Genomic DNA, 57671 nt, shown 5'->3' on the forward strand with positions numbered 1-57671 from the left:
ACCGCTTTATTTAAGTTTGGCTTTTGCGTTTACATTAGCAAGTTGTGGCCCTCAAAAAATGGTTTCAACTCCGGTTGAAAATATTGATAATTTACCTTTAAAAACAACTCCTGTTGCTGAAAATGACTTAAAAAGATGGAGTCATCTTGATTTAGTTAAAGACACGCTTCCTGGAATGAGTGTTGATAAAGCTTACACTGAATTATTAAAAGGCAAAAAAGGACAAAAAGTTATCGTTGGAATCGTAGATTCGGGTGTAGATATCAACCACGAAGATTTAAAAGCGGTAATTTGGACCAATCCAAAAGAAATTGCTGGAAACGGAATTGACGATGACAAAAACGGTTACATTGATGATATGCACGGATGGAATTTCTTAGGAAATGCTGTTCACGAACAATTAGAAATGACACGTATCGTTAAAAAAGGTCCTGGAACTCCAGATTATGATAAAGCGAAAGCTAAATTAGAAGAAGAATTAAAAGGGTTAACCCCTCAAAAACAGCAATTAGATTTTATTGTAAATGCTGAAAAACAACTAGCTACTTACTTCAAGAAAAGTAATTTTACGTTAGAAGAGGTTAAAGCAATTCCAGCAACTGAAACATCTTTGGCTCAAGCTAAAGCAATGTTTACACAAATTTTATCTTCAACTCCAAAAGCAGAATTTGACGCTCAGATTGAAGAGTTTAAAGACTACGTTTATGGTCAAATGAACTATAATTTAAATGTAGAATATGATGGTCGTTCAATTGTTGGTGATAATCCAAACGATATAAAAGACACTAAATACGGAAACAATAACGTAGTGGGTCCAGAGCCAAAAGAAGCAAAACACGGAACACACGTTGCTGGAATTGTAGCTCAAGTTAGAGGCAACAATAAAGGTGGTGATGGTGTTACAAATAACGCTCAAATTATGGCAGTTAGAGCTGTTCCAAATGGTGATGAATATGATAAAGATATCGCTTTAGGAATTCGTTATGCAGTAGATAATGGTGCAAAAGTAATCAACGGATCTTTTGGAAAATATTTTTCTCAAAACAAAGAATGGGTTATCGATGCTATCAAATACGCGGAATCTAAAGATGTTTTAGTGGTTATTGCTGCTGGTAACGAATCGTATGATTTAGATGTTACAAACAAATATCCAAACGATACTTACGATGGAAGCCCAGAATATGCTAAAAATGTATTGATTATTGGTGCACTTTCTCCAGCTTACGGAAGTAAAATGGTGGCTAGTTTTTCAAACTATGGAAAAAACAACGTAGATATTTTTGCTCCTGGAGATAAAATTTATGCTACTACTCCATTAAATACTTACGAATATTTACAAGGAACTTCAATGGCGTCTCCAAACGTGGCTGGTGTGGCAACATTAATTCGTTCTTACTATCCAAACTTAACTGCGGTTCAAGTAAAACAAATTATCATGGAAAGTGGAACACCTTTAAAAAATCAAGTGATAATTGGAGAAGACAAACACAAAGCTAATTTTGCTGACGCTTCAAAATCAGGTAGAATTGTAAACGCTTACAACGCTTTACTTTTGGCTGAAAAAATGTCAAAAAAATAAAAATTTCACTATTTAAGTAAAACCAAAACCTACAGGTTGTCAAATTCTTGTAGGTTTTTCTTTTAAAAATTGATTATGAAAAAATTACTTCTTTTACTTACTTCTTGTATTGGTTTCGCACAAAACAATCCAAATCCAGGGTATTGGCAACAACATGTTGACTATAAAATGGAGGTGAATATGGATGTGAAAAAATTCCAATACAAAGGAAAACAGGAAATTGTGTACACAAATAATTCACCTGACACCTTACACAAAGTTTTCTATCATTTATACAACAACGCCTTTCAACCTGGAAGCGAAATGGATGCGCGACTTCAATCGATTTCCGATCCGGATAAGCGAATGGTAAAAACATTCAAAAAAGAAGGAAAAGATGTAAAAGAAAGTAAAATTAGCACCCTAAAGCCAAATGAAATTGGATATTTAAACATCGCTAATTTCAAACAAGATGGCTTAACTGCGGCTACAAAAGTAGTAGGAACTATTTTAGAAGTAACACTAGCAAAACCTATTTTACCAAAACAAAAAACTACGCTTTCCTTAGATTTTGATGGACAAGTGCCATTACAAATTCGTCGCTCTGGAAGATTGTCTGAAGAAGGCGTTGCTTTATCGATGACACAATGGTATCCAAAATTATGCGAATATGATTTCGAAGGATGGCACGCTAACCCTTACATTGCTAGAGAATTTCACGGTGTTTGGGGTAATTTTGATGTGAAAATCACGATTGATAAAAACTACACCATTGGTGGAACAGGATATTTACAAAACAAAAACGAAATCGGTCACGGTTATCAAGATGCAGGTGTAAATGTGGTTTATCCAAAGAAAACTAAAAACTTAACTTGGCATTTTTACGCGCCAAATGTGCATGATTTTGCTTGGGGAGCAGACAATGAGTTTATTCATGACATGATTTTAGGTCCAAATAATGTGGAATTACATTTCTTGTACAAAAACAAGAAAGACATTATTGAAAACTGGAAAAAATTACAACCTAAAACAGCAGAATTATTAGCGTTTTTCAATGAAAACGTTGGCCCTTATCCATACAAGCAATACTCTGTAATTCAAGGTGGCGATGGTGGAATGGAATATGGAATGTGTACTTTAATAACAGGAAATAGAGCTTTTGGAAGTTTAGTAGGTGTAACCGCTCACGAAATGGCACATTCTTGGTTTCAATTTGTTTTAGCAACTAATGAATCCAAACATTGCTGGATGGATGAAGGATTTACATCATACATTTCTAACTTAGCGATGAACAAAATTTTGCCTCCTAAAAAACCTGAAGTTCCACATGAAGATGCATACAACAATTACATTTATTTAGCAAAATCAGGCAAAGAGCAACCACTTTCTACTCATGCTGACCGTTATGACATCAACATGGCATACGGAATTTCAGCTTATAGCAAAGGAGAAGTGTTTTTGGCGCAATTGGGTTATGTCATAGGTCAAGAAAACCTCAACAAAACCATCAAACGTTACTACAACGAATATAAATTCACGCACCCAACTCCAAACGACATCAAACGCGTGGCTGAAAAAGTTTCAGGTGCTAATTTAGATTGGTATTTAAACGAGTGGGCACAAACTACAAATACGATTGATTACAGCATCAAAGAAGTTTCCGATGCCAATGCAGCCAATACAAAAGTGGTTTTTGAAAGAAAAGGAAGAATGCCAATGCCTTTAGATGTGATGGTAGAATATACCGATGGAACCAAAGAATTTTTCTACATTCCAAATACCTTAATGCGTTGGGAAAAACCAAATCCATATGCAGGAATTAAAGGAAATGTGTTAAAAGGATGGGATTGGGCATATCCAACTTTTACTTTTGAAATTGCAAAACCAAAAGATAAAATTAAATCTATCACTATAGATCCTGAAAACTTAATGGCAGATGTAAACAAACAAGACAATGTTTTTGTAAAAAAATAGAAATTATAAGCCGGCTTTTGATAGTCGGCTTTTTTTATACCTTTGCTTCATGAAATTCACTTATCCCAAACACGAAAAATTAAAAAGCAAAACTACGATTGACCTTTTATTCTCAGAAGGAAAATCAGTTTCGAAATATCCGTTGCGTTTGGTTTATGTTGAAAACACAGAACCTAATGCGGAACTGATTAAAATGGGAGTTTCTGTTTCTAAAAAATACTTCAAAAAAGCAGTAGATCGCAATTATTTCAAACGAGTATTGCGTGAAACCTATCGTTTAAACAAGCATCTTTTGATTGATCATTTAGAAAAGCCACATGCTTTTATGTTTTTTTATCAGAGCAAAGAGCGAATTTCTTATCAAGAAATTGAAGAGAAAACCATCCAACTTTTTCAAAAATTCAACGAAAGGCAGAAGTAAATTGCACTTTTGGTTTAATTTTTGCTCAAGATTCTTTACTTTCGTAAACTGGTATAATTCAAGACTTCAACATGAAAAAATATTTCAAAGGAAAAATAATCATTCCTGTTCTGGCAGCGGGTTTTTTATTTGTGGGCGTTAGTTTCAAGAACGACTTTTTTGAAATTGCCAAACAAATTGAAATCTTCACCGGACTTTTTAAAACCGTTAACCAAAATTACGTGGATGAAACCAATCCAGGCGAAATGATGGATAACGCCATTAAAAACATGTTGAAAGAATTAGATCCGTACACGGTTTTCTTTAACGAACAAGATGTTTTAAAATTCAAAATCAACAATACGGGCGAATATACTGGCATTGGCGCTATGGTGCAACGCAAAGAAGGAAAAGTGTTTTTAAAGGAAATTTACAAAGGATTTCCAGCCGATAAAGCAGGTTTAAAAGCTGGTGATGAAGTAATTCAAATTGGTGACATAAATTTAAAAGAATACAAAGAAGACGCATCACAATTGTTTCGTGGTGCAAAAAACACAAAGGTTGAAATTCAATATATTCGTCAAGGAAAAACGCAAAATGCAACGATTATTTTAGACGATGTTGAAATAAAAGCCGTTCCGTTTTTCTCGCTTTTAAAAGACAATACGGGTTATATCGTTTTAACGAAATTTACTGAAAAAGCGAGCTTTGAAACCAAAGCAGCATTGTTAGAACTTAAAAAACAAGGCGCTACCAAAATCATTTTAGATTTAAGAGGAAATCCAGGTGGTTTATTACACGAAGCGGTAAACATTTGCAATCTTTTTGTCCCGAAAAACGAATTGATTGTAACCACAAAATCGAAAAATCCAAAACACAATTTAGAATATCGCACGAAAAACGAACCTATCGATTTAGAAATACCGATTGCGGTTATTGTGGATGGAAAAAGTGCTTCAGCTTCTGAAATTGTTGCAGGTGCGATTCAAGATTTGGATAGAGGAGTGATTTTAGGAACCAGAAGTTTTGGAAAAGGATTGGTACAACGTCCGTTAGATTTGTCTTACGGAACGCAAGTAAAAGTTACGATTTCAAGATATTACACCCCTTCGGGAAGATGTATTCAAGCTTTGGATTATTCGAAAAAAGACGCAAACGGAAAAGCTGTCAAAAAATCTCAAGACGAATTCAATGCTTTTAAAACCAAAGCAGGAAGAACCGTTTATGATGGTGGCGGTGTTTTACCAGACATCGAAATCGAAGAAACTAAATCAGCAACAATAACGGAGGCTGTTGTTAAATCGGATGGTATTTTCAACTTTGCAACACAATGGTATTTTAAAAACCCAACTGTTTCAGGAATTCCAACGATAACCGACACAGATTATGCTACTTTTAAAGCTTTTTTAAAGCAAGAGAAAATCACTTTAGACACCGAAACCAACAAAGCGCTTAAAAACGTGCTTGAAACGGCTAAAAAAGAAAAAATGGACACTCAAATTGCTGCAGAATACAAACAATTGGAGTTGGCCATAGAACGAAATCAAGAATTAGAATTGGACAAGAATAAAAATCAAATCAAAAAACTAATCCAAGAAGAATTAATAACACGTTACCAATACCGCGAAGGATTGTATCAATTTTATACCAAAGAAAATTTAGAAATTGAAAAAGCCATTGCTTTATTAAACAATCAAAACCAATACAAATCGATATTAAAAAAATAAGATGACACGTTTATTTTCCCTACTTTTTTTGCTTTTTTCATTAGTAACCTTTGCTCAAGAAGACGAGGAAGTACACTCAATATTCTTTGAATTTGACAAATACAACTTAAAAGAAGAGCAAGCGAATGCCGTGGTAGCTTTCGTAAGCAAAATTGACACTTCTCGTATCGAATCCGTTCAAATTTTTGGCTATTGCGATGATCGTGGAAAAGATGCTTACAATTATACTTTGTCTACCAACCGAGCAAATACAGTAAAAAACAAGTTGATTGAAAGAGGCATTAAAAGTAAAATTATCATTACGCTTGAAGGAAAAGGTAGAATTATGCTTGATGAAGATATGCAAACCAATGTTCCAGAAGCGCGTTCCAAAAACCGAAGAGTAGACGTGGTTGTCAATTTTAAACCAATCGTAATTGAAGATTTCAAAATTCCTGGTGTTTATAGTACGATTAAAAAAGATAGAATTATAGGTGATAGAATTTATTTAGACCACGTTTTATTTGAAAGAGGCAGTAGCCAATTAACCTACAAAGCCAAGAAAGAATTAGACCGAATTGCCTTAGAATTACACAAATACAAAAACATTCATTTCGAAATTCAAGGGCATGTTTGTTGCACGCCAACGTTCCAAAAAGAAGCTATTGATCGTGACACCAAAAAACGTGAGTTATCTACCAATCGTGCCAAAAGAGTATATAATTACTTTTTAATGAAACGCATCAGTAAAACCCGTATGTCATATAAAGGATATGGCAATACGCAATCCTTAAAAAAAGGTAGTACTTTAGACCGAAGAGTAGAGCTTTTGATTACTAAAAATGATGTTCCTGTAGAGCAACCGAAGAAGTAGTTATTTTTTCATCTGAATATGCGGAATATCGTCTTCTAAGTACATTTCGCTCGTTTGAATAAATCCGTGCGATTCGTAGAATTTTTTCAGATATTCTTGAGCAGAAATGGTAATCGCTGTTTCGTTGAAATTTTCTTTTATCGCTTCAATAGAAACACGCATTAAATCGTGTCCGAATTTCTTATCGCGGTATTTTGGGCTTACCACAACTCTTCCTATCGAAGTTTCCTCAAAATAATATCCTTTGTTGAACAAACGGGAATATGCAGCCAAATCTCCGTTATAATACCCTAAAACGTGAAGTGCTTTCTCGTCTTTTCCATCAACATCTTGATAAACGCAATTTTGCTCCACTACAAACACTTCTGAGCGAAGTTGAAGCAAACAATATAGTTCAGCTGTAGAAAGTTCGTTAAATCGCTTTATTTTGAATGTTATCATTGGGTAACAAGGAAAAAGAAAAAGGGTAAAAGGTCATGATATTGGTTTTAACCCAACACCCTTAACCTTGTACCCTTCGTCTAGAATTATTTTAAAAACTTAACTGATTGAATAATCGCTTCCAATTCAAAAACCAGATCACGTTTCGATTTTGACGGATTATAAGTGAATCCTTCCAAAATTAAATAGCGATTGTTTTTTTGATCTTTAATAGCATAATTAACAAAAGGTCCCGCCATGAAATCGTTTTTCAACTCCCAAGTTCCTTTGGTTAAATAGGTTTTTTTACCTGCAACTGTAACGTCAAACAAATAAGGAGCATAAGCTGCTTCCGTAATCATCCAAGTATTGGGTAATGTACCGTGAATATTTGCTTGTCCAATTTCATCTCGCATTACAGTAATATTGGCAATGATATTGTTATCTTTTTCTACTTTTTCAATTGGAACTTGATAAATTAAAATACTGTTATAACCTGATTTAAATTCTTTTCGTAACCAAATAAAATTGTCTTTGACCATATCGTATTTATAACCAAAACCAATTTGCAAGCTAACACCAAACATTTTCTGAACTTGAGCATCTGAAACCAATGATTTTTTCATTCGAATTTGATTCTCAGTAACCTCAGCAGCTTTAATAGTTTTAATAATTTCGGCTGATTTTTCTTCTAGAACATTTAATACATCTTCCGTATCTGTACCAGAAATAAAGAAAATATTTTGTGGTTTTGCGAATTTATTGGTGTTCGAAGAAAATCCGGCTTCTTTCCCTTTTTTTACAACAATAATATTGCGGCTCTTACGAACGAATCCTTCAAAAACTTTTGTTGGATATTGATTTAAAGTAAACAACGGCTCTTCTTGCGGTAAACCATCTACTGGAGCAGCAAATTTTTTACGAATACTATCTCCAATTTCTCCATTCCACAAATTGTCATCAATGATAATCGAAACATTATTGATTTTTCCATTGGACTCAGAAAGTATGGCTTGGGTTTCTTCTTTAGAAGTTTCTTTACAAGACAAAAACGATAGGGCAACAAACGTTAGAACAGCTAATTTTTTCATGGTGTAGATTACATTTTATCCGTTAATTTTTAATTTCATTCCAGGTTGTATATTATCACCGCTAATATCGTTCCATTTTTTAATATCATCAATGGAAACGCCTGGAAACTGTTTTGAAATCGAGAATAACGAATCACCGCTTTTAACCGTATAAGTTCCGTCGTTATTGGACTTAGACTCGGTTTTAGCAATTATTTTTTTGTCGGAATAAATTTTTAATTTTTTTCCTGCCTGAATATTATTTCCTTTTATATTGTTCCATTTTTTAAGTTCGGAAATAGAAACATTGTATTTATCAGCAATCTTACCTAAACTTTCACCGCTTTTAATGGTGTGAAACTGTGTTTTTCGTTCAAATTTAGGCTTGTTTACAACCGTTGAAGTCGAATCTATACCAGAAGCTATTGAATCTTTTGATGTTGAAGCAATAAATTCAGTTTTTGTTTTTTCTTTATACGTTTCCAGATAATTCAAATACGCGTAAATTTTCTCCTCATTCGAAACAAAAACTCCCATTTTATTTTTCGGTAAACGTAAATAATGAGGTTCATCTGCCACAAAAGGGATCACTTTTAATTTGTAAATCGGATTTAAAAATTCTAATTGTTCTTCTGAAATATCCAATAATTCAGCAATATGTTTGAACGACATTTGCTTTTTCACCATAATTGTATCGGTTTCGAAATACGTTAAGGGTGCTTTTTTAGGTTGTATTCCGTGTTCTTTCTTGAATTCGTAAATGTAAAAAGTCGCTAAAAATGCTGGAACGTAATTCGCAGTTTCTTTTGGTAAGTTTTTACGAATGTTCCAATAATTTTGGCTTCCGCCCGAACGACGAATTGCTTTTGAAACGTTTCCAGGTCCGCAGTTATAAGCTGCTAAAACCATACTCCAATCACCAAAAATTCCGTACAAACTTGATAAATATTGGCAAGCAGCTTCGGTAGCTTTTAACGGATCATAACGTTCATCTACATATGAAGACACTTCCAAATTATACTGTTTTCCTGTTGGATACATAAATTGCCACAAACCTGAAGCGCCAACACGAGATTTCGCTCTAGGATTTAAAGCTGATTCTACTATAGCCAAATATTTCAATTCTAACGGAATGTTATATTTTGCTAAATGCTCTTCAAACATTGGGAAATAATATTCTGAAATCGCCATTAAACGCTCAAATGCCTTTGGACGATTCTTTAAAAAGGCTTTAATCGTATTTTCTAATGCTGGATGATATTCAATATTAAAAGGCGATTTAGCATCCATTTTTGCTAAACGTTTCTTTAATAAATCGGTTGAAAGATTGTAGCTAACTTCTGTATCGATATCGAAATTTTCAATGTCGTTATACATGTCATTTGACAACTCAAAATTGGCTAATTCCGACAACCATCTTTCATCTATACAATTACTTGTGCTGTGATTTACAAACGTTGTTTTCAATGAATCCAAGTAGGACATTTTAGGCAACGGTAGTAAACTTTCTTTTTCCACTGATTCCTGCGCAAAGCTAAAAAGTGACAGAAAAAGGGATGTTATTATAATTGTTTTTTTCATTCTGTTTTTTGTTTTTTTGGGGCATGTTAATCATTAATAACTTAATAACAAACGTTTTATTGTATTATTAATCTAAAATAGCTGCAATTCCAGGTAAGGTTCTGCCTTCCAGCATTTCTAACATCGCTCCACCGCCGGTAGAAACGTAACTCATCTTTGGTTCTAATCCAAATTGTTTTACAGCTGCAACGCTATCGCCACCACCTACAAGTGAAAAAGCACCATTTGCAGTTGATTCTGCAATATATTCTCCTAACGATATCGTTCCGTTAGCAAAACTTTCCATTTCAAAAACTCCTAATGGACCATTCCAAAGAATTGTTTTTGAATCTAATATAATGCGTTTGATAATTTCTAATGATTTTGGACCAGCATCCAATCCTTGCCAACCGTCTGGAATGTTTTTCACATCAACCACTTGCGTATTAGCATCGTTTGAAAACGCATCAGCAGCAATAACATCAACCGGTAAGTGAATTTGAACTCCTTTTTCTTTGGCTTGTTTTAAAATTTCGATAGCCAATTCTAATTTATCGTCTTCACAAATTGAATTTCCGATTTTTCCGCCCAAAGCTTTAATGAACGTAAACGTCATTCCGCCACCAATAATCATGTGGTTTACTTTGTCTAAAATATTTTCAATCACAGTGATTTTTGAAGAAACTTTACTTCCTCCTAAAATTGCAACCACTGGTTTTTCAGAATTTTTTAATACTTTTTCGATACTCTCAATTTCTTTAGCTAACAAATAACCGAAGCATTTTGCATCTTGAAAAAATTGCGCAATAATTGTAGTTGAAGCATGTGCTCTGTGAGCTGTTCCAAAAGCATCGTTCACATAAATATCACCTAAAGAAGCTAATTTTTTTGAGAAATCCACATCTCCTTTTTCTTCTTCGGCGTAAAAACGTAAGTTTTCTAATAATAAAATTTCGCCCGGTTGAAGATTTTTTGCTGCATTTTCAGCAATTTCTCCAATACAATCAGAAGCAAAATGTACTTTTTGACCTAAAATTTCTTCCGTTTTTGAAACAATGTGTTGTAACGAATATTTCGCTTCAACACCTTTTGGTCTTCCTAAGTGACTCATTAAAATTACACTTCCGCCATCTTTCAATATTTTGTCAATTGTTGGCTTTGCTGCCTCGATTCTTGTAGCATCGGTAACCTTGAAATTTTCATCTAAAGGCACGTTAAAATCTACTCGGATAATTGCTTTTTTGTTATTGAAATTGAAGTCGTTAAGTGTTTTCATTTGTATCGAATTTTAATTTGAACGAATGCAAATATAAATTATTGTATTTTAAATCTTTATAACAAATATCATATTTTGCATTTTTTTAAATTCTTCTAAAACCAACTTTTTGATTTCTTTTCTACCAATTTTGGTAATTTTTGATTAGGTTTGTTCCATGCTTTTCAAAGATATTTTAGGACAGGAACATATTAAAAATCACTTAACTAAGAGTGCCGAAGCCGGAAGAATTCCGCACGCTCAGTTGTTTGTAGGACCCGAAGGTTGTGGTACACTTCCGATGGCGATTGCCTATGCACAATATATTTTGTGTGGCAATGTTGGTGGAGAAAATGTAGGAGAAAACACCACTTGTAACCTAAAATTTGAGCATTTTTCACATCCCGATTTGCATTTTGTTTTTCCGGTGGCTACAAATGATAGCGTTAAAAGTCATGCGGTTAGTGATAATTTTATGGTCGAGTGGCGCCAATTTTTAACTGAAAATCCTTATGGAAGTTTGTTTGATTGGTTGAAAAACCTCGGAATTCAAAACAAGCAAGGTTTAATTGGTGTTGATGAAGCAACTGAAATCAATAAAAAGCTATCGTTAAAAGCTTACGAAGGCGGTTATAAAGTCATGATTATTTGGATGGCGGATAAAATGAATAGTTCGGCTGCCAATAAATTATTGAAATTATTAGAAGAACCGCCAGCTAAAACCGTTTTTATTTTAATTACCGAAAGCACCAGCGATATGTTGCAAACGATTCTTTCGCGCTGTCAAGTAATTGATTTTATTGGTTTGAGCGAAAGTGTAATTGCAGAAGCTTTGGTTTCACGTGAAAATTGTGAGCCAACAGTTGCTAAAAAAATTGCACATCAAAGCGAAGGAAATTATAATAAAGCCTTGCATATTTTACGAAAAGAAGACGATGAATTTCCGTTTGACGAATGGTTTGTGGAATGGGTGAGAAGTGCTTTTCGTGCCAAAGGAAATGCCGCCGCTATTAACGATTTAATTGCTTGGAGCGAAAACATTGCATCTACTGGAAGAGAAACACAAAAGCAATTTTTACACTATTGCATTCACTTTTTCAGACAAGCTTTACTGCTTAATTATCAAGCGAATGACTTGGTTTTCTTAGAAACAAAAGTACCAAAATTTGAATTGGAAAAATTTGCTCCGTTTGTAAATGGTGCCAATATTTCAGATATTTACAAAGAATTAGAAGATGCTATTTACCACATTGAAAGAAATGGAAATAGCAAAATCATACTAACCGATTTATCTATAAAACTAACACGATTAATCCATAAAAACGCATAATTATGATACAAGTTGCTCCACTTTTAGTCTTAGCTTTTTTAGCCATCACTTTTTTACAATCTGGATATGATAAAATTAAAGATTGGAAAGGCAATGTAGAATGGTTAACCGGTCATTTTGCCAATACGATTTTAGCAAAACAAGTTCCGTTTGCTTTAGGAATTGTATTAGTTTTAGAAGTTGTTTCTGGAATTTTATGTGTTTCGGGAATTATCCAACATTTAGTGCAAGATGTAGTAATAAGAGGTTTAGGATTTTATGGTGCTATTTTGTCTTGTATTACGTTACTTTTCCTTTTGTTCGGACAACGTTTAGCAAAAGATTACGATGGTGCAAGAACGATTGTAATTTACTTTATTCCAGCAGTTTTAGTGGTTTTTTGGTTGAACTAATTTAAAATTATTTGATTTTTTATTAGTTAATAAATATTTGCATATCTTTGTAGTGTGAATATTCACTAACATATGACAATTACCAACGAAATATCAAACAGACAACTTGAAATCATCGAGGTTTCAGGAAAAATACTTATTGAAAAAGGAATAAAAGGCTTAACTACAAAAACGGTTGCTTCAGAAATGAATTTTTCAGAAAGTGCTATTTATCGCCATTTCAAATCGAAAGAAGAAATTTTAATTGCTTTACTATCGCTATTAAAACAAAACATGAACAAGCGATTAACCTCAGAAATTAAACCGCAAAATACTGCGGCTGAAAATTTCAAAGCAGTCTTTACAAGTCAATTCAACTATTTTAAAAAGAATCCTCACTTTGTTGTTGCTGTTTTATCAGATGGTTTATTGGATGAATCCGAAGAAATTAAAACGATAATTCTTCAATTGATGCAAAACAAAATGCAATTGTTGGGTCAAATACTTGAACAAGGAAAACAAACCAACGAATTCAATACAGAAATTTCAACCGAAGATTTATTACCAATTATACTCGGTTCATTTCGTTTTCAAATGCTAAAATGGAAATTATCAAACTTTCAATATGATATCACTACAGAAGGCAATAAAACAATTAACAACTTATTGGCTTTAATACAGAAATGAAAATGCCATGAAAAAAATTGAAAATATTCCTATACCTTTAAAAAAAGGATTTTTGATGCTCTTTTCAATCTTTTGTGGATTGTCAAGTTTTTCACAAGAAGAAAGAATTGTAAATTCATTACCAGAAGTACTACAACTTTCTAAAGAAAAAAATTATGCCTTGCAAAATGCAACATTGCAAACGCAATTAGCAAATTTGACAAAAAAAACAGCGATAGGAAATGTATTAAATCCAAGAATTCCTGCAACCGCTCAATCCCTGAATAATTTTGAACAACAAGTAAGTTTTTTACCTGGACCCATCTTTGGACTACCTACAGGAACTTTTAAAGAAGTTACCATGGGACAACAATATACCAGTACTTTTTCGATACAACCACAATTTGATATTTTAAATTTTGGAAGTATTGCCCAAATCAAAAGCGCAAGAATCAACGAACAATTAGTTGAAAATCAAAACAAACTCAACGAGCAAAACATTTATAATCAAATTAATGGTGTGTATTTTAACTTGCTTTCGTTTGAAGCTCAGAAAAAAATTCTTCTAGAAAACATCAAAATAGCCGAAAACTTAGTTTTAATCAACCAAAATAAATTTAACGAAGGAATTACAAGAAAACAAGACGTTAATGAAGCAGAAGCGAATTTAATTGCGCTACAAGATAAATTATCGCAACTTATCTTAAATGAAAAAATACAAAAGCAAAGTTTAGCGCTTTTCTTTGAAAATGAATTTGATTTAAAACTTACAGAACAGCTTTCAAATTATGAAAATAGGGAAGAATTGGTTGCAACCAACTCGACTTTTAAAAGCGAAAACTACAAATTACAATACCAAATGATGCAACAAGATTTAAAAATTGCTCATTTGCAACAATTGCCAGTTTTATCTTTTATTTCATCATTTAATTGGCAAAATCTAAGTAATGTAAACTATTTTGATGCGAATTCAAATTGGGTAAATTTCAACTATGTTGGTTTAAAAGTTACTTGGGATTTTCCAACGAATGTGCAAAAATTAGCCACCGTTTACAATAAAAAAATTCAATTGAATCAATTGAAAAACAATGCAGACCATGCCGAAAAAGAAAATGAATTTGCTAACAAACAACTAGAAATTGAATATGAAAAAGCGATGGAGCAATATAAAAATTTCAAAAAAATATATCTGCTAAAAAAAGACACTTTTGAAAAAAATTTCAATCAATACCAAGAACAAATTTTGCCATTAGACAAGCTTCTAATTTCGCAAAACGATTTGTTAATCAGTGAGATAAATCTGGTAAATGCTTTGGCAAACATAGGATTCTCAAAAAATAAAATTGTGATAAACAACAACTAAAAATATTCTAAAAATGAAAAATAGTCTGTTTCTTTTACTAACACTTTCTACTTTGGTTTCATGTGGAACAAAAGAAGAAGGAAAGCCTGTTGTACAAGACATTAAAGAATTAGTTTTTGCTTCGGGCGAATTAGAATGGGACAATTCTTATAATCTAACTGCTCAAACGGACGGGATTTTAGTAAATGCAACTTTTGATGTAGGGAATAAAGTAACTGAAAACCAAATTATTGCTTCAATTGACAATAAAACTAATGAAAACAATACTGCTTCAGCTAAAGATTTAGTGGTTATTTCCAAAGAAAATTTAACCGAGAATGCTCCAGCTTTACAACAATTACAACAAAATATTAAGTTTGCAGAAAGCAAATATCAACAAGATAAAACGCAAGCCGAACGCTACAAAAGATTGTACGATTCGCAAAGTATTGCCAAAGTGGAATATGAAAACATGCAATTAGCTGCAGAAAATTCCTTATCACAATTAAATGCTTTAAAAAAACAATACCAACAAGTCTTACAGCAATCGAAACAAAATTACATCAACACTGAAAATCAATTGAAAAACAATCAAGTAGTTCTAGGATATAATAAATTGGTTGTTCCACAAAAAGGAACGATTATTAAAAAGCTTAAATTCTCTGGTGATTATGTAAAAAAAGGAGATGTGATTGCCGTAATCGCAGACGAAAATAAAGTGGAAGGCGTTTTAAATGTTGATGAAAATAGTATTGGGAAAGTAAAAATTGGTCAAACAGTTTTTGTGCAATTAAACACCAATAAAAATGAAGTGTATAATGCAAAAGTCAGCGAAATTTTAGCCGCTTTTGATGAGCAAACCCAATCGTTTATTTGTAAAGTAATTTTCGATAAACCTTTGAATACTTCGCTTTATGGAACGCAATTAGAAGCTAATATTCTGGTTGGCGAAAAGAAAAATGCGCTATTAATTCCAAGAAATTTTTTAGGTTTTGGAAACAAAGTAATGGTAAAAGGAAAAGACGAAGCCATTATCGTAAAAACAGGGATAGTTTCTACAGAATATGTAGAAATTTTAGACGGAATCACTAAAGAAGATGTTTTGTTGCCTTTAAAACCATAAGCTATGAACATCAATACAGAAATAGCAAAAACGTATATTATTTCCAACAAAAAACTAACTGCTGTTGCGGCAGCTGGAGTAGTTTTAGGAATGTCTATTTATATTTTTATGAATAGTATGTTAGTTGGTTTTGATAAGAGTTCGAGCGCCAGTATTTTTAAAACAACATCTCATATTCGAGTATATAAAGATGACGAAATTAGCAAGGTTTTGGTTAAAAATTCAAAAGAAAATTACTTGATTATTAATCCGAAAATTGTTCCTTCAAACAATACAATTATTAATCCGAAGTTAATTTCTGAAACCATTTTAAAACAGCCCGAAGTAACTGTAGTAACGCCTCAAGTAAGTGTTAATGTTTTTTATAATAACGGGAAATCACAAATTTCAGGATTAGCAATTGGCATCAAACCTGAAGAAGCGAATGTAATGTACAACATCAAATCGTTTATGGCTGAAGGTAATTTCGACTTATTAAAATCTAATCCAAACGGAATTATTATTGGAAGCGGAATTGCCGAAAAAATGAATGCAAAAATTGGCGATAATATCAATTTAACTTCCTCAAAAAGTGTAAACAAAACGTACAAAGTTGTGGGAATTTTTAAAACCAATAATTCAAAAGTTGATAAATCAAATTCCTATGTAAATTTAGCCAGTTCTCAACAATTATTGAAAGAAGGGGCGTCTTACATTACAGATATTAACGTAAATATTATTGATCCAGAAAAAGCAAAAGCAATAGCTGAAAAAATTTCTAATATAACAGGTTATAAATCAGAAGGTTGGAAAGAAGCCAACGAAACTTTTATGGCGGCCAACAAAATGCGAAAAATGATTATCACTTTTGTTTCTTTAACTATTTTGTTAGTCGCAGGTTTCGGAATTTATAATATTTTAAACATGACGGTTTCTCAAAAAATTAATGATATCGCTATTTTAAAAGCTATGGGTTTTAAAGGAAAAGATGTCATTAGAATATTTGTGACACAAGCAGTAACAATAGGAATCATGGGTGTTATCGGCGGAATGATTATGGCAACTGTTTTAATAACTTTTTTGAAAAAAGTATATGTTGGTGGTGATATTGGTTATTTTCCCATTGATTATGAACCGACAAAATATTTACAAGGCGTTGTTATTGGTTTAGTAATTACTTTTTTCGCAGGCTATATTCCGGCCAAAAAAGCGGCACAAGTTGATCCTGTTACCATTTTTAGAAAATAAATTATGCGTCAAACTATTCTAAAAACCGAAAATATAGATAAATATTTCTATGATCCTATTGAATTTCAAGTCTTGAAAAATATTTCATTTGAAGTTCAAAAAGGAGAATTTCTTTCAATGGTTGGAAAATCGGGCAGTGGTAAATCTACGTTGTTGTATGTTTTATCAACGATGGATACAGAATACAAAGGAAATTTATTCATTGATAACGAATTAATGACAGGTTTGTCAACTGATAAATTAGCAGCTATTCGAAATGAAAAAATCGGTTTTGTTTTTCAATTTCATTACTTACTTTCAGAATTTACGTGCTTAAAAAACGTTATGATTCCTGCGATTAAACTTGGAAAACTTTCCGAAAAAGAAATCGAAGAAAAAGCATACGAAAAACTCAAAATTCTTGGCTTAGAAGATCAAGCTTTAAAACCTGCCAACAAACTTTCGGGCGGACAACAACAGCGTGTAGCAATTGCTCGTGCATTGATAAACGATCCTTTACTAATAATGGGTGACGAACCTACTGGAAATTTAGACAGTAAAAACACCAACATAGTTTTTGATATTTTTCAAGAATTAACTCAAAACTATGGTCAAACCATCATAGCTGTAACACACGATGATGATTTTGCGAAAAAAAGCGACCGAATTATAGAAATGAAAGATGGTTTAATTGTTTAAACTCGCTTTATACAATCGCAATTCATCCCAAGAGAATTGATCACCGTGAATTTCTTTTAATTCGCCTAAACTTTCGCCTTTAAAATCTTTGAAAGCAGTTCTTAAATCGGATATTTTATCTTCTGGTAAAATGTCGGAAAGTTGCACGATTTCCATTTGAATTAACTTGGCAAAATGGTTGTAAATCGTTTGTGGTGTTAGCTTACGATGTTTTGCGATTTCATAAATCGATAAGTTTTGTTTCCACAATTCTAAAGTGTCTTCGTAAGTTGATTTCTTTGGTTCTTTTGTTTTTTTCTTTTTCGAATCGGTGTAATACGAAACGTCTTCATCGTCTTCCACTAAAGCCGCATGCGAAGTTCTAAAACGTTCTGCTACAACTACTAACTTATTGATTTTGTAGGTACTCATGTCTTCCGAAATTAAATTTTGCTTCGAAATTTCTTTTCCTTCGACAATGATATTGGTCAATAATTTTGCTTTTTTAAGTTGTAAAATCGCTTTGATTTGAAGTTCTTCTAACACCAATAATTCGTCATAAAACGTTTTTACTTTTTTAATGCGTTTTACTTCTTCGATTTTCAACAACAATTCTTCGGCAACAGTATCTAAAGTTTTAAAAAAATACTGATAAGCTGCATTACATCGTTCTTTCACGAAATTCACATCGAGATTTTCATCGGAAAAAATTTTATGCAATTGCGACATAAATTTCCCTGAAGGTTCGAGAATTTCAGCGATTTTATCGTGTTGGTTTTTTGCCCAGTCGTTATGCTTTGTTTTTGGTGATTTCGGTGCTTCGGAATTATAACTGAATAAATGATTGCGCCATTCTTGTCCTAATTCTTTGAAATCAAATGAATTAAGCAAAGTATTCAACCAAAAAATTAAGGTTTCTTTAGCTAACGAATGTTGCAAAATTTCTTCAGAAGCTTTGTTTTCAGCATAATTAAGTACTTGTTCATCGCTCGAAATGCCATTCATTCTCAACGGAGAAAGCAAAATAAGCCCTTTTAACGAACGCAAACGCGATAAAGCCACATACGCTTGTCCGGGCGCAAAAACTTGCGATACATCGAGCGCTGCTTTGTCAAAAGTTAAACCTTGACTTTTATGCACCGTAATTGCCCAAGCCAATTTGATAGGGTAGTGGACAAAAGTTCCGATGACTTCTTCTTCGATTTCTTTAGTGTTTTCGTTGACTTTGTAGCGAATATTTTGCCATTCGTAGCGTTCTACTTCAATGGTTTTGTTTTCTTCGGAAAAATGAACAAAAATTTCCTTTTCGGTTAACGAACTGATAACGCCCATTTTTCCGTTGAAGAATTGCTTCTCTAAATTCAAATCGTTTTTAATAAACATGACTTGCGCTCCGACTTTTAGCTGCAATTGTTCTTCTATCGGATAAATTTTTTCAGGAAAATCTCCCGTAATTTCAGGTAAATAAGTAAATTGTTTTCCTTCTAAATCTTTTAAAGATTGTGCGTTTATGGTATCTGCTTTGAAATTATGTGTGGTTAAAATAATGAAACCTTTGTTTTTCTTCAGATCAAAATCAGGTTGCACAAATTGATTTAGCAATTGCACATCTTCTGAAGTGATTTTATTATGACGTAAATGGTTCAAAACATCAATAAATTCGGCATCCGTTTGACGAAAAATTTTATCTAATTCGATATACAAAGGCGGAAATTGCTGTATCACATGCGAATGAAAAAAGAACATGCCTCGGTAATAATTCTTGAGCATTTCCCATTCTTCATTTTTTACCACCGGTGGCAATTGTAATAAATCTCCTATAAAAAGAACTTGAACACCACCGAAAGGTCTTTCATTTCTTCTTACTTTTCGCATCATGAAATCCATCGCATCCAGCACATCAGCACGAAGCATGGAAACTTCATCAATCACTAACAATTCCATATTTCGAATTACCGAACGTTTTATGTTATTCATCTTGAAATGACGTCCAAGCGAATCACGATTTTCGAATTTTATAGAATCTGAAAAATGTGGAAGTTGCTTATTATCAGGAATAAAAGCAGCAAAAGGCAATTGAAACATAGAATGAATTGTTACACCATTTGCATTCAAAGCGGCAATTCCAGTAGGTGCTACAACAACCGTATTTTTATGTGTTGTGGCAATAATTTCTTTTAAAAGTGTGGTTTTTCCGGTTCCTGCTTTTCCGGTAAGGAATATGGATTTATTCGTTTGATTGATAAATCGAAGCGTGTAATTGGCTGCGGCTGATACTTGTTCCATTTGGCGTAAAAATTTAAAAAACAAATATATAGAAACGGATGGAAATAAAAAAGTCCTGATTTCTCAGGACTTTCAATTATTTTTTCTCTTCTTCTTTAGTAGCTACTTTATCGTCTTTCTTAGTCGCTTTATAAGTATCATTAAGCTCTTTCAAAACTTCTTTAGTAATATCATAACCCTCTTTAGCGTAAAGAACTGTTGCAGCATCACCTGTTCCGTAGATATAATCATATCCTTTTTTCTTTCCGTAATCTTTGATAAATTTCTTTACTTCACTAATTAAAGTATCTTTTAAAACAGCTCCTTCTTGTTGCAATTGTTGTACTAAAGCATTTTGCTCTATACCTAATTCTTGCTCTCTTTGTTGTAATGAAGCACCCATTTGTTGTGCCCATTGAGGTCCTTTTGCTTGCGCATTTTGACGGAAATTTTGAGCATCAGCTTGAAAAGCCCTAACTTTTGCTTCTAATGGACGACCTAATTCTTCCGATTTTACTTTGAATTTTTCATCTTCATCTTTGAATTTTTCGTATTTCTCGATTAACTCAGCAGTATCTATATATGCAGTTTTAAAATCTTTTGAACTTGTTTCTGTTTTGTTACATGCTAAAACGCTTAATGCAACACCTAAAATCAATACTAATTTTTTCATGGTTCTATATTGGTAATTAATAATTTTTCGTAAAAGTAATAATAAGTTGTAAAGTAACAAATTTGTTGCTTTTTTATTTATTTTTCAATTATAAGAATTTATTATGTAAATTTTAAAAAATGATAGATTCAAGCTATTGAAACCGACTTTCATAATTTAAATTAGACAAATCATCTAAAAAAAGACAACTAATTATATCAAATTGAATAAAAAAGTTTCTAAAATCGCTTTAAAATGATTTTTACTTGTTTTTTAGCACGTAAATGTGCGATGAAAACTCTTTTTTGAAGAATCCTGATACGTTTGAGATCAAACCGATAAAAAATCCAGAAATGAAATTCATTTTTCCTGATTTATATTTTTCGGATAAAAGTGACACATAAAAACTATCAAACCACATGGGTTTAATATCTTCCAAATTCATATTTTGTTTATCGAATAATTTTTCAATTGCTGTTTTTGAAAAATGCCACAAATGTCTCGGCACATCATAAGCTGCCCAAAATTCTTTATAGTGATTAGCATCGTACGATTTGAAATTTGGAACAGCGATAATAATTGTTCCTGAAGGTTTCAATAAACGTTTTAATTCAGCAACTTGATGTTCGACATCTGGAACGTGTTCTAAAACATGCCACATGGTAATCACATCAAACGAATTACTTTCTAACTTTTCAATCGTATCCCCAAATTTTACTCCTTTACCTAAAGCGATTCCTTTAGCTTTATCGTTTGGCTCAATTCCAAGTATGTCCCAATTCTGATTTTTACATTCCAAAAGAAAATCTCCTGTTCCAGCTCCGATGTCTAAAATTTTACCTTTTAGTGGTTGGTACGAATTAATTAATTTCACTTTATCACGAATTGCTTTTCTTTTGATGAAATGATACATTTTTTCAAACAAGGTACGTTTTCCATCGGTGTGGGAAATGTAATCTTCGAATTCGTAATACGAACCTAATTTATCTAAAGTAGGTTGCGGATGCGTTTTTAAGATTTGATATTCCTCATTTAACAACAAGGAAAAAGATTCTCCAGAAACTGAAAAATCTTTAACGGTAATAAAACTTTTATCTTCTAAAAAATTCATTTATTTTATTTTTATGCGAAAGGCTTATTTTAATAGGCTTGACAGCGTTGTTTCACGTGAAACATTTTTACTGAATACTAAAAACTGAACACTGAACACTTTCTTATCTTCCCATATATATCAACAACACCGAAATATCACTTGGCGAAACTCCACTAATACGTGAAGCTTGTGCGATAGTTCTTGGTCGGATTTTATTTAATTTTTGTTTGGCTTCAATTGAAATGGATTGGATTTTATCAAAATTAAAACTATCCGGAATAATCATGTCTTCTAAACGAGTTAGTTTATCCGCGTTATTTTTTTCCTTTTCGATATAACCAGAATACTTCACTTGAATTTCGGCTTGCTCAACTACTTCTTGATCCAAATCGTGTTCTTCGATATAAGCCGCTACTTTTTTAAACTTTCTGAAATCTTCCAAATCCAATTGCGGACGAGAAAAAACTTTAAACATTTTATCAGGTTGACTCATAGGGGCAGAACCTTTAGCTTCTAATATTGGATTTGCTTCTTCAGGTTTTAAACTTGTTTCTCTAAAGAAATTCACCATCGCTTCCGATTGTGAGAATTTTTGCTCCATTCGAATCAAACGCTCTTCTTTAGCTAAACCAATTTCGAATGCTTTTGGCGTTAATCTGAAATCCGCATTATCTTGACGCAATAAAGTTCTGTACTCAGCACGAGAAGTAAACATACGATATGGTTCCTCAGTTCCTTTTGTAATTAAGTCGTCAATTAAAACTCCAATATACGCTTCGTCTCTTTTAAAGATGAATGGTTCTCTATTCTGCACTTTTAATGCTGCATTTATTCCAGCCATCAAACCTTGAGAAGCAGCTTCTTCGTAACCTGTTGTTCCGTTAATTTGTCCAGCGAAATACAAACCTTCTACTAATTTAGTTTCTAAAGTGTGTTGTAATTGCGTAGGAGGGAAGTAATCATATTCGATAGCATAACCCGGACGGAAAAATTTCACGTTCTCAAATCCGGCAACAGAACGTAATGCTTTGAATTGAATATCTTCTGGTAAGGAAGTTGAGAATCCGTTTATGTAATATTCGCAAGTTGTCCAACCTTCTGGTTCCACAAATAATTGATGACGCTCTTTATCTGCAAAACGATTAATCTTATCTTCAATAGAAGGACAGTATCTTGGACCAATACTTTTAATTCGACCGTTGAACATTGGACTTCTATCAAAACCTTCACGTAAAATATCGTGCACTTCTAAAGAAGTATACGACATCCAACAAGAACGTTGTGTTTTTAAAGGAGCAGTTAAATTTGAATAGGAGAATTTTTCTGGACATTCATCACCTGGTTGTTCCGTCATTTTAGAAAAATCCAAAGAACGACCATCCACGCGTGGAGGGGTTCCCGTTTTCATTCTTCCAGATTCAAAACCTAACTTCACTAAATCTTCTGTGATTCCAAAAGAAGCACTTTCACCAGCACGACCACCACCAAATTGTTTGTCGCCGATATGAATCAAACCATTCAAAAAAGTTCCGTTTGTCAACACAACTGTCATTGATTTAATTTCAACTCCAAGTGAAGTTTTCACTCCAACAATCTTTCCATTCTCTGCTAAAATGCCAGCCACCATTTCTTGGTAAAAATCCAAGTTCGGAGTATTCTCCAGCATCGATCTCCATTCTTCCGAAAAACGCATTCTGTCTGACTGCACTCTTGGTGACCACATCGCAGGACCTTTTGATTTATTCAACATCTTGAATTGGATGGCAGTCTTGTCTGAAACAATTCCAGAGTATCCACCCAAAGCATCAATCTCACGCACGATTTGTCCTTTTGCAATTCCTCCCATAGCAGGATTACACGACATCTGCGCAATGTTTTGAAGATTCATTGTTACCAAAAGAGTAGAACACCCCATGTTGGCAGCAGCAGCAGCAGCTTCACAACCGGCGTGACCAGCACCAACAACAATTACATCATATTGATTTAAAAACATCTTCTATAAATATTATGTTCCACGTGAAACATTTAAAAAAATTCTAGTTTATAAGCTTAATGTTCCACGTGAAACATTTGCATTTTTTCATCTTCTTTCGAACGCATCAAAGCTTCGTCTTCAAGAGACTTATCTTTGTATCCACAATAGTGTAAAACACCATGTGATAATACTCGTTTTAATTCTTCTTCAAAAGAAACGTTAAAATCCTTTGCATTATCTTGAACTCTTTCCACAGAAACGAAAATATCACCCTGTATTAAATTTCCTACTGTATAATCAAAGCTAATAATATCAGTTAAAGTGTCGTGATCTAAATATTCAACATTGATTTTATGTAGGTAATCGTCATCACAAAAGATGTAATTGATTTCGCCTTCATCAAATCCTTCGGATTCTATGATACGAGAAATCCAGTCTTCATATTGTGCTTCGTTTTCTAGTTCGAAATCTGTTTCGTAATTAAAACTAATCATTGCCTTTAAAATAGTTTTGAACCTTCTGGTTAAAATTGGGTTGCAAAGGTAAGCTTTGTCTGTTTAATATTTCAACACTATTCAGATAATCTTTTAATTCCTTAGAAAGTGGAGTAGTTGAACCGTTATAATTCTTATCATTAGTTTTAGACTGACGCTTGGTGTCTTCGCCTTGTTGTTGAATAGCTTTTTCTAATTTTAAAAGTTCGTGTTTTAAATTCAACATCTTTTGCAATGTTTCATTTTTAAAACCTTTATTGATTAATTGCTTTTCGATATCTTTCATTTGGTTCAAAGCATTCTGACCTTGACCCGTCATGCCTTCTTTTTCTAATGCTTTTTGCAAAGCATCACGCAATTGTTGTTGTTCTTTTAAAATTTCCAAAACTTTACCTGCATTGCCTTCGGAACCATTCTCACCATCTTCACCATTCTGCCCCGATTGCCCTTTTTGTTTTCCTTGACCCGGTTTATCACCTGGCTTTTCACCTGGTTTCATTCCTTCTTTCATTTTTTCACCCAAACCATCTTGTTGCTTGATTATATCAGGTAACTGCATTCCTTTACCGCCGCCAGGTTTTGGTTTACCTTTTCCAGAACCTTGACCTTGCATTTCCATATTCATTTCGCTTTGAACATTGCTAAGATAATCCGCCAAACGGTTAGCTGAAGTTAAAACGTATTGCTGGTGTGAAGCTCCTTTTTGAATGTTATTATCGGCTAAAGTTTCTAAAGTCTTATCTAAGTTGTAATGGATTTCACCGACTTCATTCAAAATCGTTTCTGTAATTTTTGGATTACGTAAAGCTACCGCGAACAAACTATCATCCACATGTTTGAATTGTAATTTCAAATCTTGTTGTTTTTTTAAAACTTTGTTCAATTGCAAAGAACGTGTTTGTGTTGCATTTGTAGTCTTAATTAAAGTCTCTTCATCAAATGAAAAAGCTAATAAATTATCTAGAATTTGACGTAACAATTTAGCATCTTCTTGCATTTGTTCCATGTCTCCTGATTGCATAGATTGAGACATTTTCTGACTCATCTGTTTCATTTTAGCGGCTGCTAATTTTTGCTTTGGTTTTGCTTTCTGTTGATTTTGTTTTTGCAATTCTTCAGAAGCTTTTTCCAAATCTTTCTTCACATCTTCTTGTTCGTTCTTATCATTAGGAATGTCCATTGGAGCTTTCAATTCTTTATTCTCCTTGTCCAACTCTTGAAGCTCTTTTTGAATATCATCGAATTCTTTATTGATAGCATCCTGATTTTCTTTTGAATTTTCTTTAGCATCGTCCGCTAATTTATCTTCCTTGTCAGCAAGTTTATCTAATTTATCTGCAATTTGTTCCGCTTTCTTTTCAACGTAAAAACGTTTGGTCAACTCGACTAACTGTTCAAGATTCTGTTGTTGATTTTTGGCATTCTGTTTTAACTTATCGGCTTTATCGAATAATTTATCCTTTTCTAATTTCTTAGAAAGTTCTTCTAGTTCTTTTAGTAACTTCTCATTTTTCTCTGCTTGCTTTTCAGCTTCTTCTAAACGACGTAATAATTCTTCCTTGTCCTTATCTTGTGATTTTGGATTAAATTCTTCTAAATTCTCGGTTAACTTTTTAGTGAATTCTTTCATCATTTCATCTTGCTGTTTTTGACGATTGATAAAGTCTTCCACTTTCTTTTGATCTTTGAAATCTAGTGTAGATTTCTCTTTATTCAACTTTTGTAGTTTGTCCAATTCTGAAAGTTGCTTCTCTTGATTTTGAAGCGATTTTTCTAAACTATTGATGTTTTCATTCTGCTCTAGCAATTGTTTGTCTTCTTTTTGGACCTCTGTAAGTTCATAATGAAGAAAAATAGAAGATTTTGTGCTTTTATAATTGTTAACTACATCATTATCAAATACTTCAAAGTAATATTCATAATTTACACCTTGCTCAATTGATAAACCGTTAGGAAATGAATAAATAAATTGATCAACTGCTTGATTTTTGATTGGTAAATTAGCTTTTCGAACTGCATTTGGATTTCCTTTAGGATAAAATACTACTTGCAGTCTAGATAAACCATGATCATCGGAAACCTGACCAATCATCATTTTAGATTTTAACTTTAATGAATCAGGTGCTGTTTGAACTGAAATACTTGGATATTGATCTTTAATAATTGCAATATGATACGCTAATTTTTCAAATTCAGTAATATTTTTATTTGAAGTAATAACTTCATAATTCAGATTGTCAACAATTTTTCTCGATAATGAAAACGTATTTTCTTTTGATGAAAATGGACTAACTTGATTGTTGGATTTAAAACTAACTTTATCAGTTGCCAATGCATTGATTTTCCAACTCACAACAGTTCCTTCTGGAACAACTGCATTCCCAGTTCCTTGAATCGTTTCCGATTTCTTACCTAAATAAGATGGATACTGCAATACCATTTCGAAATTAGCAATCGTAGGAACATCAACAACATTAAGTTGGTATTCTTTAGAATTCAATCCGTTTGCTTGAAAAGAAAATGAAATGTCTTTTGTTACTTTAGAAAAGGTATATTCAAAAACTCCTGGTTTAGTGCTTTGTAAAAAATATTCCTCATCACCAATTTGAATCGCTACATTTTCAGGCATTACTTTTCCTTGTGTTTTCACTTGAAGTACAAAATCGGAATTCTGTTGTGCGGTTAACGATTTATTCAAAACCACAAATTCAAACGGAGCTGGTGGAGCGAATTTCGTTTCATAATTTAACACACGAGTAAAACTTTTCGATATGATTTCAGAATTTCCGGTAACGAAAAACAAAATCAATAATAGAATTGGAATAATTGCATAAGGCAAAAACTTTTTGTTCTTAGCAAAATTCACCGCATTTGAAAACGGAATTGGTTGTAACGAAGCTGCTTTTTGTTCGATTGAAGCCGCTAATAATTCCGAAGTTTGACTTTGATTGGCCAATTGCAAAAAGTTCAACAACTTGTCTTGCACTTCCGAAAAATGATTTCCTATGATTTCTGATGCTTGTTCGTAATTGATTCCTTGTTGCAATTTGAATAATTTAAACAACGGAAAAGCAATGAATCGAATCAATAAAAACGTTTCTACACCTACGAACAACCAGAACAAAATGGTTCTTCCTGAAGTGGATAACCATAAAAAGTATTCAATCAATAAGGTAAAAATGAAATACAACAAGCCCAATCCGATGAAAAGAATGACACCTTTTATCAGTTCATTGGTATAAAACTTCTTGATAAACCCTTCGAGCTTATCGAAAATAATGCTTTTTGCTTCCAAGATTGTTGATATACTGTTTATAACCGATAAAAATACAACATGTTTCTAGAATTGTCAATAGGTTTTTAGTGAAACTTAACATTTGTAGCTTTGGATTGTTAATAACCTAATGATTTTCTAAAATCTAAATTCTAACTTCTAAATTGTAATCGTATCTTTGCACAACACTTCGACAAGCTCAGTGTGACAATAAAGAAAAATAAAAATAAAATGTCAAAACAAGTTAGAGTAAGATTTGCACCAAGTCCAACTGGACCTTTGCATATTGGTGGTGTTCGTACCGCTTTATTCAATTATTTATTTGCCAAAAAAAATGGTGGTACTTTCTATTTAAGAATTGAAGATACCGATCAAACGCGTTTTGTTCCAGGAGCAGAAGCTTATATTTTTGAAGCTTTAGAATGGTTAGGAATTGCTCCAGATGAAACCGTAGGAAAGAACGAAAAATTTGGACCTTATCGTCAAAGCGAACGTAAAGCGATGTACCAACAATACGCGGACCAATTGATTAATTCAGGTTGGGCGTATTATGCTTTTGATACGGCTGAGAGTTTAGATGCGATGCGAAAAGAAGCAGAAGCAAATGGTAAAACATTTATTTACAATCATTCTGTAAGAGAACAATTGGATAACTCGTTGACGGTTTCACGTGAAAAAGTAACAGAAAGAATTGCAAATGGTGAACATTATGTTATCCGTTTCAAAACACCTGTGAATGAAATTTTAGAATTGAAAGACATCATTCGTGGCGACATTAAATTTGATACGAATTTATTAGACGATAAAGTATTGTTCAAATCAGATGGAATGCCAACCTATCATTTAGCGAATATTGTAGATGACCATTTGATGGAAACTTCGCATGTAATTCGTGGTGAAGAATGGTTGCCAAGTTTGCCTTTACATCATTTGTTATACAAAGCTTTTGGTTGGAACGCTCCAGAATTTGCTCATTTACCTTTGATTTTAAAACCAATTGGAAACGGAAAATTATCAAAACGTGATGGTGATAAAATGGGATTCCCAGTATTTCCTATGGAATGGAAAACAGAAGAAGGAATTTCATCTGGTTACAGAGAAAACGGATTTTTCCCAGAAGCGGTGATTAACTTCTTAGCTTTATTAGGTTGGAATGACGGAACCGAACAAGAGATCTTCTCATTAGAAGAATTAGTACAAAAATTTGATTTAAACCGAATTCACAAAGCAGGAGCGAAGTTTGATCCTGAGAAAAACAAATGGTTCAATCATCAATATTTACAAAAGCAAAGTGATGCAAGTTTAGCGGAAAGCTTTAAAACTATCTTAGATAAAAAAGGAATTTCTACTTCATTAGATGTAACTAAGATTGTATCGATGATTAAAGAAAGAGCTAATTTCGTAACAGAATTTTGGGATTTAGCGGATTATTTCTTTGAAGCACCAACAACTTACGATGAAAAAGCAGCTAAAAACTGGAAAGAGGAAACACCAGCTTTAATGCAACAAGTAATTTCAGAATTGAATAAAATTGAAGATTTTACTTCTGTTAACATTGAAACCTTATTAAAAGAATGGATGACGACAAACGAAATTGGAATGGGGAAAGTAATGCAACCGTTACGATTGAGTTTAGTAGGAGCACTTAAAGGGCCACATTTATTCGACATTATCGAAATGATAGGAAAAGCCGAAACAGTAAAAAGAATAGAAAAAGCAATTGCTAGTTTATAAAAGAAAAGCCCTGATAATTCAGGGTTTTTTATTAAAGATATATCGTAATCTGACCACTAATCAAACCAATATTTCCTTTCATTTTTTCGCCAAGTAACTTTACGTTATCGTTATTTTTTAAGTTGCCGAAGAAATTCGTTAAACCATATTGGTAACCAATTCTTGCTCTAACGTTTTTAAAACCACCATTAATTCCTACATAGAAATTAGCGTTAATTTTAGAAACATCAACAATATCTTTGGCAATTAAGCCAGGTTGGTCTAACAATAAATTGTTTTCATCGTCTTTGTCAACTCCTAATTTTCCATTTATTTGTAAAACGGGACCAAATTCTAAATTCAAATGGTCTTCAATTGCCACATAACTTGGTACAATATAAATTTGTACGGCTGACATTTTAAAACTTGTTTGCGTTTGTTGCAACCCTTTTAATGTTGGAATAGAGAAATTACTATCGGTAAAAAACATACCAAAACTCATTTGCCAGTTGTTGTAATAATTTCCTCTTACACTTAAACCGCCAATCCAACCACTTTCTGGTGTAACGGTAAAATTATCGGTATAAATATTTAATTGGGTTAAACCCGCGCCAATTCCTATTCGGTTACTGTCTTTAAAACCACGTTGTGCCATTGCAACTGTTGAAATCATTAGGAAAATAAAAGCTAATTTCTTCATCTTTAAAAATTTAAGCGCCAAAAGTAAACTTAATAAATGATTTTTTGTAACTTTTTACTTTAAAAAGCGTATAACTTGTATAACTAAAACTATAAATTATGGAGTTTATTACATTTCCTCTTCTATTCGTTGGATTGATTGTCCTTTTTTCTTCGTTTTTCACCGTGAAACAACAAACTGTAGTAGTTGTGGAACGATTCGGAAAATTTCAAAGCTTGAGAAACTCAGGTTTACAGCTCAAAATTCCAATTGTTGACAGAATTGCAGGACGCGTTAACTTAAGAATTCAACAATTAGACGTTATCATCGAAACCAAAACTAAAGATAACGTATTTGTTAAAATGAAAGTTTCGGTACAGTTTAAAGTTTTACAAGAAAAAGCATACGAAGCGTTTTATAAATTAGAATATCCTCACGACCAAATTACATCTTATGTATTTGACGTAGTGCGTGCTGAAGTTCCAAAATTAAAATTAGACGACGTTTTCGAAAGAAAAGATGACATTGCAATTGCAGTAAAACGTGAGTTAAACGAGGCGATGACAACTTATGGTTATGATATCATTAATACATTAATTACTGATATTGATCCAGATATTCAAGTTAAAAATGCAATGAATAGAATTAACGCGTCTGACCGTGAAAAAACAGCTGCAGAATATGAAGCAGAAGCTGGAAGAATTAGAATTGTTGCTAAAGCAAAAGCAGAAGCAGAAAGTAAAAGACTTCAAGGTCAAGGTATTGCTGACCAAAGAAGAGAAATTGCTCGTGGTTTAGTAGAATCGGTTGATGTGTTGAACAAAGTGGGAATTAATTCTCAAGAAGCTTCCGCTTTAATTGTAGTAACACAACATTATGATACATTGCAAGCAATTGGTGCTGATGCCAACAGTAATTTAATTTTACTACCAAATTCACCACAAGCGGGAAGTGATATGTTGAACAACATGGTAGCAAGTTTTACAGCAAGTAACCAAGTGGGTGAAGCCATGAAAAATGCACACAAAACCAAAAAGGTAAATAAGAAAGATGCTTCAAACGAAAATTTCGGAATTGAAAATTCAGAAGAAGTATAATAGAATTATCAAAATTAATTTTAGAACCATCAATTTTTAATTGGTGGTTTTTTTATAACCAAATGTTAGAAAATTATAATTTTAGTGATAATTTTTAAAAGCCGATCCAAGAAGAGAAAATTAGAGAAAAAACACCTCGATTTTAAGCAAAAATTCAAATAAAGCGATTTCTGACACTTTCAATACTAAAGATGTAAAAACACTTTAGCTAAAAAAGTTTTTTTCTTACAATTCATTTATGAAAGTCACTTTTTTAAGTTTTTAATTATTAAAAATTTTATTTTGATAGTTTTTAGTAATAATAATAAATATAGATGTAAAAATAAAATATCATCGTAAAATGTTATTTTTGATAATTAGGAATAAAAAAACCTGCAAAGAACTTTTTGCAGGTTTTAAAATTTTATAATTTATAAATTAAAAAGTATACCCAATTCTTAAATGTAAATCTACTCCAACATTTCCTGTTTCATTATTATATTCTTCAAGGTAGAAAAAATAACCAAGACCAAAACCCGTTTCAAATGTAAAATGAGAACCATAAGTTCTTTTTAAGCCCCATTTAGGAATAATAGCTAAAGTTGAAATCACATTAAAATTGTCTTTATTTTCATTTGTAATGTAGAAAAAATCGGGATTCCAAGTGGTGTTTAAAGCAAAGAAATTAGCACTATTTTTAGCAATGCTCTTCCCTTTTTTAACTCTATTTTCAAGGTTATAATACCATCTTGGCTCTAATCTAATGGAAGGAATTAAAACTACAATATCTTTGTCTTGCAAACTACTTTTAGCAACTCCTAAATCAAATCCTAATTCCGTTCTTAAAGCAATTTCATCTGATAATCTTGCTTCGTTATGCGCCCAAAAACCAAGTAAACCAGTTTGAATTCCAAAGATAGATTTTTCAACTCGTAAGCTATCTTGTGAAAAACCACTAATAGAAAACAATACTAAACCAAGTAAAAAAAGTCTTTTCATAATGTAAAAAAACTGATAGCTAAGTAATTAACTATCAGTTATATAAAATATTAATATTAATTATTGTTCTGAAATTTTAGCCCAAGTATCTCTCAAGCCAACTGTTTTGTTGAAAACTAATTTTTCTGGGGTAGAATCTCTATCTACACAGAAATAACCTAAACGTTGAAATTGGAAATGATCTAATTCTTTTGAAGTAACCAAACTTGGTTCTACAAATCCTTTAATTACTTTTAATGAATTTGGGTTGATGAATTCTTTAAAATCAACTTCTTTGTCTTTATCTGGACTTTCATTAGTGAATAATCTATCATAAACTCGTACTTCTGCTTCTCTTGCATGAGGAATCGAAACCCAATGAATCGTTCCTTTTACCTTTCTTTGGCTGGCTTCTGTTCCGCTTCCTGATTTAGAATCTACGTCGTAAGTAGCATGAATTTCAGTGATATTACCGTTTTCGTCTTTTACAACTGACTCACCTTTAATGATATAGGCGTTTTTCAAACGAACTTCAGTTCCTAAAGTTAATCGGAAAAATTTCTTATGTGCTTCTTCTTGAAAATCTTCTCTTTCGATATACAATTCTTTAGAAAATGGCACTTTTCTATAGGTCATTACTTCTTCTTCCGGATTATTTTCAGCATCTAGCCACTCTTCTTGACCTTCTGGATAATTTGTAATAACTAATTTCACAGGATCTAAAACCGCCATTACACGAGGTGCAATTTTGTTCAAATCTTCACGAACACAGAATTCTAAAAGTGAAACATCAATCAAATTATCACGTTTTGCAATTCCAATAGTTTTAGCAAAATTTCGGATAGAAGCAGGTGTGTAACCGCGTCTTCTCATTCCAGAAATCGTTGACATTCTTGGGTCATCCCAACCTGTAACATGCTTTTCTTCAACTAACTGTAATAATTTACGTTTAGAAACTACGGTATGTGATAAATTTCTTCGGGCAAATTCTCTTTGCTTTGGTCGCACCTTTGTAGGATCATAAATTTGATTCAAAAACCAATCATATAATTCACGGTGAGGCAAGAATTCTAACGTACAAAACGAGTGTGAAATTTGCTCTAAATAATCACTTTCACCATGTGCCCAATCGTACATTGGATAAATACACCAATCGTTTCCAGTTCTGTGGTGATGTGCGTGCATGATGCGGTAAATGATTGGATCACGCATCAACATATTATTAGCGTTCATCGAAATTTTAGCACGTAAAACGTGAGTTCCTTTTTCGAATTCTCCATTTTTCATACGTGTAAATAAATCTAAATTCTCTTCGATAGAACGATTTCTGTAAGGAGAATCGGTTCCTGGAGTAGTTGGCGTACCTTTTTGTTTTGCCATTTCTTCCGAAGTTTGGCTATCTACATACGCTTTATCTTTTTTGATTAATTCCACTGCCCAATCATACAATTGTTGGAAATAATCCGAAGCATAACATTCTTTATCCCATTTATAGCCTAACCATTCCACATCGCGCTTGATAGCATCAACATATTCTTGCTCTTCTTTAGAAGGATTCGTATCGTCGAAACGAAGATTAACTGGAGCGTTGTAATCGATTCCTAAACCAAAATTTAAGCAAATTGCACTTGCGTGACCAACATGCAAATATCCATTTGGTTCTGGTGGAAAACGAAAACGTAATTTATCTGCTGACAAACCATTTTTTAAATCTTCTTCAATGATTTGTTCTATAAAATTCAATGATTTTTCTTCTGTTGACATAGTATCAAAAATTTATGCAAAGATAGAAAATGTTTCAGGTTTCAAGTTTAAAAGTTTCAGGTTTTATGTAACTTTGAAGAAAGAAAAACAACTTGAAACCTAAAAAACTTCAAACTAGAAACTAAAATTTTATGGGAACTATTAAATTACAAAATATTAGAACTTTTTCATACCATGGTTGTTTAATTGAGGAAGGAAAAATAGGCTCAGATTACCGAGTAGATTTAGAAATTAAAACCGATTTACGTAAATCGTCTCAAACGGATGAATTATCTGATACCGTTGATTATGTACATTTAAACAAAATTGTGGTAGAAGAAATGGCAATTCGATCTAAATTGTTAGAACATGTTGCACAGCGCATTATTACTAGATGTTTTGCTGAAATTCCGTCAATTTCACGAATAAAATTAGCCGTTTCTAAATTGAATCCGCCTATTGGTGGTGATGTAGAAGCAGTTACTATTGAAATGGAAGAGTTTAGAAATTAAAAAAAGAATCGGAATTAATATCCGATTCTTTTTTTAGATGCTGAAACGAGTTCAGTATGACTAAAGCTTTTTTAATCTATTTTATATACTCTTTTTTTGTATAAATTACTCGATGCCACAATATGGGCAAGTGCATCTTTAGCTAATTCTTCATTCAAAGCAACAGGAATTAATTCGGTATCACTTTTTACTTTGAACTGTAATGGTTTTGCATTTGGATTTAAAATAACAATATCATCTTCCACTCTAAAAGCATAAGTTTCATGAAATAACATAATGGTTCTTCCTTTTGTTCCTTTAGGTAATTTTAGCAAGTTTCTTCCTGGCATTGGTGTTTTAGTTGTGATTCCAGATAAGGCTAAAACCGTTGATGGAATATCCATTTGACTTGCTAAATTATCGTAAGTACTTCCTTTTTCAACATTTGGTGCAATAATTAAAGCTGGAATATGAAATTTATTCACTGGAACTAAATTTTTGCCATACGTTCTAGTATTATGATCGGCAATAACAACAAAAATAGTATTCTTAAAATAGGCTTCTTTTTTAGCTAATTCAAAGAATTTACCGATAGAAAAATCGGCATATTTCATAGCATTATGAACTGTATTTTTAGGTTGTTCGTAAAGTTGAATTCTACCATCTGGAAATTCAAATGGCTCATGATTTGAAGTAGAAAACATCAAAGAAAAGAACGGTTTATTTCCAAGATTTTTATAATATTCATTGGCTTTCACTGCTAGATCTTCATCACAATAACCCCAAGTGCCCTTCATCGCATATTTCTTTCCATCTTTATCAAAATCAGTTTCATCGATGATATTTTTAAAACCATTTCCATTGAAAAAAGAAGCCATATTATCAAAATTCGCCATTCCACCATAAATGAAACTTGTATCGTAATTTTGACGACCAAAAGCATCAGCTAATGTAAAAAATCCTTGTTGTGAACCACCTAATTTCACAATACTTTCTGATGGATTAGGTAAAAATCCAGCCGTAACTTGCTCAATCCCTCTTACACTTCGAGTTCCGGTACAATATAAATTGGTAAATAATAACCCTTCTTTTGATAATTTATCCAATTCAGGTGTTAAAGGTAAACCGTTTAAACATCCCACATATTCAGCTCCTAGACTTTCTTGTAAAAAGATTACCACGTTGTATTTTGGTTGTGGAGCATCTGGTTTTTGAAGGTGTAAAAAAGGAACTTCACCTGGAATAAATTCGGTAACGTCCATGTATTTTTTTACGCGAGTGTAGGCTTCTAATTCATCCATTTTACCATATTTCTTAACATCACCTTCATTCTTAATCGAGTAAGCGGCAAATGCAACCGTGTAAAGCGAATTTAATCCTAATGAATTCGTCATTTGATCGGAACAAAAGATGGCATTACTAGCATTTATAGGACGTTTAGAAGTTAAACTACCTCTAGCTCCAAAAAACAAAAAGAAAGCAACTAAAGGAAATAATAACAACTTAGTTTTGTAAGTACTATCAAATGGATAAAATATTTTTTTACCGTGTTTAAAAGCAAAAAACAAAGCAATTCCAAGTAAAATAGTAGTGATGATTAAAGAAGGTAAATAACTTTTTAATAGTGTTCCTACTACTTCTTTAGGATATATTAAATAATCTAAAAACAAGCGATTTGGACGTGTATCGTATTGATTAATAAAATCTAATGTTGATAATTCCATCAACAGAAACAAAAACAAGAAGAAGATAAAGTAAATATTAAAGAACTTTTTGAAGTGTTTTAAAACAGAATCGGGAAGTAATGAAATTAAAACCGTTGGTAAAAATGCGATGTAACACATTAAAATTAAATCGAAACGAAGACCAATAAGAAACAATTGTCCATAGTTAGGATTCTCCACAACACGTTCTTTGAACACAAAAAACAAAAGAATTCTACTAATAGTGGTTATAGATAAACCGATTAAGAAAAAACTAAATATAGGTTTTAAGTAACGTAAATTCTTCATAATTAATCAACTATTTGTTTTGCACAAAATTAAACTTTAAAACTAAATATTTGTACTTAATAAATGCTTAATATTTTTGGAAAAGAGGAAATAAAATGTAAATTTGCAGTCCGTTCAAACAATGGCGTCGTGGCCGAGCGGCTAGGCAGCGGTCTGCAAAACCGTCTACCCCGGTTCGAATCCGGGCGATGCCTCTAAAGAGTTACTAGAAATAGTAGCTCTTTTTTTGTTTAAATTTTTAAGAAAAATTATTCAGTTACTGTTGTATCGGGTAACAACTTATTCGTTATCATTTCTTTTTCCTTTGGGAAGAAACCTTGAAGAATAAAAAACAATCCGAAAATTAAAATTACTACACTAATTACACGCTTGATTTTGTAAATGTTTATTGGTGTTAATCGGTGTTTTAGTTGTTTTGCTAAAAGAATTTTTGCTACATCAAAAGCTAAATAAAAGAATAAAATAGCAGCAAAAAAGATGGAAATTCTTGAAGTATTCATTTCCATTTGAGGTCCGTAAGTAATGATAATCATCATCCAAAAACCTAAAACTCCGATGTTAATGAAATTCAATAAAAAACCCTTGAAGAATAAAGCGAAATAGTTCTTTTTAGGAATGTTATCATCGTCTTGTTCTATTACTTGTTGTTTTTGGAAATTTCGTTTTAACATAATAAACGAAATCAATCCATAAGCCAACATGATTATTCCACCAATAACAAAAAGTGTCGGATTATCTTTTAATTGTTCTAAAAGTTGATTCGTACTTAAATACGCAATTAAAATAAAGATAATATCACCAAAAACAATTCCTAAATCAAAAACAAAAGCCGCTCTAAAACCTTTGGTAATACTGGTTTCAAGTAAAACAAAAAAACCAGGACCAATTGAAAAAGCTAACAAAAGTCCCCAAGGAATTGCGGTAAGTATATCGTGTAAATGCAAATTTTAGTCTCAGTCTCGGTTCTCAGTCGCAGTTTTGCAAACTAAAAATTGTTAATAATACGAAATTACAAAAAAAACTGAAAACTGTGACTGAAAACTGTGACTAACTTTACTTCGCTTGTTCAATAGTTCCACCAGCAATTGTTTTCTGGTTGATTTGCTTTGGTTTCCCATAAATCGTGATTTCACCACCAGCTCTTGTTTTAGCATCGACAAAATCAGTTGCATATACATTTGCCATTCCACCAGCATTTACAGTTACAACGGTTTGTTGTGTTTTACAATCTTGACCATCATATTTTCCACCTGAATTCGATACAATATCCTGGTTTTTAACAGTTCCTTTTGTAGTTATAATACTTCCTTGCGAAACACGAATTTGTAATCTATCAGCTTGTAAATTAGTAAGTTTAATTTCAGAACCTTCTTTACAAATAATATCAAAATTAATGGCAGAAATTTCATCTTTAGATGCTATTCTACTTCCTTCATTAGCTTCAACAGCGTCTAATTTTTTATAATAAACCGTAGCTGAAACATCATCACCACTTAACATTTTGGTTAAAGGCATTCTGATTTTTAATTCGCCATTTTTGTTTAGCAATTCTACTTCTTGAGAATTAGCCCCTTTTAAAACAACTTTGTTTTCATATGAAGCTACTAAGTTGACATCAATTTTATCAAATGCGGTTACTTTAGTAAAATCACCAACGTTTTTTTCGGTTTGGGCAAAAGTTATTGAACTAATTAATAAAAGACTAAAAACTATTTTCTTCATTTTATTTTATTTAAATCCTATTAAGAAATTAACAATTCTCTCTTTCTCAAAAAATGAAAATCCAATTGTTTTTTCACTAAATCGGCATTTTTTACTTTAACGTAAACTTCATCGCCTAATTGTAACATGTTTTTAGAAACTTCACCAACTAAAGCATATTGTTTGTCATCAAACGTGTAATAATCATCTTTTATTTCACGAATACGAACCATTCCTTCGCATTTATTTTCGATGATTTCTACATAAATTCCCCATTCGGTTACACCAGAAATTACACCTAAAAACTCTTGATCTTTGTGATCTTGCATGTATTTTACTTGCATGTATTTCACAGAATCTCTTTCCGCTTGAGCCGCTAAAGCTTCCATTTGTGAAGAATGTTGGCATTTTTCTTCGTATTCTTCTTCACTTACACTTTTTCCACCATCTATGTAATATTGTAACAAACGGTGTGCCATTACATCTGGATAACGACGAATTGGCGATGTAAAATGACTGTAATAATCAAAAGCTAATCCGTAGTGACCAATATTTTCAGTTGAATAAGCCGCTTTACTCATACTTCGAATGGTAAGTGTATCCACTAAATTTTGTTCTTTTTTACCTACAACTTCTGAAAGTAAATTATTTAACGAATTCGAAATGTCTTTTTTTGATTTAAAATTAATTGAATAACCAAACTTAGCAATCACGGTTTGAAGATTGATTAATTTATCTTCATTTGGTTCATCGTGAATTCTGTAAATGAAAGTTTTCTTTTGTTTTCCAATGAATTCCGCTACTTTTCTATTCGCTAACAACATGAATTCTTCAATCAAATGATTTGCATCTTTACTTTGTTTGAAATACACTCCAATTGGTTCTGCGTTTTCATTTAAATTGAATTTTACTTCTACTTTATCAAACGAAATAGCTCCAGCAGCCATTCTTTTTCTACGAAGAATTTTTGCTAATTCATCCATTTTTAAAGTAGCTTCAACAATTGGTTTTGGAACAATATATTCGCTTCCAGTTAATGAAATTTCGGCTGGAATAACATCACTTTTAGTTTCGATAATATTCTGTGCTTCTTCATACGCAAAACGTTGATCAGAATACGTTACTGTTCTTCCAAACCATGCATCTAAAACTTCTGCTTTATTATTCAATTGAAAAACCGCTGAAAAGGTATATTTTTCTTCATGAGGTCGAAGCGAACAAGCAAAATTCGATAACACTTCTGGTAACATTGGAACCACTCGATCTACTAAATACACCGAAGTAGCTCTTTTATACGCTTCATCATCTAAAATAGTTCCTTCTTGAAGATAATGCGAAACATCGGCAATATGAACTCCAATTTCGTAATTTCCATTTTCTAAAATCTGAAACGATAAAGCATCATCAAAATCTTTAGCATCTTTTGGATCAATCGTAAAGGTTAAAACATCACGCATATCGCGACGTTTTTTTATTTCTTCTTCTGTGATTGAAGTATCAATTTTATTTGCATACGCTTCTACTTCAATTGGAAAATCATATGGTAAACCATATTCAGCTAAAATTGCATGAATTTCAGTGTTGTGTTCACCTGGTTTTCCTAATACTTTTATTACAGAACCAAAAGGAGAATCGGCTTTTTTAGGCCAATCTTCTAAAGTTACTAAAACAACATCACCATGTTCTGCATCACCAATTTTATTTTTTGGAATGAAAATATCAGTATACATTTTAGCATTGGCAGTCGTTACAAAAGCAAAGTTTTTTTGCACATCAATAACCCCAACAAATTCTGTTTTAGCACGTTCTAAAATTTCTAAAACTTCTGCTTCTGGTTTACGTGAACTTCTTCTATTGTAAATATAAGCTTTCACTTTATCACCATCTAAAGCATGATTCAAGTTAATAAACGGAATAAAAACATCGTCTTCTAATTCGTCACAAACAAAGTAACCTGTTTTACGAGAAGTCATATCAACAATTCCTTCGTAATATTCAGCTTTGGAAATAATTTGATATTTTCCAATTTCCGTTTCGTGAATTTTATCTTGTGCTTTAAGTATTTTTAAATCTCTAATTATTTCGTTTCGGCTTTTGGTATCGCTTAAGTCTAAAACAGCAGCTATTTGCTTGTAATTAAAAGATTTAGAAGGTTCTCTTGAAAGTATTTTAAATATTTGTGCAGTAAAATCTTTTGGTTTCTTTCCTAATTTTTTTGGTTTCTTACTCATTGTATCATTTCTAATTAATGCTGAAAGTTACGAAATTGTTATAAGTAATTGGTAAGAGAGGCTCAGTTTTAATGAAAAAATAACTTTTCGTATATTTGTGAAATAACGAAAAATGTAAAAGATATGAATGATTTTGTAGTAGTTGCTATTTTTAACAACCAAAGAGAAACCATGAAATTAAGAAGTGTACTGGAACGAAAAAAAATTCCATACATTATTCAAGATGAAACTGTAGTATCGGTTGATCCATTACAAAGTATTGGTTTTGGAAACATTACTTTGAAAGTAGAAGAACAAAATGTAGAACAAGTGAAAAAGATACTTGTCGAATTAAAAAAAGAAAAATTAATTGTTCAATAAAAATTTAGGATTTACTTATTGTGAATCCTTTTTTATTTCATCACATGGAAAACTTTATAACTGTTGCTATTTTTAACTACCAACACGAAACATTAATTATTAAAAATTTATTAGAGCAAGAAGGAATTGCTTATTTTTTTGAAAACGAAACCATCGTTGGAATCGATCCTTTTGCCACAATAGCTTACGGCGGAATCAAATTAAAAGTACATCCAAACGATGAAGCAACCGTAAAAGTAATTCTTAAAAAATTAAATGAAGACGATCATTTAAAAATTGTTTAATTTTTAAAAGCTGAAAGTTTTCAACATATATTAAAAACAATAAAAAATATTTTTAATTAAATTTAAATTTATGATGGTTATTATAGCGTGTTAATATGTGGAATAAGTTTTTTTACAGAAGTAGTTTTTAAAAGTTATTGTTACTTATACAACGTAATTAACAATTCTAAAATTTAGTAAAGAACTGAAAATAAGACCTTCTAAATTCTTTCTTTTGTAGTTATCAACAGTTGTTGAAATTTGATTTTATAATGGTTTTGTAAATAACTTCAATTGTTGATTTCTGTTGAAAACTGATTTTTTTCTATTGATAACTTTTCTAAAAATTCGTGAAACTAAATTAGGAATTTTGATTGTGGTTTTGGATTACAATTTTTTAATCAACATCCAAAAAAAACTTCTTATTTTCTATCCAAAGTTGTTAACAATTATTGTTAAATTAAGGTTAACTGATTATCAAGGATTTACGTAAAGAAATTAACAATGTGTAATTTTTAGTTCACTTTATTACATAATTCATTGGTTTTAAATGATTTGGTTAAAAAAATATCAAAATCCGAATCATATTATTAATACTCCTTAATCTTTAGTATTTTTGCATATACAAAACACACAACAACTTATGAAAATTTCAATTGGAAACGACCACGCTGGTCCAGATTATAAAAAAGCTATTGTTGAATTCTTAGAAGAAAAAGGATATACGGTTTATAACCATGGAACTGATACTTTTGATAGTGTTGATTATCCTGATTTTGGTCACCCAGTAGCCTACGATGTAGAAAGTAAAAAAGCTGATTTAGGAATCGTAATTTGTGGTTCAGGAAACGGAATTGCTATGACTGCTAACAAACATCAAGATATTCGTGCTGCTTTATGTTGGACAAAAGAAATCGCTGCTTTAGCACGTCAACATAATGATGCTAACATTATTAGTATTCCAGCTCGTTATACTTCTATTCAGCAAGCTATTGAAATGGTAGATACGTTTTTAAATACTTCTTTTGAAGGCGGAAGACACGGTAATCGTGTGAAAAAAATCGCTTGTAAATAATATTTTAAAAGATAAAATTAGCCTACAAGGTTTCTAAAATCTTGTTGGTTTAAAAAAATAAAAAAGATAATTTGAAATATAATTATTAGAATGAATTTCCACAAAAATGACCATTTCGAAATTTTGTGACGAAAAATAAACATTCCAAATATTCCTCCAACGCTTCCAAAAAACAGCGAAATTAAAAACAAATTTTGTTCAGAAATTCTACGCTTATTATTTTTAGCTAACCATTTATCGTATCCAAAAATCAAAAAAGTTAGACTATTAATAACTATATAAAGATATGTTAAGGTTTCGTTCATTTAATATATTTTTCTAAAATTAAAAAAATTGAATTAACGATCAATTAAATACTTTGTAAACTTTGCGAAAACCTTTGCATCTTTGCGTTAAATAAAATTACAATGACCTATATTCAATTCATTCAAAACCAAACCAACATTGCTCTAAAAAGCATTGAAACTACTATAAAATTACTTTCAGAAGATTGTACGATTCCTTTTATTTCGCGTTACCGAAAAGACCAAACCGGAAATTTAGATGAGGTGCAAATCGAAGCCATTTCGAAACTAAACAAGCAATTTGATGAAATCATCAAGCGAAAAGAAAGTATTTTAAAATCGATTGAAGAGCAAAACGCACTTTCTCCAGAATTGAAATCCAAAATTGAAAATAGTTTCGATTTACAAGAATTGGAAGATTTCTATTTACCCTACAAAAAGAAAAAGAAAACCAAAGCTGATGTGGCTCGTGAAAACGGATTAGAACCATTGGCAAAAATTATCATGAGCCAAAAAAATGATGATATTGAGTTTTTAGCCTCGAAATATTTGAATACAAACGTTAAAAACGAAGACGAAGCTTTACAAGGCGCTCGCGATATTATTGCTGAATGGATTAATGAAAATATCTTTATTCGTAAAAATTTACGTCGCTTGTTCCAACGAAAAGCCGAAATCACAACCAAAGTCGTTAAAACCAAAAAAGACGACGAAGGAGCTCAAAAATTCTCCCAATATTTTGATTGGGCGGAACCGATTTCAAAAGCACCATCACATCGTTTATTAGCCATGTTACGTGCCGAAGCTGAAGGTTTTGTGAAGTTAAATGTCGCTGTTGAAAAAGAAGAAGCTTTAGATTTCATTGAAGAAAATATCATCAAAAATAAAAATTCGGATGCAACCGAACATTTAGAATTAGCCATTAAAGATAGTTACAAACGCTTGTTAGAACCTACTATTTCAAACGAAACCTTACAAGAAGCGAAAGCCAAAGCCGATATAAAAGCGATTGATGTGTTTTCGGAAAATTTACGCCAGTTGTTGTTAGCACCGCCTTTAGGTGAAAAACGAATTTTAGCCATCGACCCAGGATATAGAACGGGTTGTAAAGTGGTTTGTTTGGATGAAAAAGGCGATTTGTTAAACAACGAAACCATTTATCCACATGCACCACAAAACGACACCGCAATGGCGATGAAAAAAATTCGTTCTATGATGAATGCGTATAATATTGAAGCGATTTCTATTGGAAACGGAACCGCTTCTCGTGAAACCGAATTTTTCATTAAAAAAATCGCTTTTGATAAACCCGTTCAAGTTTTTGTAGTATCGGAAGCCGGCGCATCGGTATATTCTGCGAGTAAAATTGCCCGCGAGGAATTTCCAAATTATGACGTAACCGTTCGTGGCTCGGTTTCGATTGGAAGACGACTTTCTGACCCATTAGCGGAATTGGTAAAAATTGACCCAAAATCTATTGGTGTTGGACAATACCAGCACGATGTGGATCAAACTAAATTGCAATCGGCTTTAGATAGCACAGTAATGAGTTGTGTGAATTCAGTTGGAATTAACATCAACACTGCTAGTAAATCGTTGTTGAGTTACGTTTCAGGAATTGGTGAAAAAATGGCGGAAAATATCGTAGCTTATCGTTCCGAAAACGGACCTTTTGAAGATAGAAAACAACTGAAAAAAGTACCGCGTTTAGGAGAAAAAGCTTACCAACAAGCCGCAGCTTTCATTAGAATTCGCGATGGGAAAAACCCTTTGGATAATTCGGCAGTACATCCGGAAGCGTATCCTATTGTGGAAAAAATGGCTATAGATTTGGGTATAAAAACCAATGAATTAATCGCCAATAAAGAAAAAATTGCTCAAATAAAACCTGAAAATTACATCACGGCAGAAATCGGAATTTTAACGTTGAAAGACATTCTAAAAGAGTTAGAAAAACCAGGGTTGGATCCAAGAAAAGCCGCAAAAATTTTCGAATTCGATCCAAATGTTCGCTCTATTTCTGATTTAAAAACCGGCATGATTTTACCCGGAATTGTGAATAACATTACCGCTTTTGGATGTTTTGTAGATTTAGGAATCAAAGAAAGTGGTTTAGTACATATTTCGCAATTGAAAGAAGGTTATGTTTCGGATGTAAATGAAGTGGTAAAAATGCACCAACATGTACAAGTAAAAGTTGTTGAGGTTGACGAAGCAAGAAAGCGAATTCAGTTGACGATGATATTGTAATCGAGTAAAAAGATAAAATCCCAAACTCTAACTAATAAAAGTTGGAATTTGGGATTTTAAATATTGAAAAGAAAAACTATTCTTTTTCTTTTGTTTCTTCTTCTTTTTTAGAATTAGCAGGTTGGTCGTCATTGGCTGCTTTTTTGAACTCTTTGATACCAGTTCCAATTCCTTTCATTAATTCTGGAATTTTTTTACCACCAAAAAGTAAAACAATAATAGCGATTATAAGAATAACTTGTGTTGGACCAACAACTCCTAAAAATATAGCTAGTGCATTCATTTTTCTAAAATTTAAAGTACAAAGATATAAAGAAATTAACAAATGATTATTTTTTAACGATTAATTATACAATTCGAAATTAGAAACCCGTTGTATTTAGTATATTTGTGTAATTAATATGTTTTAAAAATGGCTAATAAAAGGCTAAAAAGACAACTTTTATTAAGAAAATTATTCAATAAGAGAAGGTTAGTTATTCTTAACGAAGATACTTTTGAAGAAACTTTTTCATTAAAATTAAATTTAATGAATGTCTTTGTAGTGGCAAGTGTTGGTGCTATTTTAATCATTTTTGTTACTACTTATATTATTGCTTTTACGCCATTGCGCGAATACATTCCAGGTTATGCTTCTTCAAAATTGAAACAAGAAGCCTTGGAAATGGCTATAAAATCAGATTCTTTGGAAAAATCTGTGAAGATTAATAATGCTTATATCGCTTCCATAAAAAAAGTGCTCACGGGCGATTTAGAATATGCAAAATTGAATAAAGATTCTATAAAAGCTTTAAATGCTGCAGAACTTGATTTATCGGAACTTGCTCCAACCGAAAAAGAAAAAGAGCTTAGAGAACAAGTTATAAAAGAAGATAAATACAACGTTTTTGAATCTTCAAAACCTAAAGTAAGTTTTGTATTGTTTCCACCAGCTCAAGGAAGTATTTTACAAAAATATAATGTTGGAAATAAACATTTAGCTGTTACCATTGCATTGACCAACAATACACCAATCAAAGCTGTAGCAGCTGGAACCATCATTTTTTCGGATTGGACGCCAAGTTCAGGATATGTGGTGATTGTGCGTCATAAGGATGATATTTTATCGGTGTATAAAAATGCGGCTTCGGTAACTAAAAAGCAAGGAAATACTGTGAAATCAGGAGAGGTTATTGCTCTTGCTGGAAATGCAAATACAGTTCAAAATTCGGGTGCAACCTTACATTTTGAATTATGGAAAGATGGTTTCCCAATTGATCCAACTCAATTTATCAATTTCAATTAACATGTCAGTAAAAGCTTTTGCGGCCAAGTTATTTGCCAAAAGAATTCACGTAAAAACTCAAAAATGGGTAACTAATCCAATTGAAACCCAACAGAAGGTTTTTGAAGAATTAATCAAAGAAGCGACTCATACGCAATTTGGAAAAGACCACGATTTTGGTTCTATAAAATCCCATTCCGATTTTATTCGAAAAGTTCCCGTTCGCGATTACGAAGGTTTGAAACATTATGTAGATAAAGTGGTAAAAGGTGAAGAAAATGTACTTTGGAAAGGAAAACCGCTTTATTTTGCTAAAACTTCTGGAACTACTTCGGGTGCTAAATATATTCCGTTGACAAAAGAATCAATGCCGTTTCATATTCAAGCGGCTCGAAATGCGATTTTAAGTTACATTAATGAAACTGGAAAAGCTGATTTTGTTTCAGGTAAAATGATTTTCTTGCAAGGAAGTCCGATTTTGGAAGAAAAAAACGGAATCAAACTCGGAAGATTATCCGGAATTGTAGCGCATTTTGTTCCGAAATATTTACAAAAAAACCGCATGCCGAGTTGGGAAACCAATTGCATCGAAGATTGGGAAACTAAAGTCAATGCCATTGTAGAAGAAACTATTAAGGAGAATATGACGGTGATTTCTGGAATTCCGTCTTGGGTGCAAATGTATTTTGAGAAATTACAAGAAAAAGCAAATAAGCCTGTTGGCGAAATTTTTAAAAAATTCAATTTGTTCATTTACGGAGGCGTGAATTATGAACCTTACAGAGCGAAATTCGAAAATTTAATCGGAAGAAAAGTCGATTCTATTGAATTGTTTCCAGCTTCTGAAGGCTTTTTTGCTTACCAAGATTCTCAGAAGGAAAAAGGTATGTTACTACTATTGAATTCCGGAATTTTCTATGAATTCATTAAAGCAGACGAATTTTTCACTGAATATCCAAAACGATACACCATTGGCGAAGTGGAATTAGGCGTTAATTACGTTTTAATTATTTCTACCAACGCTGGACTTTGGGCTTACAACATTGGTGACACGATTCAGTTTACGAGTTTAAAACCCTATCGAGTAATCGTTTCGGGAAGAATCAAACATTATATTTCTGCTTTTGGAGAACACGTTATTGGAAAAGAAGTGGAATCAGCACTAAAAGAAGCAATGGAAGGAACAGATGTTCGAGTGAACGAATTCACAGTCGCGCCACAAATCACACCAACCGAGGGTTTGCCTTATCATGAATGGTTCATTGAATTTGAAAATGAACCAACCAATTTAGAAGAGTTTGCTTTAAAAATCGATGCTGCCATGCGCAAACAAAATGTGTATTACGACGATTTGATTGTTGGGAATGTGCTGCGAACATTAGTCATAACAAAAGTTCCAAAAAACGGTTTCCAAGAATACATGAAATCCATTGGGAAATTAGGTGGACAAAATAAATTACCAAGATTAAGTAACGATAGAAAAATTGCTCAGTTTTTTGAGATAAAAGAATAAAGATGAAAGAGAAAAGACTGATTTGGATTTTTTTGATTGTTTCCCAATTTGCGTTTTCACAAATCCGTGGCGTGGTCAAAGACAGTATTTCTGGCGAACCCATTCCCTATGTGAACATTTGGGTGGAGAATGAAACGGTTGGAACTACTTCGGAAGCTGACGGAACGTTTTTCTTAGAAGCTTCAAAACAAAAAAACATTGTGATTTCGGTTTTAGGTTATGAAAGAAAAACATTGAAAGGAAGTGAAATTTCAGTAGTTCAATTAAAACCAATGACTTATGACTTACGAGAAATCGTAATTCTAAATAAAAAACAGTCGAAACAAATTGAAATTGGCGACATCAAAAACGCAATTTTTCAATCGTTTGATAACGGACCTAAAATAGAAGCTAAGTTTTTTCCATACCAGGCTTCTTATAATAAAACTAAATTCATAAAGGAAGTCACTATTTTTACTGATAGTCGAATAGATGATGCGACAATAAAACTTCACTTTTATAGTGTAGATGAAAACGGATTTCCGGGCGAAGAATTGTTAACTAAAGATTACATTGTTACCTTGAAAAAAGGGGTTATCAAACATCGTTTTAATATTTCGCAATTTGATTTGGTTTTCCCAGAAAAAGGAATGTTTGTGGCTTATGAAAAATTGTTAATTGAAAGTAACAAAACAGGTACCAAATACCAACCTTATGTATTGTATAATTATGTAGATAGAGACTTTTTTTATACGTATGCATTTGGAAAATGGAGCAAACAAGCGGGTAATAGTTCTGAGAAAATCAGTGTAAATGAGCCTTCAATAAACCTGATTTTATCGAACTAAAATAAAAAACACTACATTTGTAGGTTAGAAAATATAAAAATTAATGAAAGACATTAAAAACATTTCGCGCTCAAGAGCGCAAGAGTCCTCAGCAGCTATTGAGCGACTGTACATTACCATGAGACATTTATTTAACAGAGGTTTCTATAAACCAATGGGTGTTTCAGGAGAAACTTTAAGAGAAGCTTTATTAGCGCTTCGACCAGAAATTTACGGTTCTATTGCCGAAGAAAAAGTAGAATTAAACGGACTTTTATACGTAATTGAACGTTTACCTATTGGAATCGAAGAATGCCGTTACATCAATTTAACTTCAGATGAAGGCTATTCAAATTCGCATTTTAAAGCGATTGTTCCTCCAAAAAGAAGAAGAAATTGTTACCGTATCGACGACGAACAAATGAATGTGGAAATCACACGTGGACGTTCGGATATTTACGATATTTTAACGCATTTGACCTTTATTTTTATCGAATCACACAAAATTAAAGATAGAGTTTTAATTGATGATGAAGGAGCAGTTTCTCGCGATTGGCAAAAATTAGAAGTAGCGGTAAAACAAACTAAAAAACTACCTTTAGTGGAGCGTGAAAAAGCTATTTCTCACGCAGCTAACGTTTTAGGAAGAACTTTTGCCGAAGTTCAAGATATTTACGATGATTTTGCTACAGCCGAAGCTCCAGATAGATTCTTACACGTTGTGTATTGGTTAGGAAAATTAGCTATCGAAGAAGTAGTCGATAATAACAAAAGAACGATTACATTTAGTCCAATTTTACGAGAAAGATTAGGTCATCATATTTATGGCGATATTTGGGCTACCACGATTAAAGAAGTTTTACTTAAAAACGATTTAATTGATAGACCAATTCACATCATTAGTGCTAATATGCACAGTGTAATGAATTCTATTTTTGCAGAACCTGTTTTAGGAAAAAAATACAAAAACACACCTGAATTTCAGATATTTGAAGATTTAAGTAGTTCGGCAAATAAAGAGTTGCGCAAGAAAGTAGAAGAAGTTGCGTTACAACAAGGAATGATTTCGTTGCCAGATGCATCTGGAACCAATATCGATGTTCAAATTTTTGATACGGCTAAAATTGATTTCAAGAAAACTATTTTTGCTGAAGCTAAATTAGCTAAAGAAAAGCCGGTTATCATTGTAATGGATTACGCATTTGGGGAACAGGCCTTCGAAACCATTGATGAATTATTGAAACCTTACAAAGCAGAAAAGAAAAATAAAATTTTCTTAAATGTAGAATCGGTTTCTATTATGGGAAAAGCTGGAATTTTAGAAGGAGGAAAAGGTGATATTATGATTCCATGCGCTCATGTGAACGAAGGAACAGCTGATAATTATCCGTTTGATAACGAGTTAACCAAAGAAATGTTTGAAGGTAATGGCATTCCGGTTTTTGCTGGACCTATGATTACGGTTTTAGGAACGTCGCTTCAAAACAGAGATTTATTGAAATTTTTCCATGAATCAACTTGGCAAGCAATTGGTTTAGAGATGGAAGGAGCGTATTATCAAAAAGCGATTCAATCGGCTTCTAAAATTAGAAAAAGTATCAATCCTAATGTAAAAGTTCGTTATGCTTATTATGCATCGGATAACCCATTAGAAACGGGAAGTACATTAGCATCAGGAGGATTAGGAACCACTGGAGTAAAACCAACGTATTTAATTACAATTAAAATATTAGAACAAATCTTTAACGTAAAATAAGAATTAATGAGTACAAATTCTCAAGATCAAGAAATCGATTTAGGACAAATCGGAACCGGAATTAAGAACTTTTTCAATGGAATAGTGAATTCCATTTTCGATTTTATATTCTTTGTGAAAAAGAAGATTGTAATTATTGGAAGTTTATTTGTTATCGGGGTTGTTGCAGCTTTTGTGTTAGATCCCAAAATTTATAACCATGAAATTTCGGTTATTCCTAATTTTGGAAGTAATGAGTATTTGTATGCAAAAATTGGACAAATTAATACCAAGTTAAGAGAAAAGGATGCTGCTTTCTTTAAAGAAATAGGTATAAAAAATTTTGAAGATATTGTAGAAGTTGATGTTAAAGCATATCCAGCTATTTATAATTTTGTTAATAACAAGGATCAACAAAATAATTTTGAATTAATTAAGTTGATGGCAGAAGATGGCGATATTGATAAAATCATGAAAAGTGATATTACCAGTAGAAACTATTATCATCATAAAATATCAATTCAGACAAAAGGAATGTTTAAAAGAGAGGATTTTATAATTCCTATTTTGAACTATTTAAATTCAAATCAATATTTTGAGATTCAACAAAAAGTATATCAAAAGAATCTCGCTGATAAGATTGTTTTAAACGACTCTTTAATCCATCAAATAGATAAACTAATAGTTTTATTGTCTTCAAATAATTCTTCAGGAACAATTTCAATTTCCGAAAAAAACAGTATTCCAGAATTAGTTGAAAAGAAGGATAAATTAATACAAGAAAAACAATATTTATTAACTAATGAAAATATTTTTGATAAAATAATCAAAGAGGAAAGTAGTGTAATTAATATTCGTAATTATAAACCATTGTTTTTGAATAATAAGATTATATTTCCTTTACTTTTAGTATTTTTATACATGTTATTTTATGTTTTAAACAATTCATTTAAAAAACAATTAGCAAGAGTAAAACAATAATGAAATATATTTTAATAACAGGAGGAGCGGGTTTTATCGGTGCTAATTTTGTTCCTTATTTTATCGAGAACAATTCAGATTATCATTTAGTAAATTTGGATTTACTTACGTATGCTGGAAATTTAGAAAATGTAAAAGAAGTTGAAAATCATTCTCGATATACTTTTGTTCAAGGCGATATTTGTGATCGAAATTTTATTGAAGAATTATTTCAAAAATACCGATTTCATGACGTTATTCACTTTGCCGCAGAAAGTCATGTTGATAATTCGATTTCGGGTCCAGAAGCCTTTATTAAAACCAATGTTTTAGGAACGTTTAATTTATTAGATACTGCAAGAAAACTTTGGATGTCGGCTCCTAATCAATACAATGCTGGATTTGAAAATTCGCGTTTTCATCATGTTTCTACGGATGAGGTTTACGGAACATTAGGCGAAACTGGATTATTTGAAGAAACGACTCCTTATGCTCCAAATAGTCCCTATTCGGCATCAAAGGCAGGTTCAGATATGATTGTAAGAAGTTATTTTCATACCTATGGAATGAATGTGGTAACGACCAATTGTTCTAATAATTACGGACCTAAACAACACGATGAAAAGTTAATTCCAACTATTATTCGTAAAGCAATACAAGGAGAAAATATTCCAATTTATGGAGATGGAAAAAATGTTCGCGATTGGTTATATGTTTTAGACCATTGTAAAGGAATTGAATTGGCTTTCAAAAATGGAAAATCGGGTGAAACGTATAATATTGGCGGTAGAAACGAACGCAATAATTTATACATTGTTGATACTGTTTGTAATATTCTGAATGAAATTCAACCAAAATCAGAAGGAAGATATCAAGACCAAATTACGTTTGTGAAAGATAGACCAGGTCATGATTTACGTTATGCCATTGATGCCACTAAAATAGAAACAGAGTTAGGTTGGAAAGCCGATGAAAATTTTGAAACTGGAATTGTAAAAACTGTTCGTTGGTATTTAGAAAAGTTTAAAAACAAATAAATAATATATAAGGTTTATATGGGATATGTACGGGATATGTACGGGATATCTAAGAAGTATCAACCTGCTTATCTATAATAGAAATGAAAGGAATTATATTAGCTGGAGGTTCAGGCACTCGTTTACATCCGTTAACATTAGCGGTGAGTAAACAATTGATGCCTATTTATGATAAACCGATGATTTATTATCCGTTATCAACATTAATGTGGGCTGGAATTAGAGAAATTTTGATTATTTCGACACCTCATGATTTACCTTTATTTCGTCAATTATTAGGCGATGGAAGTAAATTAGGCTGCCGATTTGAATACGCCGTTCAAGAACACCCAAACGGATTAGCGGAAGCTTTTATTATTGGAAAAGAATTCGTTGGTAACGACAAAGTAGCTCTAATTTTAGGCGATAATATTTTCTACGGAACCGGTTTGGCCGAGTTACTTCAAGCGAATAGTAATCCAAATGGTGGAATCATTTACGCTTATCATGTTCATGATCCAGAGCGTTATGGTGTAGTTGATTTTGATGCAGCTGGAAAGGTATTGTCTATTGAAGAAAAACCAGCTCATCCAAAATCGAACTATGCTGTTCCAGGAATTTATTTCTATGATAATGATGTTATAGAAATCGCAGCAAATATCAAACCAAGTCACAGAGGTGAATTAGAAATTACCGATGTAAATAAGGAATATTTGAAGCGCGGCAAACTGCAAGTGAGTATTTTAGATAGAGGAACCGCTTGGTTAGATACAGGAACCTTCCAATCGTTAATGCAAGCTGGACAATTTGTTGAAGTTATTGAAGAACGTCAAGGATTAAAAATTGGCGCTATTGAAGAAGCTGCCTATAAAATGGGTTTCATTGATGCCAATCAGTTAAAAGCATTAGCAGAACCATTATTAAAGAGTGGTTACGGAAAACATTTAATGAGCCTTATTTAATTAGTCAATTTGTCAATGTGACAATATGTTAATAAAAATAAATTAGACTCATTGACATATTGAAAATTGGCACATTATGTAGCATATGACATTTACAGAAACCAAACTTAAAGGATGTTTTATCCTGGAACCGAAAATATTTAAAGACGAACGTGGTTATTTCATGGAGAGTTTTAACGAAAAGACTTTTCAAGAAGGAATAGGTCAAAAAGTGACTTTTGTTCAAGACAATCAATCGTTTTCAACTCGAGGTGTTTTGAGAGGATTGCATTACCAATGTGGCGAACATGCGCAAGCTAAGTTAGTTCGTGTGTTACAAGGTGAAGTTTTAGATGTAGCTGTGGATTTACGTCCCAATTCTGAAACTTATGGGCAATATGAAGCGTTGTTACTTTCGGGTGAAAATCAAAAACAGTTTTTTGTTCCAAGAGGTTTTGCACATGGTTTTTTAGTGTTATCTGAAACCGCAACTTTCTTTTATAAATGCGATAATTTTTACAACAAAGAAAGTGAAGGTGGTTTGATTTTTAATGATGAAACGGTTAATATAAATTGGAATTTTCCAACAAATGAATTGATTATATCCGAAAAAGATCAAGTTTTGCCTAATCTTGAAAATGCTAGAAAAGTATGGTAGTTTTAGTCACAGGAGCCAACGGTCAATTAGGGCAATCTATTCAGTTTATTGCTAACCAATATCCAAATGTTCAGTTTATTTACACTGATTATCAAGAACTTGATATTACAAATTTTGAAAGTTGTCTTACCGTTTTTGCTAAATATAAACCCCAATTTTGTATCAACACAGCTGCTTACACCGCTGTTGATAAGGCTGAAAGTGAATCAGATAAAGCGCATTTAATTAATGCTGTTGGTCCTGAAAATTTAGCTAAGGTTTGCAAGGAATTTAATACTATTTTAGTTCATATTTCTACAGATTTTATTTTTGATGGTACTTCGACTTCGCTCAGTATGACAAATGGATATAAAGAGACGGATATTCCAAATCCACAAAGTGTTTACGGACAAACGAAGTTGGATGGCGAATTAGCAGTTCAAAAAAATTGGGAAAAACATTTCATTATAAGAACTTCATGGGTGTATTCTCAATTTGCAAATAATTTCATGAAAACGATGTTACGTTTGGCTTCGGAACGAGATAACTTATCTGTTGTAAACGACCAAATTGGAACACCTACAAATGCTGTTGATTTAGCTGAGGTTTTACTAAAAATAATTACATCTTATCAGACTGAGTCACACGAAGTTTTCGGGATCTATAATTTTTCAAACGAAGGCGTTTGTTCTTGGTACGATTTTGCGGCAGCAATATTCCATCAAAAAGGAATAGAAATTGATTTGAAACCTATTCCAACAGATTCCTATCCTACGCCAGCTAAAAGACCTGCATATAGTGTTTTAGATAAAACTAAAATTAAAAAGGTTTTTGCTATTGAAATTAAAGATTGGAAAGAAAGTTTAACCGTAAGTTTAAACCATTTGAATTAATGAAAAGAGCCCTACTCTTTATCTGTTTTTACGTTTCATTGTCTTTTTCTCAAGAAAAGTCATCAGGTTATTTTGATGTGCAACTTTTTAGAGGAAATATTATAAAACATACGGAAGATGTTGGGCATTTGATTTCAGGTCATCCGGATGGATTTTTAGTAAGCTATAACTGGAAAACTTTTGGTAAAAAAGAATGGGAGCAAGTTTATAATTATCCAGATTATGGAATTTCATTCCATTATTTAGACTTTAAAAATCAATATCTAGGGTATAATGTGGCCTTAGGATTACATTATAATTTTTATTTTTTTAATCGAAATTTAATGTTTCGAATTTCACAAGGAATTGGTATGACATCGAATCCTTATGATAAAGAAACCAACAATAAAAACAACGCTTTTGGAACTAAAGTAATGGATAACACTTACTTTATGTTGCAGTATAAAAAAGAAAATCTTTTTAATCGAATAGGATTTCAAGCTGGTTTTATGTTAACCCATTTTTCAAACGGTAGATTTAAAGCGCCAAATAGCGGAATCAATACTGTAGCACTAAATGTTGGTTTAAATTATAACCTAACAAACGAAAAAGAAGAATTTATAGTTGATTCACTACCACCATCAGCATCTTACAAAGAAAGAATCAAATACAATATTGCTTTTAGGACTGGAATTTCAGAAGGACCAGTTCCGCATTTGGGTCAACGTCAATTTTATCACATTGGCTTATATGCTGATAAACGAATTGGAAGAAAAAGTGCTTTACAATTAGGAACCGATGTTTTCTTTTCAAGATACTTAAAAGATTATATTGATTTTGTTTCTGTGGCTTTTCCTCCTGGACATGAATCATATGCTGCTTCTGATACCGATTATAAAAGAGTTGGATTGTTTGTTGGGCATGAATTATTTATTAATAAACTTTCCATTGAAACACAACTTGGTTATTACGTTTACAAACCATTTGATTATGAAATTGATATTTATCAAAGAATAGGAGCAAAATATTATCTTTACAAAAACTTGTTTACAGGAGTTGGATTAAAAACCCACGGCGGAAGAGCCGAAGCTATAGAAGCTACAATAGGAGTACGATTATAAGATGAGAAAATTTATTTTACATATAGTTACTTTGTGTTGCCTAATTTTGGTAACAAGCTGTGGTATTTCCGAAGATTGTTTTAAAGGAAATGGCAATCAAATTATGCAAACATTTCCTTTTGAAGGTTTTTCTAAAATAAAAGTATACGATGGCGTTGGGTTGGTTGTTAAAGAAGGACCTAATTATGAGGTTAAAATAAAAACATCAGAAAATATCATTGACAACTTAGATGTTAAGCTAGAAGGAAATATGCTGGTGATTAAAGACAATTCTTCTTGTAATATTGCTAGGGATTACGGACAAACTACGGTTTATGTAACTATTCCAGATGGAACTATTTTACCTTTAATACCAGAATTAGAACTGCATTGTAAAACCGAACAAAAAATACAATCTGACGGCGTGTTACACTCACCAATTGTTCGTTTATTTGCAATAGGTGATGATGGTGATGGAGCAGGAACAGGAGATTTTTATATTAATGTGGATAATGGTCAATTTGTAGTAGAAAGTAATAATGTTTCCAATTTTTATATTTCTGGACATTGTTCAGAAATGTTATTAAATTTTTACTTTGGAGATGGACGTTTTTATGGAGAAAACTTACGAGCTGAAAATATAAAATTATATCATAGAGGTTCAAACGATATGTTTGTATATCCAATTCAAAAAATAGAAGGAACTATTTTTGCAACAGGAAATGTTGTTTTAAAAAATGTACCTCCTATAGTTAATGTAGATGAGGTATATAGAGGAAGAGTAATTTATTAAATATGAATCAAAAGAAAAACATCTATTGCTTAACACCCATTTATAACGATTGGGAAAGTTTTGCTGTTTTGGTTCAAGAGATAAGTCTTTTAAAGCAAAATTTTAGCGCTTACGATTTTTTTATAGTAGCCGTAAATGATGGTTCTACTGAAGATATTTCAGAAGACTTCGATTACAAGAATATACCTGCTACGGTTTTAAATTTAAAAATAAACATTGGGCATCAAAGAGCTATTGCTGTTGGGTTGCAATATATTTATAATGAAGTATCCGATTATGATTTTGTTGTGGTAATGGATAGTGACGGAGAAGACAAACCACAAGACATAAAAGAATTAATCAACAAAGCGGAACAAGAACAAGAAAAGAAAATCATTTTCGCCCAACGAAAAAAACGTCAAGAATCTACATTTTTTAAAATAGGGTATTTCTTTTATAAATACTTATTCTATTTCCTAACGGGACAAAAGATAAGTTTTGGAAATTTCAGTGTAATTCCAAAAAAATTACTTTCAAAAGTAGTTCATCAAAATAACATTTGGAACCATTATTCGGGCGGAATTATCCAATCTAAAATTCCTTTTGAAAAAGTATTGCTCGATAGAGGAAAACGCTACAAAGGTGTTTCTAAAATGAATTTTAATAGTTTAATAGTTTACGGATTAAGTTCTATATCGGTTTATTTTGATTTTTTATCCATCCGTATTCTTAGATATTCATTGTATGGAATAGGCATTTGCACTATTTCTGTTTTGTATATTTTATACCAAAAATTATTTACCAACAATGCGATTCCTGGTTGGGCATCAAGTTTAACGTTGATTATTTTGGGCATTATTTTACAATTGTTTTCAGTAACACTAGTTGTTTTGTTATTGCAATTGAGTTCTAGGAAGAATATAAATAGTCCAAATTCAAAGATATATTTAGATTTTATAGAGAGTAAATTAAATATAGCATTATATGAAGAAAGCGGTAACGATAGGATAAAGAGTTTAAATTAAATTATTAATCCATTTATTTTCTCGGTTTAGTTTTTTATGACAGCAATTATAACAAATTTTGAAACACCTCTGTTCGTTTTTGTAATTGCCGTGTTGTTTACGATAAAGAACTATATTTAAAAAATTATAGATTTAATTACAAAGATTATAAAATATGAAAAAGAAATTAGCGATTATTGGCGCTAGCTATTTACAATTACCTTTAGTAGAAAGGGCAAAAAAAATGGGAATAGAAACTCATTGTTTTGCTTGGTCAGAAGGTGCAGTATGTAAAGAAGTTGCTGATTTTTTTCATCCAATTTCAATTTTAGAAAAAGAAGCTATTTTACAAAAATGTATTGAAATCGAAATAGACGGAATAACATCAATAGCTACCGATATGGCTGTTCCAACTATATGCTATGTGGCTGAAAAAATGAATTTAATTTCAAATTCTTATAACTCTTCAATTATTTCAACAAACAAAAGTGAAATGAGAAAAGCTTTTAAAAAAGGGGGTTGTACTATTCCTAAATTTATTGAAGTAACTAATAGCAATGTAAATATAAATGGTTTCAATTTTCCGCTGATTGCAAAACCTGTTGACAGATCAGGCAGTAGAGGGGTAACAAAAGTTATATTTGAAAACGAATTGGTTGAAGCCGTAAATTATGCAATAAATGAATCGTTTTGCAAAAAAGCAATTATTGAAGAATTCATAGAAGGCAATGAAGTTAGTGTAGAAATTATTTCTTGGAATGGAAAACATACTATTTTAGCAATTACCGATAAAGTAACAACTGGAGCACCACATTTTGTAGAATTAGCACATCATCAACCTACAAAATTAGATGTTGTAATACAAGATAAAATTAAAACTGAAGTTATTAAATGTTTAAATGCATTAGA

General features: G+C 32.1%; 51 protein-coding genes and 1 tRNA gene (2 of these 52 cut by a window edge). 33 read left to right on the plus strand and 19 right to left on the minus strand.

All coding sequences use genetic code 11. The annotated features are described in order from the left end of the window. The 5 genes from ACE3PD_RS07245 to ACE3PD_RS07265 all read left to right on the plus strand — a co-directional run. Window positions 1–1579: the 3' portion of a S8 family peptidase gene (locus ACE3PD_RS07245; RefSeq protein WP_374400999.1), read on the plus strand. 17 nt of this gene lie to the left of the window's left edge; only the last 1579 of its 1596 coding nucleotides appear in the window; its start codon lies off the left edge, out of view; it ends in the stop codon at window positions 1577–1579. Between the two features lie 75 nt (window positions 1580–1654). After that, window positions 1655–3532, plus strand: coding sequence for a M1 family metallopeptidase (locus tag ACE3PD_RS07250; RefSeq protein ID WP_374401001.1), 1878 nt, complete (start codon window positions 1655–1657; stop codon window positions 3530–3532). Between the two features lie 49 nt (window positions 3533–3581). Beyond that, window positions 3582–3953 (plus strand): ribonuclease P protein component, encoded by a 372-nt coding sequence (rnpA, locus tag ACE3PD_RS07255; RefSeq protein ID WP_374401003.1) that lies wholly within the window; start codon window positions 3582–3584, stop codon window positions 3951–3953. Between the two features lie 71 nt (window positions 3954–4024). Next, window positions 4025–5659, plus strand: a complete 1635-nt coding sequence (locus ACE3PD_RS07260) for a S41 family peptidase (RefSeq protein WP_374401005.1) — start codon at window positions 4025–4027, stop codon at window positions 5657–5659. Window position 5660: 1 nt separating this feature from the next. Continuing rightward, window positions 5661–6512 (plus strand): OmpA family protein, encoded by an 852-nt coding sequence (locus ACE3PD_RS07265; RefSeq protein ID WP_374401007.1) that lies wholly within the window; start codon window positions 5661–5663, stop codon window positions 6510–6512. Here ACE3PD_RS07265 and ACE3PD_RS07270 read toward each other — a convergent pair whose 3' ends face one another. From ACE3PD_RS07270 to pgk, 4 genes are all read right to left on the minus strand, one after another. Beyond that, window positions 6513–6953, minus strand: coding sequence for a GNAT family N-acetyltransferase (locus ACE3PD_RS07270; RefSeq protein ID WP_291264171.1), 441 nt, complete (start codon window positions 6951–6953; stop codon window positions 6513–6515). 86 nt (window positions 6954–7039) lie between these two features. After that, window positions 7040–8023, minus strand: coding sequence for a DUF4837 family protein (locus ACE3PD_RS07275; protein ID WP_374401009.1), 984 nt, complete (start codon window positions 8021–8023; stop codon window positions 7040–7042). A 15-nt stretch (window positions 8024–8038) separates the two neighbouring features. Then, a complete protein-coding gene (locus ACE3PD_RS07280; RefSeq protein ID WP_374401011.1) occupies window positions 8039–9583 on the minus strand; it encodes a LysM peptidoglycan-binding domain-containing protein in 1545 nt (514 codons plus the stop codon). A 67-nt stretch (window positions 9584–9650) separates the two neighbouring features. Further along, entirely contained in the window at window positions 9651–10838 is a 1188-nt protein-coding gene (pgk, locus tag ACE3PD_RS07285; protein WP_374401013.1) for a phosphoglycerate kinase, read from the minus strand. Between the two features lie 157 nt (window positions 10839–10995). Between pgk and ACE3PD_RS07290 the strand changes: the two genes are divergently transcribed. The 7 genes from ACE3PD_RS07290 to ACE3PD_RS07320 all read left to right on the plus strand — a co-directional run bounded on the left by ACE3PD_RS07290 (window position 10996) and on the right by ACE3PD_RS07320 (window position 17554). After that, the gene (locus tag ACE3PD_RS07290) at window positions 10996–12147 is read left to right on the plus strand and encodes an ATP-binding protein (protein WP_374401015.1); all 1152 of its coding nucleotides are present in this window, start codon (window positions 10996–10998) and stop codon (window positions 12145–12147) included. Between the two features lie 2 nt (window positions 12148–12149). Continuing rightward, complete coding sequence (locus tag ACE3PD_RS07295; protein ID WP_026725407.1) at window positions 12150–12539, plus strand: DoxX family membrane protein; 390 nt, start codon at window positions 12150–12152, stop codon at window positions 12537–12539. Window positions 12540–12611: 72 nt separating this feature from the next. Continuing rightward, window positions 12612–13205, plus strand: coding sequence for a TetR/AcrR family transcriptional regulator (locus tag ACE3PD_RS07300; RefSeq protein ID WP_374401018.1), 594 nt, complete (start codon window positions 12612–12614; stop codon window positions 13203–13205). A gap of 7 nt (window positions 13206–13212) precedes the next feature. Next, window positions 13213–14547: a TolC family protein gene (locus tag ACE3PD_RS07305; protein WP_374401020.1), complete on the plus strand. Its 1335-nt coding sequence runs from the start codon at window positions 13213–13215 to the stop codon at window positions 14545–14547. A gap of 13 nt (window positions 14548–14560) precedes the next feature. Continuing rightward, entirely contained in the window at window positions 14561–15649 is a 1089-nt protein-coding gene (locus tag ACE3PD_RS07310) for an efflux RND transporter periplasmic adaptor subunit (RefSeq protein WP_374401022.1), read from the plus strand. Between the two features lie 3 nt (window positions 15650–15652). Continuing rightward, entirely contained in the window at window positions 15653–16876 is a 1224-nt protein-coding gene (locus tag ACE3PD_RS07315) for an ABC transporter permease (protein ID WP_374401024.1), read from the plus strand. A 3-nt stretch (window positions 16877–16879) separates the two neighbouring features. Further along, on the plus strand, window positions 16880–17554 hold the full coding sequence (locus ACE3PD_RS07320) for an ABC transporter ATP-binding protein (protein ID WP_166235468.1): 675 nt from the start codon (window positions 16880–16882) through the stop codon (window positions 17552–17554). Here the strand turns inward: ACE3PD_RS07320 and ACE3PD_RS07325 are convergent. From ACE3PD_RS07325 to ACE3PD_RS07350, 6 genes are all read right to left on the minus strand, one after another. Then, window positions 17543–19819, minus strand: coding sequence for a helix-turn-helix domain-containing protein (locus ACE3PD_RS07325; RefSeq protein ID WP_374401026.1), 2277 nt, complete (start codon window positions 19817–19819; stop codon window positions 17543–17545). The two genes, ACE3PD_RS07320 and ACE3PD_RS07325, sit on opposite strands and share 12 nt — an antisense overlap. Window positions 19820–19895: 76 nt before the next feature. After that, the gene (locus ACE3PD_RS07330; RefSeq protein ID WP_374401028.1) at window positions 19896–20471 is read right to left on the minus strand and encodes an OmpH family outer membrane protein; all 576 of its coding nucleotides are present in this window, start codon (window positions 20469–20471) and stop codon (window positions 19896–19898) included. A gap of 241 nt (window positions 20472–20712) precedes the next feature. After that, window positions 20713–21561 carry a methyltransferase domain-containing protein gene (locus ACE3PD_RS07335; protein ID WP_374401030.1) on the minus strand — a complete coding sequence of 283 codons (849 nt, stop codon included), beginning with the start codon at window positions 21559–21561 and terminating at the stop codon, window positions 20713–20715. 103 nt (window positions 21562–21664) lie between these two features. After that, a complete protein-coding gene (mnmG, locus tag ACE3PD_RS07340) occupies window positions 21665–23536 on the minus strand; it encodes a tRNA uridine-5-carboxymethylaminomethyl(34) synthesis enzyme MnmG (protein WP_374401032.1) in 1872 nt (623 codons plus the stop codon). 56 nt (window positions 23537–23592) lie between these two features. After that, on the minus strand, window positions 23593–24012 hold the full coding sequence (ybeY, locus tag ACE3PD_RS07345; protein ID WP_374401034.1) for an rRNA maturation RNase YbeY: 420 nt from the start codon (window positions 24010–24012) through the stop codon (window positions 23593–23595). After that, window positions 24005–27307, minus strand: a complete 3303-nt coding sequence (locus tag ACE3PD_RS07350) for a hypothetical protein (protein ID WP_374401036.1) — start codon at window positions 27305–27307, stop codon at window positions 24005–24007. The genes ybeY and ACE3PD_RS07350 overlap by 8 nt, the downstream gene beginning before the upstream one ends. Window positions 27308–27517: 210 nt before the next feature. Here ACE3PD_RS07350 and gltX point away from each other — a divergent pair, with 210 nt between their 5' ends. After that, entirely contained in the window at window positions 27518–29020 is a 1503-nt protein-coding gene (gltX, locus tag ACE3PD_RS07355) for a glutamate--tRNA ligase (protein ID WP_374401038.1), read from the plus strand. A 31-nt stretch (window positions 29021–29051) separates the two neighbouring features. Here the strand turns inward: gltX and ACE3PD_RS07360 are convergent, their stop codons facing one another. Next, window positions 29052–29699 (minus strand): PorT family protein, encoded by a 648-nt coding sequence (locus tag ACE3PD_RS07360; protein ID WP_374401040.1) that lies wholly within the window; start codon window positions 29697–29699, stop codon window positions 29052–29054. Between the two features lie 98 nt (window positions 29700–29797). On the opposite strand from ACE3PD_RS07360, the gene ACE3PD_RS07365 reads away from it, so the two are divergent. Beyond that, window positions 29798–30775, plus strand: a complete 978-nt coding sequence (locus ACE3PD_RS07365; protein ID WP_374401042.1) for an SPFH domain-containing protein — start codon at window positions 29798–29800, stop codon at window positions 30773–30775. A 417-nt stretch (window positions 30776–31192) separates the two neighbouring features. Here the strand turns inward: ACE3PD_RS07365 and ACE3PD_RS07370 are convergent, their stop codons facing one another. Both ACE3PD_RS07370 and ACE3PD_RS07375 read right to left on the minus strand, forming a co-directional pair. Next, on the minus strand, window positions 31193–31753 hold the full coding sequence (locus ACE3PD_RS07370; RefSeq protein WP_374401044.1) for a hypothetical protein: 561 nt from the start codon (window positions 31751–31753) through the stop codon (window positions 31193–31195). Window positions 31754–31813: 60 nt separating this feature from the next. Beyond that, a complete protein-coding gene (locus tag ACE3PD_RS07375) occupies window positions 31814–33496 on the minus strand; it encodes a glutamine--tRNA ligase/YqeY domain fusion protein (RefSeq protein WP_374401046.1) in 1683 nt (560 codons plus the stop codon). Window positions 33497–33627: 131 nt separating this feature from the next. On the opposite strand from ACE3PD_RS07375, the gene folB reads away from it, so the two are divergent. Further along, window positions 33628–33987 carry a dihydroneopterin aldolase gene (gene folB, locus ACE3PD_RS07380; RefSeq protein WP_026725423.1) on the plus strand — a complete coding sequence of 120 codons (360 nt, stop codon included), beginning with the start codon at window positions 33628–33630 and terminating at the stop codon, window positions 33985–33987. A gap of 71 nt (window positions 33988–34058) precedes the next feature. Here folB and ACE3PD_RS07385 read toward each other — a convergent pair whose 3' ends face one another. Next, window positions 34059–35978, minus strand: coding sequence for an LTA synthase family protein (locus ACE3PD_RS07385; RefSeq protein WP_374401049.1), 1920 nt, complete (start codon window positions 35976–35978; stop codon window positions 34059–34061). 123 nt (window positions 35979–36101) lie between these two features. Here ACE3PD_RS07385 and ACE3PD_RS07390 point away from each other — a divergent pair. Next, window positions 36102–36172 (plus strand) — tRNA-Cys (locus ACE3PD_RS07390). Between the two features lie 54 nt (window positions 36173–36226). Here ACE3PD_RS07390 and ACE3PD_RS07395 read toward each other — a convergent pair. The 3 genes from ACE3PD_RS07395 to rnr all read right to left on the minus strand — a co-directional run bounded on the left by ACE3PD_RS07395 (window position 36227) and on the right by rnr (window position 39910). Beyond that, window positions 36227–36922: a LysE family translocator gene (locus ACE3PD_RS07395; protein WP_374401051.1), complete on the minus strand. Its 696-nt coding sequence runs from the start codon at window positions 36920–36922 to the stop codon at window positions 36227–36229. Between the two features lie 109 nt (window positions 36923–37031). Continuing rightward, complete coding sequence (locus tag ACE3PD_RS07400) at window positions 37032–37700, minus strand: head GIN domain-containing protein (protein ID WP_374401053.1); 669 nt, start codon at window positions 37698–37700, stop codon at window positions 37032–37034. A gap of 20 nt (window positions 37701–37720) precedes the next feature. Further along, window positions 37721–39910, minus strand: coding sequence for a ribonuclease R (gene rnr / locus ACE3PD_RS07405; protein ID WP_374401055.1), 2190 nt, complete (start codon window positions 39908–39910; stop codon window positions 37721–37723). Between the two features lie 123 nt (window positions 39911–40033). On the opposite strand from rnr, the gene ACE3PD_RS07410 reads away from it, so the two are divergent. The 3 genes from ACE3PD_RS07410 (at window position 40034) to rpiB (ending at window position 41608) form a co-directional block, all read left to right on the plus strand. Further along, entirely contained in the window at window positions 40034–40270 is a 237-nt protein-coding gene (locus ACE3PD_RS07410) for a hypothetical protein (protein WP_374401057.1), read from the plus strand. Between the two features lie 44 nt (window positions 40271–40314). Further along, on the plus strand, window positions 40315–40554 hold the full coding sequence (locus tag ACE3PD_RS07415) for a DUF2007 domain-containing protein (protein WP_374401059.1): 240 nt from the start codon (window positions 40315–40317) through the stop codon (window positions 40552–40554). 622 nt (window positions 40555–41176) lie between these two features. Then, window positions 41177–41608, plus strand: a complete 432-nt coding sequence (rpiB, locus tag ACE3PD_RS07420; RefSeq protein WP_374401061.1) for a ribose 5-phosphate isomerase B — start codon at window positions 41177–41179, stop codon at window positions 41606–41608. A 17-nt stretch (window positions 41609–41625) separates the two neighbouring features. Here rpiB and ACE3PD_RS07425 read toward each other — a convergent pair whose 3' ends face one another. Further along, entirely contained in the window at window positions 41626–41913 is a 288-nt protein-coding gene (locus tag ACE3PD_RS07425) for a DUF1294 domain-containing protein (protein WP_374401063.1), read from the minus strand. A gap of 102 nt (window positions 41914–42015) precedes the next feature. Here ACE3PD_RS07425 and ACE3PD_RS07430 point away from each other — a divergent pair, with 102 nt between their 5' ends. Continuing rightward, window positions 42016–44142 (plus strand): Tex family protein, encoded by a 2127-nt coding sequence (locus tag ACE3PD_RS07430; protein ID WP_374401065.1) that lies wholly within the window; start codon window positions 42016–42018, stop codon window positions 44140–44142. A gap of 76 nt (window positions 44143–44218) precedes the next feature. Here the strand turns inward: ACE3PD_RS07430 and tatA are convergent, their stop codons facing one another. After that, window positions 44219–44425: a twin-arginine translocase TatA/TatE family subunit gene (gene tatA / locus ACE3PD_RS07435; RefSeq protein WP_374401067.1), complete on the minus strand. Its 207-nt coding sequence runs from the start codon at window positions 44423–44425 to the stop codon at window positions 44219–44221. A 129-nt stretch (window positions 44426–44554) separates the two neighbouring features. Between tatA and ACE3PD_RS07440 the strand changes: the two genes are divergently transcribed. The 13 genes from ACE3PD_RS07440 to ACE3PD_RS07500 form a co-directional block, all read left to right on the plus strand. Then, window positions 44555–45427, plus strand: a complete 873-nt coding sequence (locus ACE3PD_RS07440; protein WP_374401069.1) for a murein hydrolase activator EnvC — start codon at window positions 44555–44557, stop codon at window positions 45425–45427. Between the two features lies 1 nt (window position 45428). Beyond that, entirely contained in the window at window positions 45429–46919 is a 1491-nt protein-coding gene (locus ACE3PD_RS07445) for a GH3 auxin-responsive promoter family protein (RefSeq protein WP_374401071.1), read from the plus strand. 2 nt (window positions 46920–46921) lie between these two features. After that, window positions 46922–47746, plus strand: a complete 825-nt coding sequence (locus ACE3PD_RS07450) for a carboxypeptidase-like regulatory domain-containing protein (RefSeq protein WP_374401073.1) — start codon at window positions 46922–46924, stop codon at window positions 47744–47746. Between the two features lie 43 nt (window positions 47747–47789). Then, window positions 47790–49481 carry a hypothetical protein gene (locus ACE3PD_RS07455; protein ID WP_374401075.1) on the plus strand — a complete coding sequence of 564 codons (1692 nt, stop codon included), beginning with the start codon at window positions 47790–47792 and terminating at the stop codon, window positions 49479–49481. 6 nt (window positions 49482–49487) lie between these two features. Beyond that, complete coding sequence (locus ACE3PD_RS07460; RefSeq protein ID WP_374401077.1) at window positions 49488–50441, plus strand: hypothetical protein; 954 nt, start codon at window positions 49488–49490, stop codon at window positions 50439–50441. Next, window positions 50441–51457: a dTDP-glucose 4,6-dehydratase gene (gene rfbB, locus ACE3PD_RS07465; RefSeq protein WP_374401079.1), complete on the plus strand. Its 1017-nt coding sequence runs from the start codon at window positions 50441–50443 to the stop codon at window positions 51455–51457. Before ACE3PD_RS07460 ends, rfbB begins: the two co-directional genes overlap by 1 nt. Before the next feature lie 83 nt (window positions 51458–51540). Beyond that, a complete protein-coding gene (gene rfbA, locus ACE3PD_RS07470; protein ID WP_374401081.1) occupies window positions 51541–52398 on the plus strand; it encodes a glucose-1-phosphate thymidylyltransferase RfbA in 858 nt (285 codons plus the stop codon). An 85-nt stretch (window positions 52399–52483) separates the two neighbouring features. After that, window positions 52484–53035 carry a dTDP-4-dehydrorhamnose 3,5-epimerase gene (gene rfbC, locus ACE3PD_RS07475; RefSeq protein ID WP_374401083.1) on the plus strand — a complete coding sequence of 184 codons (552 nt, stop codon included), beginning with the start codon at window positions 52484–52486 and terminating at the stop codon, window positions 53033–53035. Then, the gene (gene rfbD, locus ACE3PD_RS07480) at window positions 53029–53907 is read left to right on the plus strand and encodes a dTDP-4-dehydrorhamnose reductase (protein WP_374401085.1); all 879 of its coding nucleotides are present in this window, start codon (window positions 53029–53031) and stop codon (window positions 53905–53907) included. Before rfbC ends, rfbD begins: the two co-directional genes overlap by 7 nt. Next, window positions 53907–55007 carry an acyloxyacyl hydrolase gene (locus ACE3PD_RS07485; RefSeq protein ID WP_374401087.1) on the plus strand — a complete coding sequence of 367 codons (1101 nt, stop codon included), beginning with the start codon at window positions 53907–53909 and terminating at the stop codon, window positions 55005–55007. Before rfbD ends, ACE3PD_RS07485 begins: the two co-directional genes overlap by 1 nt. Before the next feature lie 103 nt (window positions 55008–55110). Next, window positions 55111–55779: a GIN domain-containing protein gene (locus tag ACE3PD_RS07490; RefSeq protein WP_374401089.1), complete on the plus strand. Its 669-nt coding sequence runs from the start codon at window positions 55111–55113 to the stop codon at window positions 55777–55779. A 2-nt stretch (window positions 55780–55781) separates the two neighbouring features. Further along, on the plus strand, window positions 55782–56783 hold the full coding sequence (locus ACE3PD_RS07495) for a glycosyltransferase family 2 protein (RefSeq protein WP_374401091.1): 1002 nt from the start codon (window positions 55782–55784) through the stop codon (window positions 56781–56783). 154 nt (window positions 56784–56937) lie between these two features. Beyond that, on the plus strand, window positions 56938–57671 hold the 5' portion of the coding sequence (locus ACE3PD_RS07500; protein ID WP_374401093.1) for an ATP-grasp domain-containing protein. The gene runs 154 nt beyond the window's last position; the window shows 734 of its 888 coding nt (coding positions 1–734); its start codon is at window positions 56938–56940; the stop codon falls past the right edge of the window.

It is taken from the genome of Flavobacterium sp., assembly GCF_041911335.1.
Classification (GTDB): Bacteria; Bacteroidota; Bacteroidia; order Flavobacteriales; family Flavobacteriaceae; genus Flavobacterium.

What these genes read in the sequence shown, in the direction of transcription:
- ACE3PD_RS07330 (WP_374401028.1), bottom strand. Translation starts at nt 20,471, where the DNA reads ATGAAAAAATTAGTATTGATTTTAGGTGTTGCATTAAGCGTTTTAGCA.
- ACE3PD_RS07450 (WP_374401073.1), top strand. Translation starts at nt 46,922, where the DNA reads ATGAAAGAGAAAAGACTGATTTGGATTTTTTTGATTGTTTCCCAATTT.
- ACE3PD_RS07400 (WP_374401053.1), bottom strand. Translation starts at nt 37,700, where the DNA reads ATGAAGAAAATAGTTTTTAGTCTTTTATTAATTAGTTCAATAACTTTT.
- ACE3PD_RS07280 (WP_374401011.1), bottom strand. Translation starts at nt 9,583, where the DNA reads ATGAAAAAAACAATTATAATAACATCCCTTTTTCTGTCACTTTTTAGC.
- ACE3PD_RS07290 (WP_374401015.1), top strand. Translation starts at nt 10,996, where the DNA reads ATGCTTTTCAAAGATATTTTAGGACAGGAACATATTAAAAATCACTTA.
- ACE3PD_RS07495 (WP_374401091.1), top strand. Translation starts at nt 55,782, where the DNA reads ATGAATCAAAAGAAAAACATCTATTGCTTAACACCCATTTATAACGAT.
- rnpA (WP_374401003.1), top strand. Translation starts at nt 3,582, where the DNA reads ATGAAATTCACTTATCCCAAACACGAAAAATTAAAAAGCAAAACTACG.
- ACE3PD_RS07415 (WP_374401059.1), top strand. Translation starts at nt 40,315, where the DNA reads ATGGAAAACTTTATAACTGTTGCTATTTTTAACTACCAACACGAAACA.
- ACE3PD_RS07310 (WP_374401022.1), top strand. Translation starts at nt 14,561, where the DNA reads ATGAAAAATAGTCTGTTTCTTTTACTAACACTTTCTACTTTGGTTTCA.
- ACE3PD_RS07485 (WP_374401087.1), top strand. Translation starts at nt 53,907, where the DNA reads ATGAAAAGAGCCCTACTCTTTATCTGTTTTTACGTTTCATTGTCTTTT.
- ACE3PD_RS07265 (WP_374401007.1), top strand. Translation starts at nt 5,661, where the DNA reads ATGACACGTTTATTTTCCCTACTTTTTTTGCTTTTTTCATTAGTAACC.
- ACE3PD_RS07360 (WP_374401040.1), bottom strand. Translation starts at nt 29,699, where the DNA reads ATGAAGAAATTAGCTTTTATTTTCCTAATGATTTCAACAGTTGCAATG.
- mnmG (WP_374401032.1), bottom strand. Translation starts at nt 23,536, where the DNA reads ATGTTTTTAAATCAATATGATGTAATTGTTGTTGGTGCTGGTCACGCC.
- ACE3PD_RS07300 (WP_374401018.1), top strand. Translation starts at nt 12,612, where the DNA reads ATGACAATTACCAACGAAATATCAAACAGACAACTTGAAATCATCGAG.
- rfbA (WP_374401081.1), top strand. Translation starts at nt 51,541, where the DNA reads ATGAAAGGAATTATATTAGCTGGAGGTTCAGGCACTCGTTTACATCCG.
- ACE3PD_RS07320 (WP_166235468.1), top strand. Translation starts at nt 16,880, where the DNA reads ATGCGTCAAACTATTCTAAAAACCGAAAATATAGATAAATATTTCTAT.
- ACE3PD_RS07335 (WP_374401030.1), bottom strand. Translation starts at nt 21,561, where the DNA reads ATGAATTTTTTAGAAGATAAAAGTTTTATTACCGTTAAAGATTTTTCA.
- rpiB (WP_374401061.1), top strand. Translation starts at nt 41,177, where the DNA reads ATGAAAATTTCAATTGGAAACGACCACGCTGGTCCAGATTATAAAAAA.
- rfbC (WP_374401083.1), top strand. Translation starts at nt 52,484, where the DNA reads ATGACATTTACAGAAACCAAACTTAAAGGATGTTTTATCCTGGAACCG.
- ACE3PD_RS07365 (WP_374401042.1), top strand. Translation starts at nt 29,798, where the DNA reads ATGGAGTTTATTACATTTCCTCTTCTATTCGTTGGATTGATTGTCCTT.
- rfbD (WP_374401085.1), top strand. Translation starts at nt 53,029, where the DNA reads ATGGTAGTTTTAGTCACAGGAGCCAACGGTCAATTAGGGCAATCTATT.
- gltX (WP_374401038.1), top strand. Translation starts at nt 27,518, where the DNA reads ATGTCAAAACAAGTTAGAGTAAGATTTGCACCAAGTCCAACTGGACCT.
- pgk (WP_374401013.1), bottom strand. Translation starts at nt 10,838, where the DNA reads ATGAAAACACTTAACGACTTCAATTTCAATAACAAAAAAGCAATTATC.
- ybeY (WP_374401034.1), bottom strand. Translation starts at nt 24,012, where the DNA reads ATGATTAGTTTTAATTACGAAACAGATTTCGAACTAGAAAACGAAGCA.
- ACE3PD_RS07440 (WP_374401069.1), top strand. Translation starts at nt 44,555, where the DNA reads ATGGCTAATAAAAGGCTAAAAAGACAACTTTTATTAAGAAAATTATTC.
- ACE3PD_RS07460 (WP_374401077.1), top strand. Translation starts at nt 49,488, where the DNA reads ATGAGTACAAATTCTCAAGATCAAGAAATCGATTTAGGACAAATCGGA.
- ACE3PD_RS07455 (WP_374401075.1), top strand. Translation starts at nt 47,790, where the DNA reads ATGAAAGACATTAAAAACATTTCGCGCTCAAGAGCGCAAGAGTCCTCA.
- ACE3PD_RS07275 (WP_374401009.1), bottom strand. Translation starts at nt 8,023, where the DNA reads ATGAAAAAATTAGCTGTTCTAACGTTTGTTGCCCTATCGTTTTTGTCT.
- ACE3PD_RS07430 (WP_374401065.1), top strand. Translation starts at nt 42,016, where the DNA reads ATGACCTATATTCAATTCATTCAAAACCAAACCAACATTGCTCTAAAA.
- ACE3PD_RS07260 (WP_374401005.1), top strand. Translation starts at nt 4,025, where the DNA reads ATGAAAAAATATTTCAAAGGAAAAATAATCATTCCTGTTCTGGCAGCG.
- ACE3PD_RS07250 (WP_374401001.1), top strand. Translation starts at nt 1,655, where the DNA reads ATGAAAAAATTACTTCTTTTACTTACTTCTTGTATTGGTTTCGCACAA.
- ACE3PD_RS07445 (WP_374401071.1), top strand. Translation starts at nt 45,429, where the DNA reads ATGTCAGTAAAAGCTTTTGCGGCCAAGTTATTTGCCAAAAGAATTCAC.
- ACE3PD_RS07295 (WP_026725407.1), top strand. Translation starts at nt 12,150, where the DNA reads ATGATACAAGTTGCTCCACTTTTAGTCTTAGCTTTTTTAGCCATCACT.
- ACE3PD_RS07270 (WP_291264171.1), bottom strand. Translation starts at nt 6,953, where the DNA reads ATGATAACATTCAAAATAAAGCGATTTAACGAACTTTCTACAGCTGAA.
- ACE3PD_RS07325 (WP_374401026.1), bottom strand. Translation starts at nt 19,819, where the DNA reads ATGGAACAAGTATCAGCCGCAGCCAATTACACGCTTCGATTTATCAAT.
- ACE3PD_RS07385 (WP_374401049.1), bottom strand. Translation starts at nt 35,978, where the DNA reads ATGAAGAATTTACGTTACTTAAAACCTATATTTAGTTTTTTCTTAATC.
- ACE3PD_RS07305 (WP_374401020.1), top strand. Translation starts at nt 13,213, where the DNA reads ATGAAAAAAATTGAAAATATTCCTATACCTTTAAAAAAAGGATTTTTG.
- ACE3PD_RS07490 (WP_374401089.1), top strand. Translation starts at nt 55,111, where the DNA reads ATGCAAACATTTCCTTTTGAAGGTTTTTCTAAAATAAAAGTATACGAT.
- tatA (WP_374401067.1), bottom strand. Translation starts at nt 44,425, where the DNA reads ATGAATGCACTAGCTATATTTTTAGGAGTTGTTGGTCCAACACAAGTT.
- rfbB (WP_374401079.1), top strand. Translation starts at nt 50,441, where the DNA reads ATGAAATATATTTTAATAACAGGAGGAGCGGGTTTTATCGGTGCTAAT.
- ACE3PD_RS07425 (WP_374401063.1), bottom strand. Translation starts at nt 41,913, where the DNA reads ATGAACGAAACCTTAACATATCTTTATATAGTTATTAATAGTCTAACT.
- ACE3PD_RS07315 (WP_374401024.1), top strand. Translation starts at nt 15,653, where the DNA reads ATGAACATCAATACAGAAATAGCAAAAACGTATATTATTTCCAACAAA.
- ACE3PD_RS07410 (WP_374401057.1), top strand. Translation starts at nt 40,034, where the DNA reads ATGAATGATTTTGTAGTAGTTGCTATTTTTAACAACCAAAGAGAAACC.
- ACE3PD_RS07375 (WP_374401046.1), bottom strand. Translation starts at nt 33,496, where the DNA reads ATGTCAACAGAAGAAAAATCATTGAATTTTATAGAACAAATCATTGAA.
- folB (WP_026725423.1), top strand. Translation starts at nt 33,628, where the DNA reads ATGGGAACTATTAAATTACAAAATATTAGAACTTTTTCATACCATGGT.
- ACE3PD_RS07370 (WP_374401044.1), bottom strand. Translation starts at nt 31,753, where the DNA reads ATGAAAAGACTTTTTTTACTTGGTTTAGTATTGTTTTCTATTAGTGGT.
- rnr (WP_374401055.1), bottom strand. Translation starts at nt 39,910, where the DNA reads ATGAGTAAGAAACCAAAAAAATTAGGAAAGAAACCAAAAGATTTTACT.